The sequence below is a fragment of the Achromobacter sp. RW408 genome (genome assembly GCF_003184165.1).
GTDB lineage: Bacteria > Pseudomonadota > Gammaproteobacteria > Burkholderiales > Burkholderiaceae_B > Achromobacter > Achromobacter xylosoxidans.
In genome coordinates this window covers 1-56,724 of record NZ_QHHO01000003.1, presented here as the reverse complement: position 1 = coordinate 56,724, position 56,724 = coordinate 1, and the positions used below count along the sequence as shown (strand labels likewise).

Below are 56,724 nucleotides of genomic sequence, written 5' to 3'. Positions count from 1 at the left end.
CTCGGGCGGCAGGTTCATGGCGAAGGCAATCGGGATCAGCATTGCCACGCCGTTGATCGGCCCCAGGCCCGGCAGCACGCCCACCATAGTGCCGAAGAACGAGCCGATCGCGGCCACCAGAATGTTGGTCCACGAGAACGCCACGCCAAAGCCGATCGACAGATGATCGAGGATTCCGCTCATATCAGGTTCTCCAGCAGCCCGCCGGGCAGGACCACGTCCAGCACCTTGTCGAACAGCACGTAGAAGAAAGCGCTCATGACGATGCCGCCAATCGCGCACTTGACCCAGCCGCCGCCGAACAGGCGGCCGACGAAGACCGTCATCAACGCGGTGGCGATGATGAAACCCAGCCACTGGAACAGGAACGCATACGCGGCGGCGAACACCACCATCAACGCGATGCGGCCGTTGGCGCCGGCGGGGTTCGGCTCGACCGCGTTGCCGCCCTTGTAGGCCAGGCGCAGACCGCACAGGCCGATGATCAGCGCCAGCAGCAACGGGAAGGCGCGCGGGCCCACCGGTTCATAGGCGAACGGCGCTTCGATGCCCCACCCCGCCCAGGTCATGAAGGCCGCCAGCGCAAGCGCCGCGATGCCCAGGATTCGATCGTTCATGATCAGCTTTCCGTTGGTAGAAGGACCGCGCGGCGCAAGCCCGCCCCGGCCTCCGGCTGGGAGCCGGCGGCGCAAGGTGCGCGTTAACCCGCGCGCGGTCGGTAGGCAAGCCTTGCGGCTTATTTCTTGACCAGGCCGAAAGAGTCGGCCAGTTCGGCGTATTGCTTGACCTGCTGCTTCACGTAGGCATCGAGGTCGGCGCCGGTCTTGTTGAAGGGGAACAGTCCCTGCTGTTCGCGCAGCTTGGCGAACTCGGGCGCCGCGGCGACGCGATTGAAGGCGTTGACCCAGAACTGGTAGTCGGCATCGGACACCTTGGGACCGACGTAGAAGCCGCGGATGATGGGCCAGACGATGTCGTAGCCCTGCTCTTTCGCGGTGGGCACCGTGCCCAGCTTGCCCGGCAGGCGCTGGTCGTTGAAGACCGCCAGCACGCGGATGGGAGCGCCGCCTTCGAGCATGGTGAAGGCCTCGGCGGCATCACCCATGTAGGCCTGGATATGGCCGCCGCGCAGCGCGGTCACGGCCTCGCCGCCGCCTTCGAAGGCAACGAAGCGCATCTTCTTGAAATCGACGCCGGCCGCCTTGGCGGTCAGCGCGGCTTTCATCCAGTCCTGGCTGCCGACGGTGCCGCCGGCGCCCAGCACGATCTTGGTCGGGTCCTGCTTGAAGGCTTCCATCAGGCCCTTCAGGTCGGTGTACGGCGAATCGTTGCGCACCACGGCCACACCATAGTCGGTGCCGATGGCCGCCAGCCAGCGCACGTCGTCGACGTTGTACTTGCCGAACTTGCCTTGCGCCAGGTTCAGCAGCGAACCGCCCGAGAACGCCACGATGGTTCCGGGCTCGTTGGGGTGTTGGGCGACGATGTTGTTGTAGGCCACCGCGCCGATGCCGCCCGGCATGTAGACGATGCGCATGGCGCTCTTGAGCGCCCCGCTCTGCTTCAGGCCCTCGGTGGCCAGGCGGCAGGTCAGGTCGAAGCCGCCGCCGGGTTGGGCCGGCGCGATGCATTCCGGCCGGCGCGGTTCGTCGGCGGCGTGGGCGGTGCCCAGGGACAGGGTGATCGCGCCGAGCGCCGCGACGGCGGCCAGGCGCAGCTTGAGGCTGGTCTGCATTCTTGCGTCTCCGAATTTATAGGTCTAGTCAGGGCTGGCGATCGAGGTGGTCTGTCGCCTGATCGGACTCCAGCGGATGCAACCGTACAAAATCGAAGCTTTCCAGAACCTTTCAAAAATCGCCATTTTCCTGGTGCGGCGCAACATACGGGGCCGTTTCCAGGGAAAACACCAGCGCCGCGCGCAGGCCGGCCAACGGCGTCCGGTTCTCCAGCACCAGGCGGGCGCCCAGCAATCCGGCGATGGTATCGACGATGGCCAGCCCCAATCCCGCGCCGGGCTTGTTCTTGCCGGCCGCGCCCCGGCGGAACCGGATGCCGGCGCGGGCAATGTCCTCGGCCGACATGCCCGGGCCGCTGTCCTCCACCGCCAGGCTGGCCTGACCGGCTTGGCGGCGCACCACCACGGTCACCACGCCACCCGGGGCGGTGTAGCGGATGGCGTTGTCGACCAGGTTGCTGGCGGCCTCGCGCAGCAGCCAGTCCACGCCCTGCACCACCAGCGGGTCGTCGCCGGCATCGAGCCCGATGTCGATCTGGCGGGCCCGGGCGGTCGGCAACAGGGTCCGGATGACCCCGTGGGCCAGCGCGGCCAGATCCACCGGTTCGGCCGCCAGGCCGCCTTCGGCCAGCGAGGCGTCTTTAGCGCGCGCCAGGGCCAGCATCTGGTTGGTGGTGCGTACCGCCCTGTCCAACCCCTCCTGCATCGCCAGAAGGGCTGTACGGACCTCCTGGGGGCATGTTTCACGCAGGGCGTAGGCGGTCTGGGTCCGTAGGACCGACAGCGGCGTGCGCAATTGGTGCGAGGCGTCGTCCAGGAACTGGCTCTGGACCCTCGCCTGGGCCGCGTAGCGGGCCATGTGGAGGTTTACGGCGGCGACCAGGGGTAGGACCTCCCCTGGCATCTCGGACGCGCTGACGGGGCTTAAATCGTCCGCGGAGCGCCTTTCCACTTCCTGGCGCAGGCGCTCCAGGGGGCGCAGGGCCATGAAAACCCCCAGGACGATCACCAGCACGCTGATCAGGATCACGGCCAGGTCGCGTTCGACCGAACGCACCAGCACCTGGTGCAGGAAGGCCTGGCGGCTTTCCAGCCCTTCGGCGACCTGGACGATAACCCGTCCCCCCTTGTTTGCGTACAGCGGCGGATCCATGGCCCGCGCCAGCGCGGCCACGCGTACGGGAGCCCCCTGGTAGGTGGCGTAGAAGAACTGCGGTTCGCCCGAAACCAGCGGCTGGGCCGGCATCGGCAGCCCGGGATGGCCGATCTCGGCCAGGCCGTCCTCGGTGGCCACGCGGTAGAACACGCTGCCATTGGCCGTCAGCTCGAAAAATTCCAGCATCAGATACGGCTGCTCCATGGCTAATCCACCGCTGGCTGTGGATATGTTGTGGTCGATCGCGCGCAGCGCGCCGGCAAGCGAACGGTCGTAGGCAATGTCGACCTGGTTGCGCAGCTGGTGATTGGACAGCCACAGCGCGCCCATCATCACCAGGACCAGGGTGGGGATCAACCACCAGAGCAACTGCGTTTTCAGGGTGCGATTGCGGTTTTTTTTCCTGGAAACCGGGGTTTTTTCCGGAAAACTAGTTGTCAACAGCGTTCTCCAGGCAGTAACCCATGCCCCGCATGGTGGTGATCTGCACGCCGGTTTCCGCCAATTTCTTGCGCAGGCGGTGCACCAGCACCTCGATGGCTTCGAGGTTGATGTCGGCATCGTCGGTCACGATGCGGTCGAGGATCTGCTGCTTGTTGATGGGTTCGCCGCTTTTCTGGATCAACACCCGCAATACGGCGTGTTCACGTGGGGATAACTGCAAAGCCTGTCCCGAGACCGTGAATTTTTGCCCCGAAGTCTCGAAAACCAGGTTTCCCAGGGTGAGTCGCGGGTGTTCACGGCCACGGCTGCGACGCACCAGGGCGATCAGGCGCGCTTCCAACTCTTCCACAACAAACGGTTTCGGCAGGAAATCGTCCGCGCCTTCGTGAAGTGTCCCGATTTTTTCGGCCAATGAATCGCGCGCGGTCAGGACCAGCACCGGCGTGCGGTCGTCCCGCGCGCGGATCTTCGCCAGCAAGGTATGGCCATCCATGCCGGGAAGTCCCAGGTCGAGGATGACCGCATCGAATTCTTCGACGGCCAACCTTCTTTCGGCGACCAATCCGTCGTCAGCCCATTCGACAACGAAGCCCGCATGTCGGGCCAGGCTTCTGGACAGCCAGCGGGCAAGTTCCGCTTCGTCTTCTATCAGGAGGATGCGCATGGACGGAGTCCGGGGGGGTGTGGCTGGGAGATAGGAGAAAGCATGTTTGTCTTTTCCCTGTATTTCTCTTTATATAAAGACTAATGATTAATAAGGCCTGTGGATAACTACCTTAACCTTGGAAACCCGTTTTTTTTCATCGACTTGCGGGCGTTTTTGGCTGTGCAAGAACTCTGTGTGGAAAAAGAGCCGAAGTTGGACAAGATTTCGGACCTCGTCCAAAACCCCTGCTTGTTCAACTCGCCTCCACACAATGTGCACAACCTGCCGCCTTAGGAGTTATCCACAGCCCTCTTCTGCCAAACCGGGTCGGGCAGCGGCACTTTTACCCCGAAAAAACGCTGGTTGCCTACCCTGGTTTTCGCCTCTTTGCAGGCCTGTATAGGCCCCTGGAGGCGTTGCCGGAATTGGCCATGTGAGGGGTGGCGTCCCGCCGGGGTTGACGTCCGGCTGAACAAAAAGTGAGCAGGTTTCCGCCGTAGAATCCGCCCATGGCAAGACAACTCAGAATCAAGAAACCGGCCTGGGCAACCTGGCTGAGAGGCCGTTTGCTGGCCGACAATCTTCCTGCGACGCTGTGCGCGGCAGCCCTGATGGGACTGGCCGGCGCGCTGGCAACGGTGATCTTTCGGGAACTGCTGGGCTGGATCCAGATGCTGCTGGGCGGGGTCGATTCGCCGCATGGCATGGTGTCGCTGGCGCGCGGCATGTCGTCCTGGGAACGGCTGCTGCTGCCGGCGGCTGGCGGCGCGATCGCCGGGTTGATCCTGCAGGTGGCCGCTCGCCGGCTGCCGCCGCGCGGGGCCGCCGACTATATGGAGGCCATTGCCATCGGCCGCGGCGTGATCGGCTTTCGCCAGACCGTGGCGCGTAGCATTTCTTCTTTGTTTTCAATCGGTTCCGGGGCTTCGATTGGCCGCGAAGGGCCGATGGTGCAGTTGGCGGCGATGTTCTCGTCGTTGTCGGGCCGCTACCTGGTGCTGCCGCCGCGGCATCTGCGGCTGCTGGTGGCGTGCGGCGCCACCGCCGGGATCACGGCCGCCTATAACGCGCCGATTGCCGGCGCGCTGTTCATTTCTGAGATCGTCTATGGCGCCATAGCGTCGGCCACCCTGGTGCCGCTGGTGGTGTCATCGGTGGTCGCCAACATCGTGACGCGCCAGATCCTGCACTACGACGCGGTGTTCCATATGCCGCCGTTCGATTTCGTGTCGGGCTGGGAAGTGGCCAATTACCTGGGGCTGGGCCTCATCGCAGGGATGGTGGCGCCGCAATTCCTGCGGTTCCTGGATGCATCGAAGGCGCTGTTTCGTCGGCTGACGCTGCCGTTGTGGGCCAAGATGGCGCTCGGCGGACTGGTGGTGGGCGCCCTGTCGGTGTTCAAGCCCGAGGTCTGGGGCAACGGCTACAGCGTGGTCAACAGCATGCTGCATACCGACGAATGGGCCTGGCAGGCGGTGGCGGCGATCCTGCTGTTCAAGATCGTGGCCACCGGCGCCAGCGTCGGTTCCGGCGCGATCGGCGGGGTATTCACGCCGACGCTGTTCGTGGGGGCTGCCGTCGGCGCCCTGTATGGTTCCGGTTTGCATGCGCTGTTTCCCGCCGGCGACCTGTCCGCGGTATCGAGCTACGCGGTGGTGGGCATGGGGGCGTTGCTGGCGGCCACGACCTACGCGCCGCTGATGTCGATATTGATGATTTTCGAGATGACGTTGAGCTATGAGGTGATGTTGCCGTTGATGCTGGCGTGCATCACGGGTTTTGTCATTGCGCAGCGCATTCGACCGGATTCGGTGTACGCGAAGTCATTGGCCAGCAATCGTCTTGCGCGCGAGACCTTGAAGGGGGCGCTCGCGTTGACGGCGGGAAAGTCTCGAGATGCGTGATTCTGGAATTTCCTCTCCTGGAATTTCCTCTTTAAGTGCCTTGAAGATAGGTATGAGCAAAAGCTCATATTCTATAAATGAGCAATTGCTCATTTAATGTGGAGTCACGGATCAAGCTGCTTGGTCATGAATACCCGCTTCAAGCCTATTTCCTCGGCGCGGTGGGTCTCGACATAGCCATAGCGTTGATAGATGGCGATGTTCTCGATCATCGCTTCCTGTGTGTATAGCCGGATGCGGCGGTAGCCCGCCTGCCGCGCCACGCTCTCCGCCCATCGCATCAGTTCGCGGCCATAGCCACGTCCTTGCGCAGCGGGCGAGACCGCCACGTTGTCCAGCAGCAGGCAGTCCCTTTCATGCACCAGGACCAGCACGGCCTGGATACCGGCTTCGTCCTCCACTACCTGCACCTGTCCCCGGACGATACGTGCGCGGTAGTCGTCGCGCATTGGTCCCGGCGTGGCGCCGATGCGCGCGACGTAATGGCGATAGGCATCGTGGACGATGTGCTCCACCGTGGGCAGATCCTCCGCGACGGCGGGGCGGATGATGTGTCCCATGTCGTGGCTCCAATCGGTTGGTTTCGAAAAAAAACCAATACTGAATCCTTCAGACCTATAATTTCCTGAAATACGTGCATATGCTAACTATTTCTACCAGCTGTATAGATGGAAATTTGGAGACCTGAGTTTTGTTCAAGAAATTGAGATCCAGACTGTTGCTGTCCTTGGCGGCCATTGTCGTCGCGGGTGGCTATGTCTACAAAAACGTTCCGGAGAACGGCCAGGCCTCACAGCAAACAGCACAAGCATCCATTACCACTGAGGAGTACCTGAGTCGTTTTGATCCTGAACGGTACATGCGTATCGGGACGGACTACTTCAATCCGAGATACAGCCCGAGTCGACTCAATAAGCCGATTGATCAGATCGACATAACGTACGACTACCCATTTGCGTACCTTGCCAAGGTCGAGAAAAAGCTGGCAGATGTTGACCGTCTGACTGCCCTGCGAGAGATCTTCAAGAAATTGACCGCAGGCGCGAAAACAAACCAGGAACGCCACCTGGCCGTCCTGGACTTCCTCTACAAGGCGGCGTACCACAATCCGTATGTCCAACCGATGTACGAAGACAAACAAGCAGTATTCGATCCGATTGTGCTTCTCAAGCTGGGCGAAATGCGTTGTGGTGGTGTTGCCCGTGTTGCCGCAGACTTGTTCGAAGCGGCGGGCTACAAGACCAGGCTGGTGCAAGCCCATGCCCATATCACCACGGAGATTTATTACGACGGAGGTTGGCACCTCTTTGAAGCTGACCTTGTGGGCGGCCCCCCCGTAATGATCAATGGGCGTATCCCTTCCGTTGCCGAACTCGCAAACAACCCATTTCTCATCGATAAGTCCCCTTCTCATTTCCTGGTGTACGTGGCTCCGGGGCCAAGTGGCGGGGGGGATAAATCTCCAGTCTATCCGTCCTACTACTACTTCTCCAGTCAAGCCCTGGCGGGCCTTGACGCGGCTTACTACTACAAGACCGCCACGCCGGAAGAGGCTGCGGACTCCAAGTGGTATGGATGGAACTATTACGAGACGACTACCAATCGCTGGAAACTCACCGACTTTGGACCGAAGTACGAACCTGATCCACCTGATTTCAAGAACGTGAAAGTGAAAAGGGGAAAATTCCTCGTTGAATGGTTGCCCGCGCGCGACTCGGACAATGATCTTCTTGGCTATCGTGTCTATGTGTCGTCGCGCAGCAGGGGATGGAATTATCAGGACATCGACGCGCCCGAGAGCGTCAAAAAGTACTTCGTGGGTGGCTGGAAGCCGGAAATGTACGACAGTCTGTACAAAACGCCGCCCAAGGATGTCGCGTTCCTGGAAACTAAATCAACCCATATAGAACTCCCCGCTCCCAAGGGAGGTGGCCCGCTCTATGTGACCGTAATGCCGTTCGATAAGCATGGCGAATCGGTGGGCAGGCGCCTTTACAACATGTCGGCGGAGTTGAAGCTGTCCCTCTGAGGGGCGGGGCTCTCAGCGCAGGTGGCGAGACGGTGGCAGAAACGGGTAACGCTACTTCCCGATGCAAAAGCTGGAAAAGATCTCGCCCAACAAATCATCGCTGGTGAACTTCCCGGTGATGCTCGACAGGCTGTCATGCGCCAGCCGCAGTTCCTCGGCGAACAGGTCCAGCACGCGGTCGTCCTGTTCAGCGTGTTCCGCGGCCAGCGCCAGGTGATCGGCGGCATCCTGCAGCGCGTGCAGGTGCCGTTCGCGCGCCAGCCAGGGCGACTCGGCGCCGGGATTCCAGCCGGCGATGCGTAGCAGCTCGGCGCGCAGCGCGTCCAGGCCCGCGCCGCGCTTGGCCGAGATGCCGAGTTCGCCGGGGCCGGCCGCAAAGGCTGTGGATAACAGGTCCACCTTGTTGAAAACCTTCAGCACTGGCGTGCGCGGCGGCAGGCGCGCGGTGATCTGCGCGTCCAGTTCGTCGCCGGGCTGGGTGGCGTCCTGCAGGTGCAGGATGACGTCGGCGCGCTCGATTTCCTGCCAGCTGCGGGCGATGCCGATGCTTTCCACGGTGTCCTCGGTTTCGCGCAGGCCGGCGGTGTCGACGATGTGCAGCGGCACGCCGTCGATATGGATCTGTTGCACCACTTTGTCGCGCGTGGTGCCGGCGATCGGTGTGACGATGGCAACGTCGTCGCCGGCCAGGGCATTGAGCAGGCTGGATTTGCCGACGTTGGGCTGGCCGGCCAGCACCACATGCAGGCCTTCGCGCAGGATCACACCCTGGCGCGCCTGGGCGATGAGATGACCGAGGTCGCCGGCCAGCTTTTCCAGCGTGGGGCGCGCCTGGTATTTCTCGAGGAAGTCGATTTCCTCTTCGGGAAAATCGAGCGTGGCCTCGACCAGCATGCGCAGGTGGATGATGCGGTCGGACAGGTCGTTGACGCGCGCCGAGAAGTCGCCCGACAGCGACGCCATGGCGCCGCGCGCGGCGGCCACCGACGAGGCTTCGATCAAATCGGCGACGGCCTCGGCCTGCGCCAGATCCATGCGGTCATTGAGGAACGCGCGGCGGGTGAATTCACCCGGCTCGGCCAGCCGCAGGCCCAGGTCGCGGCCCGCCGCCAGGCAGCTGTCGAGCACGCGGCGCAGGACCGCGGGTCCGCCGTGGCCCTGCAGTTCCAGCACGTCTTCGCCGGTGTAGGAATGCGGCCCCTTGAAGTACAGCGCGATGCCTTCGTCGAGCAGTTCGCCATCGACCGCCTTGAACGGCAGATAGTGCGCGTGACGCGGCGTGAGTTCGCGCTGGAACAGGCGACGCACCAATTCGGACAGGTCCGCACCAGAAACGCGCACGACACCGATGCCACCTCTTCCGGGGGCGGTTGCAATGGCGGCAATAGGGGCATGGACGGACATATCGGGGACAACGCGAGGCAAGGACAATAGGGGAATATAACTGTTGCGCGGGGCCTTGTTTGCTGGTTAAGGTGCGCCAGAGGTTTAAAACCCGAAACAACCCTGGGAGATCATGATGGCATCTCGGTTTTCGCGTGTGTTGGCCTGTGGTTCGGTAGCGGTTCTGCTGGCCTTCGGCACCCTCAATTCGGCGCTGGCGCGCGACCTGGTGATCGGGCTGAAGACCGAGCCATCATCGATGGATCCGCAGTACCACGCGTTGACGCCGAACACCCAGATCTCCCAGACCATTTTCGACACGCTGGTGGCCACCGACGCGCAGCTCAAGCCGGTGCCGGCGCTGGCCGAGTCCTGGACCGTCGATGGCAAGGTGTGGACCTTCAAGCTGCGGCCCGGCGTGAAGTTCTCCGATGGGTCGCCGTTCACCGCCGAGGACGTGGTCTTCACCTATGACCGCGTGCCCAAGGTGCCGAACAGCCCGTCGCCGTTCACGCTGTACCTGGGCTCGGTGGCCAAGGCCGAAGCGGTGGATCCGATGACCCTGCGCATCACCACCAAGGAAGTGGCGCCGAACCTGCTGGTGAACCTGGCGCAGTTGCCCATCATGTCGAAGAAGGCCGCCTCCGGCCCCGCGGCCGAAGGCAAGACCACCACGGAATTGAACAGCGGCGACGGCCTCATCGGTACCGGCCCGTACAAGTTCGTGTCGTGGAAGCGCGGCGCCGAATTCGTGCTGGCGCGCAATGAAAACTACTGGGGCAAGAAGCCCGTGTGGGACAAGGTGATCTATCGCCCGATCAGCAATGCCGCGGCGCGCGTGGCGGCCCTGCTGGCCGGCGACGTCGACATGATCGAGGATCCCCCGACCGATGACCTGCCCAAGCTCAAGGGCGACAAGAAGTTGTATGTCGAAGAGACGCCGTCGGTACGCGTGGTGTACGTGGCGCTGGACCAGTACGCCGAGCCCTCGCCCGGCATCCAGGGCACCGACAAAAATCCGTTGAAAGACAAGCGCGTGCGCGAAGCGCTGTCGCTGGCGCTCAACCGCGATGCGCTGGTCGAGCGCGTGATGGGGGGCGTGGCGCTGCCCGCCGGCAATCTTCTGCCCTACCCCATGTTCGGTTCCAGCAAGGAACATTCCAAGGCGCCCAAGGCCGATGTCGAAAAGGCCAAGGCGCTGTTGAAGGAAGCCGGCTATCCCAACGGTTTCTCGATCACGCTGGGCTCGCCGTCGGGCCGCTACGTCAACGATTCCAAGGTGGCGCAGGCGATCGCGTCGATGTGGACCCGCGTGGGCGTCAAGACCAGCGTCGACGCCATGGCGCCGCCGGTGTTCTTCAAGAATCGCGACAGCTATGCGTTCTCGGCCTACCTGGCTGGCTGGTCGGTGACCAGCGGCGAGATGTCGAACGCGCTGACCTCGCTCCTGGTGACGCGCAATCCCGAGGCGGGCCTGGGCACCACCAACCGTAGCCGCTATTCCAATCCCAAGATGGACGAGCTGGTGAAGGAAGCCTCGTCCACCATGGATGACGCCAAGCGCGCCGAGCTGCTGTCCAAGGCCAGCAACATCGCCATGGATGACTACGCCATGCTGCCGGTGCACTTCGAGTTGTCGGTGTGGGCGATGAAGAACGACATCCGCTACCAGGGCCGTCCCGACCAGGTCACGCTGGCGCAGTTCGCTACGCTGAAGAAGTGACGCACGTCGCGGGCGGTATCCTGTGCTAGCGACAATCGTACGAAGGCTGCTGCAAACCATCGTCGTCATGATGGTCATGTCGGCGCTGGTCTTCGCCGGCATCTACATGGTCGGCGATCCGGTGTCGATGCTGGCCAGTCCGGAGGCCACCGAGGCGCAGCGCGCCGCCATCCGCGCCTCGCTGGGCCTGGACCTGCCGCTGTGGCGGCAGTACCTGATCTTCATGGGCCAGGCGGTGCGCGGTGATTTCGGCAACAGCTTCCTGACCGGCGAACCAGCCATGCGCCTGATCCTGGAGCGCATGCCGGCCACCGTCGAGCTGGCCTGTGTGGCCATGCTGCTGTCGGTGCTGATCGGCGTGCCGCTGGGCATCATCGCGGGCCTCAAGCCCAAGGCGGCCGGCTCGCGCGCCATCATGACGGGATCGGTGCTGGGGTTCTCGCTGCCCAATTTCTGGGTGGGCCTGATGCTCATCATGGTGTTCGCGGTGATGCTGGGCTGGGTGCCGGCCGGCGGCCGCGGCCAGACCGTCAGCATCGGTTCGCTGCAGTTGAGCGTGCTGACGCTGGACGGCTGGCTGAGCCTGGCCTTGCCGGCCGCCACCATCGCCTTCGCCAAGTGCGCCATGATCATCCGCGTGACCCGCGCCGCCACGCGCGAGGCGCTGCCGATGGACTACATCAAGTTCGCGCGCGCCAAGGGCCTGTCGGAAAAGCGCGTGCTGGGCGTGCACCTGCTCAAGAACATCCTGATCCCCGTGGTGACAGTGGCGGGCCTGGAGTTCGGCCAGGTGATGGCCTTCGCGGTGGTGACCGAGACGGTGTTCTCGTGGCCCGGCATGGGCAAGCTGCTGATCGATTCCATCATCAACCTGGACCGGCCGGTGGTGGTGGCGTACCTGCTGCTGATCGTGTTCTTCCTTGTGATGCTGAACCTCGTGGTGGACATCATCTATACGGTGCTGGATCCCCGCGTACGCCTGGATAGCCGCCGATGACCGCCCCCGTGACTGCTGCCGTACCCGCCGCCGCCAGGGAACAGACGCCGTGGCGCCGCTTCCTGGGCGATTTCTTCGCCAGCAAGCTGGCCACGCTGGGCCTGGTGATGCTGGTGCTGATCGTCGGCGCCGCCTTGCTGGCGCCGTGGATCGCGCCGCAGAATCCGTATGACCTGGCATCGCTGGACATCATGGATTCCAAGCTCAAGCCCGGCAGCGAAAGCGGCGACGGCAGCATGCATTACTGGCTGGGCACCGATGGCCAGGCGCGTGACTTGCTGTCGGCGATCCTGTACGGCATGCGCACCAGCCTGCTGGTGGCCACCGTGTCGGTACTGGCGGCGTTCGGCATCGGCGCCACCGTGGGCCTGATCGCGGCGTACTTCGGCGGGCGCATCGACGCGCTGCTGATGCGCATTGTGGATATCCAGTTGTCGTTCCCGGCGATCCTGGTGGCGCTGATGCTGCTGGCGATCCTGGGCAAGGGTGTGGATAAGGTGATCATCGCGCTGATCGTGGTGCAGTGGGCCTATTTCGCCCGCGCCGCGCGCGGCGCCGCATTGGTCGAGCGCGGCAAGGAATACGTCGAGGCGGCGCGCTGCATGTCGCTGTCGTGGGGGCGGGTATTGTTCCGCCACGTGCTGCCCAACTGCATGCCGCCGCTGATCGTGATCGCCACCATCGACCTGGCGCACGCCATCGCGCTGGAAGCCACGCTGTCGTTCCTGGGCGTGGGCGTGCCGGTGACCGAGCCGTCGCTGGGCATGCTGATCTACAACGGCTTCGAGTATTTGCTGTCGGGCCAGTACTGGATCTCGTTCTTCCCCGGCATCGCGCTGGCGCTGGCCATCATCGCCATCAACCTGGTGGGCGACCACCTGCGCGATGTGCTCAACCCGCGCCACGCGAACTGAGGGCGGACGCGATGCAGATACAAGCTGTGGAAAAGTCGCCGGTCCTCGATGTGCGCGGACTGAAGACGCATTTCTTCACTCGCAACGGCGTGGTCAAGGCGGTCGATGGCGTCGACCTGACGGTGGCCGAAGGCGAGATCCTGGGGCTGGTGGGCGAATCGGGTTCGGGCAAGAGCATCACCGGTTTCTCGCTGATGGGCCTGCTGGATGAACCGGGCCGCATCGTCGAGGGCGAGCTGCGCCTGAACGGCGAAGACCTGCGCGGCGCGTCGCCCGCGCGATGGCGGCAGTTGCGCGGCCAGGAGATCGCCATGATCTTCCAGGACCCGATGATGACGCTGAACCCGGTGCTGCGCGTCGATACGCAGATGATCGAAGCCGTGCAGGCGCATCGCAAGGTATCGCGCGAACAGGCGCGTGAACGCGCCCTGCAGACGCTGACGATGGTCGGCATCCCGTCGCCGCAGGAACGCCTGCGCGCCTATCCGCACCAGTTGTCCGGCGGCATGCGGCAACGCGTGGCGATCGCGATCGCGCTGCTGAATTCGCCGCGCGTCATCATCGCCGATGAACCCACCACGGCGCTGGACGTGACCATCCAGGGGCAGATCCTGTTCGAAGTGCAGAAGCTGTGCCGCGAGACCGGCACCGGCCTGGTGTGGATCACGCACGACCTGGCGGTGGTGGCGGGGCTGGCCGACCGCGTGTCGGTGATGTACGCCGGCCGCGTGGTCGAGACCGGCAGCACGCTCGACGTCATCAGCCATCCGATGCATCCCTACACGCACGGCCTGATCGCCTCGATTCCCACGCCGGAATCGCGCGGCCGGCCGCTGGTGCCGATTCCCGGCATGACGCCGTCGCTGCTCAACTTGCCGCAGGGCTGTGCGTTTCGCGGGCGCTGCCCGCGCGCCAGCGAGGCCTGTCTGACCGAACCGCAGCCCGTGGAGGTGCGCCCGGCGCAATGGGTGCGCTGCTGGCATGCCGGCGCGCCGGAGGTCCAATGAGCGCCGCCGATCGCAACGCCGCCCCCATCCTGTCGCTGCGCGGCGTGGAGCTGCGCTTCACGCAACGCGTGGACCTGGCCGGCCGCATCGCCAACCTGCTGGGCGCGGGTTTGAAGACGCAGGTGGTGCACGCCGTGGCCGGCGTGGACCTGGACGTGCAGCCGGGCGAGGTCATCGGCATTGTCGGCGAATCCGGCTGCGGCAAATCGACGCTGGGTCGCATCGTTTCGGGCATCCTGCCGCCCTCTTCCGGAGAGGTGCACTACCAGGGCCAGGCGGTGAAGGCCATGGCGGGCCCGCAGCGGCGCGCCTACGAGCTGGGCGTGCAGATGATCTTCCAGGACCCTTACGCCTCGCTCAACCCGCGCATGCGGGTGCGCGAGATCATCGGCGAGGCGCCGGTGGCGCACGGCCTGATCCGCGCGCGCGACAAGGCCGAGTACGTCGCCGGCCTGATGCGCCAGGTGGGGCTGGACCCGGCCTTCGCGCAGCGTTATCCACACCAGTTCTCGGGCGGCCAGCGCCAGCGCATCGGCATCGCGCGCGCGCTGGCGCTGAAACCCTCGGTGATCGTGTGCGACGAGGCCGTGGCGGCGCTGGACGTGTCGATCCAGGCGCAGGTGCTGAACCTGTTCGAGCAACTGCGCGACGAGCTGGACCTGACGTACCTGTTCATCAGCCACAACCTGAGCGTGGTGAGCCATATCTCGGATCGCGTCGCCATCATGTACCTGGGCCGCGTGGTCGAACTGGCGCCGACCGATACCGTGTTCCAGCGCGCCAACCATCCGTACACGCAGGCGCTGCTCAAGGAACTGCCGACGCTCACACCGGGGCGCCGCAGCTACCAGCCGATCAAGGGCGAGCTGCCGTCGCCGCTGGATCCGCCCGGGGGCTGCGCTTTCCATCCGCGCTGTCCACACGCCATGCCGCGCTGCAAGACCGAACGGCCGTTGCTGCGCGAGGTGGCGCCGATGCAGTTCAGCGCCTGCCACCTGAACGACGCGCGCTAGCGCCAATCCGTAACAACGCTGGACGCGGCCGGCGACGGGCGCGAGAATTTTCCGATACGCTGTCATACGACATCCGTTCTCTCGTTTGCGTCCTGCCCTTTCCTCCCTATTCCCTTCCGCCTATCCACCGCCATGAAAACCCTAGCCGAAATCGAACGCGCCCACGGTGAGCTGACCGAACTGCGCCGTGACATCCACGCCCATCCCGAGCTGGCCTTCCAGGAAACGCGCACCTCCAACCTGGTGGCCGAGCGGCTGCGCCAATGGGGGCTGGAAGTCCACACGGGGCTGGGGAAAACCGGCGTGGTCGGCGTGCTGCGCGGCGGCAGCGGCGGCAAGACCATCGGCCTGCGCGCCGACATGGACGCGCTGCCCATGCCCGAGCACAACCGCTTCGCGCACAAGTCCACCATCAGCGGCCGCATGCACGGCTGCGGCCACGACGGCCACACCACGATGCTGCTGGGCGCGGCGCAATACCTGTCCACGCATCGCGATTTCGACGGCACCGTGGTGTTCATCTTCCAGCCGGCCGAGGAAGGCGGCAACGCCGGCGCGCGCGCCATGATGCAGGATGGACTGTTCGAGAAATTCCCCTGTGACGCGGTGTTCGGCATCCACAACATGCCCGGCATGCCGGTCAACCAGTTCGGCTTTCGCGCCGGCCCCACCATGGCGTCGAGCAACCGCTGGGACATCGTCATCAAGGGCGTGGGCGGCCACGCCGCGCAGCCGCATGCGTCGGTCGACCCGATCATCGTCGCGGCCGACATGGTGCACGCGCTGCAGACGGTGATTTCGCGCAGCAAGAATCCGCTGGAGCAGGCGGTGCTGTCGATCACGCAGATCCACGCCGGCGACGCCTACAACGTGATTCCCGGCGAGGCGGTGCTGCGCGGCACGGTGCGCACCTATTCGGTGGAGGTGCTCGACAAGATCGAGGAAGACATGCGCCGTATCGCCACCACGCTGCCGCAGGTGTACGGCGGCACCGGCACGCTGGACTTCGTGCGCGCCTATCCGCCGCTGGTGAACTGGGACAAGGAAACCGCGTTTGCCGCGCAGGTGGCCGAGGACACCTTCGGCGCCGAGAACGTGGTGCGCGACATGCCGCCCTTCATGGGCGCCGAGGACTTTTCCTTCTTCCTGGAAGCCCTGCCCGGCACTTACCTGTTCCTGGGCAACGGCGATGGCGACCATCGCATGGAGAGCTATCACGGCATGGGGCCCTGCCAGCTGCACAATCCGAACTACGACTTCAATGACGCGCTGCTGCCGGTCGGCGCGACGTATTGGGTCAAGCTGGTCGAGGCCTACCTGTCCAAGCACAAGTAGCGCGCCACGGCGCTTCAGGCATTGCGGTTATTTGCTTATGCGTGATGCCGCCCCAAGCCGCCCGGTTCTCCGGGCGGTTTTTCTATATGACGCCAGGCTTTGTTCAAACGCCGATAACTTCGTTTGAGATACAAGGCGCGCTTTCCATAATCGATCATTCCTGATCCATCCGCGGATGGATCTCAGCGCCGGCGGCAACGCCGCCACGCCAACCGGAGTGACCGATGTCCCAGAGCAACGCCGTGCGGCGCGAAGAGGCCGCCCCCGTCCCGCCGCGCCCGGCCGCGCAGGCGTTCGAGTTGCGGCCGCTGCCGGGCCCGGTGGGCGCCGAACTGATCGGCCTGGACCTGGGACAAGAACTGTCGCCCGCCGACTTCAAGCGCGTGCACCAGGCGCATCTGGACCACCACCTGCTGGTGTTCCGCGACCAGCGCATCACGCCGCAGCAGCACATCGACTTCAGCCGCCGCTTCGGGCCGCTGATGATCCACGTGCTGCACCAGTTCCACCTGGCCAATCATCCCGAGATCCTGATCGTCTCCAACATCGTCGAGAACGGCAAGCCGGTCGGCCTGGGCGATGCGGGCAAGTACTGGCATTCGGACATCTCGTACAAGGAACTGCCCAGCCTGGGCTCGCTGCTGCACGCGCAGGAATTGCCGGCGCAAGGCGGCGACACGCTGTTCGCCAACATGCACCTGGCCTATGACACCTTGCCCGCCGCGCTGCGCAACGCCGTCCAAGGCAGGCGCGCGGTGCATTCGTACCTGGCCAAGTACGGCCAGCTGCAGAAGGAAGGCAACTGGCGGCCCAACCTGAGCGCGCAGCAGGTGGCGCAGGTGCAGGCGGTGTCGCATCCGGTGGTGCGCACCCATCCCGAGAATGGCCGCCGCGCCCTGTTCGTGAGCGAAGGCTTCACCACCCACATCGAAGGCCTGCCGGAAGACGAGAGCCGGCAACTGCTGGACGAACTGTTCGCGCACAGCGTGCGGCCCGAACACATCTACCGCCACCGCTGGCAGCCGCACGACCTGGTGTTCTGGGACAACCGCTCGCTCATCCACCTGGCGGGCGGCACGCCCGACCACCTGCGCCGCAAGCTGTACCGCACCACGATCGAGGGCGACGTGCCGTTCTAGGCCGATGCGCGACTTATCCACAAGGAACACCATGAATCTGTCACCTGACCTGCGCGAACGACTGGTTCGCACCGCCACCGCGGCCGGCGTGGCATTGGCGTTGGCCCTGGTGGCCCTGGCCTCGCCCACGCCCGCGCTGGCGGCTGACGGCGCCCATGCCGCGCCGTCGCAGCCCGCGGCTGTCGCGCCGTCCGACATCGCGCCCCGCCGCGACTGATCGGCGCGCGCGCCGACCTGTGGATATCCCAGCATCCCTAAAATAGTCCGGTACGCGGCAACCACGCCCCCGGCATCCGCCGGATGCGCGCGGGGCATCCACCGGACTCGACATGCTGGCAACCTCTTCGATTGAACTCATCGGCAACACCCCCCTGATCGCGCTGAGCCGCGCGCACGATGGCCCTGGCCGCATCGTGGCCAAGGCCGAATTCCTGCAGCCGGGCGGTAGCATCAAGGACCGCGCCGCCAAGGCCATCCTGCTGGCCGCCCGCGCCGATGGCCGGCTCCGGCCCGGCATGCCGGTGATCGAGATGACCAGCGGCAACATGGGGGCGGGCCTGGCGGTGGCCTGCGCCGCGCTGGAGCATCCGCTGGTCGTCACCATGTCGGCGGGCAACAGCCCCGCCCGTGCCCGCATGCTGGAAGGACTGGGCGCCGAGGTGGTGCTGGTGCCGCAGGTCGATGGCGCCCCGGGGCAGGTCACTGGCGCCGACGTCGAGGCGGCGGCCCGTGTCGCCGCTGAGTTGGCGCGCGAGCGCGGCGGCTTCTACGTCGACCAGTTCAACGCGGTTGAATGCATCACCGCGCACGAGACCGGCACCGGCCGCGAAATCCTCGAACAATTCGGCGCCCCCGTGGATGGCTGGGCCGCGGCCGTCGGCACCGGCTGCACCTTCATGGGCGTGGCGCGCGCGCTCAAGGCGGCCAGCGCCGCGACCGTGTGCGCGGCGGTCGAGCCGCTGGGCTGCGAAGTGCTGGCCGGGGCGCCGGTGACCAAGGCGCGCCACCTGATCCAGGGCACCAGCTATGGCGCGGTGCCGCCGCACTGGGATCCGTCCCTGATGGACCTGAGCATTGCGGTCACCGATGACGAGGCGCAGCAATGGCGGCGCCTGCTGGCCGTGCGCGAGGGGCTGTACGTGGGTTATTCCGCTGCCGCCAACGTGTGCGCGGCGGCCAAGCTGTTGCGTTCGGGACGGCTGCGCCCGGATGCGGCGGTGGCCACGGTGCTGTGCGATACCGGCCTGAAATACTAGGAAAGCGGGTTTTCCACAGCCTTCACGGGGAAAGCTATCCCCAGCGCCTGTGGAATTCCTGTGGATTGCCTGTGAATTGCCTGTGAATTGGCTGTGGACGAATGGGGATAACTTTTCGCCGCCCAGTTGTGGAGAAGTCGCTTGCGGCGGTTTTCGGAGCAAAACACAGGCGAAAACCGTGGGCACCGCCACCAAAAATGCTCGTGAAAGCGGGCAAAAACACTCACGGCAGGCAAGAAAACGGGCGGCCCGCGGGCCGCCCGATGCGTGTTGCGCGGCGCGTTGGCCGCGCCGGGGCGCCGCCCTTACAGCTTCAGGCCCAGTGCCTTGGCCACGCCCGCCGCGTAGGCCGGATCGGCCTTGCGGAAGTGTTCCAGCTGACGGCGCTGGATTTCCTCGGGCACGCCGGCCATGTGGCGGCCGATGTTGCCGAACAGCAATTCCTGCTGCGCCGGCGTCATCAGGCGGAACAAGGCGCCCGGCTGCGAGTAGTAGTCATCGTCGACGCGGTGGTTCCAGCGGGCGGCGGCCTGGCCGTCCAGCGGCAGCGGCGGCTCGCCGGCCGACGGGGTTTCCTTCCATTCGCCGGCGCTGTTGGGCTCGTAGTTGAGCGTGCCGCCGGCATTGCCATCCACGCGCGCCGCGCCGTCGCGGTGATAGCTGTGGAACGGGCATCGCGGCGCGTTCACCGGGATCTGGTGGTGGTTGATGCCCAGGCGGTAGCGGTGCGTGTCGCCGTACGAGAACAGGCGGCCCTGCAGCATCTTGTCCGGCGAGAAGTCGATGCCGGGCACCACGTTGGCGGGCGTGAAGGCGGCCTGCTCGACCTCGGCGAAGTAGTTCTCCGGGTTCTTGTTCAGTTCCAGCACGCCCACTTCGATCAGCGGGTAATCGCCGTGCGGCCACACCTTGGTCAGGTCGAACGGATTGATGTGATAGGTCTCGGCTTCGGCCGCGGGCATGATCTGCACCTTCAGCGTCCACTTCGGGAAGTTGCCCTGCTCGATGTTGTCGAACAGGTCGCGTTGCGAGCTTTCGCGGTCGTGCGCCACGACCTGCGCGGCTTCCTCGTCCGTCAGACAGGCAATGCCCTGCTGCGACTTGAAGTGGAACTTCACGTAGAAGCGTTCGCCTTCGGCATTGACGAAGCTGAAGGTGTGCGAGCCGAAGCCATGCTGCTGGCGCAGGTTGGCCGGAATGCCGCGGTCGCTCATCAGGATGGTGACCTGGTGCAGCGATTCGGGGCTGAGCGACCAGAAATCCCAGGCCGCGGTGGCGCTGCGCAGGTTGGTCTTGGGGTCGCGCTTCTGGGTGTGGATGAAGTCGGGGAACTTGAGCGGGTCGCGGATGAAGAACACCGGGGTGTTGTTGCCCACCAGGTCCCAGTTGCCTTCGTCGGTGTAGAACTTGATGGCGAAGCCGCGCACGTCGCGCTCGGCGTCGGCCGCGCCGCGCTCGCCGGCCACGGTCGAGAAGCGCAGGAACAGCGGCGTCTGCTTGCCGACCTTGGAGAAGATGCTGGCGCGGGTGTACTTGGTGATGTCGTGGGTGACGGTGAAGGTGCCATAGGCGCCCGAGCCCTTGGCGTGCACCACGCGTTCGGGGATGCGTTCACGGTCGAAATGGGCAAGCTTTTCTATCAGCCAGAAGTCCTGCAACAACGCCGGGCCGCGCGGGCCGGCGGTCAGGGTGTTGTTGTTGTCGGCCACCGGGGCGCCAGAGGCGGTGGTCAGATGCTTCTTGTCGGTCATGGCACACACTCCCTACGTAATTCCTGGAATGCGCGGCGACGGGGCCGCGCAACGTGATCGGATACCGTCCCGGAACATTGCCGGCCGGGGGATATCTCCGACACATCATAGGGGTCATTGTTTGCAGTGTGAAGTTGATTGATCCATCAAATTTGATTGAAAATAACTATCACTGGCGTGACCTGACGCGCATCGCCGCCAAACCCGCGTGCAACCTGGACGAAAAAAAAACCGGCCCCTGGGGGCCGGCTTTTCATGGCGCGAGCGGGAATCAGCGATTCGCCGCGGCTTCCGTCTTGCGCTGCATGGCGCGGGTGATCGACCACTGCTGCGCGATCGACAGCGTGTTGTTGACGCACCAGTAGAGCACCAGGCCGGCCGGGAAGAAGAACATCATCCCGCCGAACACCAGCGGCATGATCATCATGACCTTGGCCTGGACGGGGTCCGGGGGCGTCGGGTTCAGCTTGATCTGCAGGAACATGGTGGCCATCATGATGGCGGGCAGGATGAAGTACGGGTCGCGGATCGACAGGTCGTGCACCCACAGGATCCACGGCGCGCCGCGCATTTCCACGCTGGCCAGCAGCACCCAGTACAGCGAGATGAACACCGGGATCTGCACCACCATCGGCAGGCAGCCGCCCAGCGGGTTGATCTTCTCGGTGCGGTACATCTCCATCATGGCCGCATTGAGCTTCTGCTTGTCGTCGCCGTACTTTTCCTTCAGGGCCTGCAGGCGCGGGGCGACCTGCTTCATGCGGGCCATGGAGCGGTAGCTGGCGGCGGCCAGGGGGTAGAACAGCGCCTTGATCAGCACGGTCAGGGCGACGATGGTCCAGCCCCAGTTGCCCAGGATGGAATGCAGCCAGGTCATCAGCGTGAACAGCGGCTTGGCGATGATGGTCAGCCAGCCGTAGTCGACCACCAGTTCCAGGCCGGGGGCGAGCGCCGCCATGGCCTTCTGGTCCTGCGGGCCGACCCACAGGTGCGAATCGACGCGGGCGGCGGCGCCCGGGGCGATCTCGCCGACGGCTTCGATGGTGCGGGCGGCGTACAGGTTCTTCTGCACTTCCAGCACTTCGTTGTTGCGCGGCTTGCCTTGCGGCGGCACCCAGGCGGTGGCGAAGTAGTGCTGCACCACGGCGATCCAGCCGTTGTCCGCCTGCTTGATGTAGTTGGCCTTCTTCTTCTCGATGTCGGCGAAGGTCATCTTCTGGAACTTGTCCTGTTCCGAGTAGACGGCCATGCCGGTGAAGGTGTGATAGAAGCTGGAGGTGTCGGCCGGGTCGTTGCCGTCGCGCTCGAGCTGCAGGTACAGCGCCGGCGTCACGGGGGCGGCGCCGACGTTGGCCAGGTCGTGGCGCACGTCGATGTCATAGCGGCCGCGGTGCAGCGTGAAGGTCTTGGTGACCTTCACGCCACCCGATTCGGCTTCGAACGCCACCGCCAGGCTGTCGCCCGTCATCTGGCGGTCGGTCGAGACCACGCGGAACGGCGTCTGGTGGGTGGGGAAGTTCTGGCCATTGGCGGCGCCGACGACGCCGGTCTGGGCCACGTAGTTCAGGCCCGCGGTGCGGTCGAGCAGCACGGTGGGCTTGTCGGCCTGGCCGGTGGCCGGGTACTTCAGCAGCTCGGCGCGCACCAGTTGGGCGCCCAGCGTGTCGAAGGTCAGGCGCAGCACGTCGGTGGTGATGACGACTTCTTCCGAGCGCGTCGGCACCGGCGCGGCGGCGCCCGGCACGGCCGAGGGCGCGGCGGCGGTCGCCGGCGGCGCATTGGGCACCGAGGGCGTCGCGTTGTTCGCGGCGGCCGGCGTGCCGTTGGCGTTCGTGCTGGCCGTGGGCGTGGGCGCCCCGAACAACGACGGTTTGCCGTTATGGATCTGCCAGTTGTTCCACAGGAGCAACAGCGAGAAGGAGAAAATCATCCAGAGGACGGTTCGTCGGATATCCATGGTGCCTACTGAAGTGAATACGGGCCAGCAAAGCCCGCCAGTTTAGCGTCAATCATGCTCGGTGCGGTGGCCATGGGAACAGCAGGCACCGCCATTGGTTCCCTTGCCCGGGGGAACCGGGTCCCAGCCGCCGGGCGACCAGGGGTGGCAGCGGCCGATGCGTCGCAGCATCAGCCAGAAGCCGCGCCAGGGCCCGTGGCGTTCGATCGCCTCGATCGCGTACGCCGAGCAGGTCGGAGTGAAGCGGCATTGCCGGCCGATCCAGGGGCTCAGGAAAAACCTGTAGAACCGGATCGGGGCAATGAGTATTGCGGCCCCCACGGAACGCCCGCGCTGCGCGCGGCCTGCCTGCCGGGGGGATGGCCCGTTCATCGCGCGATCCGCTCGAAGTGAGCGTCCGCTTCGGCCCGGGCCGCCTGTTTCAGCGCGGTGAGCGTGGCGGGCGTCACCTTGCTGTGCAGCCGGACGACGTAGTCTTTCGCCGGCAACCCGAGCCGCCGGTGGCGGAACGCTTCGCGGATGACCCGCTTGAGGGCGTTGCGCGTGGTGGCGTGGGCGGCGAAGCGCTTGGCGATCACCAGGCCCAGCCGGGCACAGGGAGCCTGGCCGGGAGGCAGATCGTTGGAAGCGGCGCTCACAACGAAAAACGCCCCTCGGGCCAGACGCCGGCCTTTGAGGGCGGCGGCGAACTCGGAGGGGCGATGCAGCCGCGCCTCCGGCGGAAGCGTGGCGCGCGGCATGGACTGCGGGTCAGCGGGTCGGGTGTCTGCGCAGAAAGCGAGACTTAGACGGCCAGACGCTTGCGGCCCTTGGCGCGGCGAGCGTTCAGGATGGCGCGGCCAGCGCGGGTCTTCATGCGCACGCGGAAACCATGGGTGCGCTTGCGGCGGGTAACGGAAGGTTGGTAGGTGCGTTTCATGGACGATCCACAAAAAGAACAAAAGTCAGAAGGGACCTGCCCGGAGGGTTCCTGGTCGCAAATCCGGTAGCGGGTATCTAGTAAGCGTTTCGCTGCGAATCGCATGTGATATGCGGATTCGCTGGCAAAGACAGGCTTGTAGACGGGGCTCTGGTCCGGGTAATCCCCGGGCGACCTATTCAGCAAGGCACAGTTCCGGGGACGGGGTAAGTGTAACCATTACCCTATTACCCGTGCGAATCTGGGCCTTCTGCGAAACCTTCTGACAGACAGAATTCGGAAAAGCCCACCATTTCAGCAAGTTTTCCCTGTCTTGTCAAACAGTTAAGGGGGCGGATTGTGCACGTCCATGCCCTACCCTGTGGATAACCCGTGCCCAGGCAAGGTAGAATCGAGGTTTGAATAAGAGCGACATGAAAGAATTCTGGCAGACCTGCGTCAGTCGTCTTGAGCAGGAACTCCCCCCCCAACAAATCAGCGCGTGGATACGACCGCTGGTCCCGCTTGCGTATGACGAGACGCAGGCGGTGCTGCGCGTTGCCGCCCCCAACCGGTTCAAGCTGGACTGGGTGCGCAAGAACTTCTCCCACCAGATCGAAGCGTTGGCCGCGGAGTGGTTCGAGCGTCCGGTACAGGTTTTGTTCGAATTGCCCACGCAAGGCACCACCCCGCGCATGCCGGTGGCGCCGGTGCGCGCGCAGCCGCCCGTGCAGACCGCGCCTTCGGCCGCCGCGCCCCTGGGCGGCGCGCCGCCACCCGGCATGCCGGCGCAGCCCGCCGCGCCCGCTCCCGTCGCGACCACCGCGGCGGCCGCGGCCGTGAACGCGGACGCCGCCAACATCGTGTACGAGCGCTCGCGCCTGAACACCGACCTGACGTTCGAGAACTTCGTGACGGGCAAGGCCAACCAGCTGGCGCGCGCCGCCGCGCTGCAGGTGGCCGAGAACCCGGGCACGTCGTACAACCCGCTGTTCCTGTATGGCGGCGTGGGCCTGGGCAAGACCCACCTGATCCACGCCATCGGCAACGCCATGGTGGCGGCGGGCACCGGGGTGCGCGTGCGCTACGTGCATGCCGACCAGTACGTGTCCGACGTGGTCAAGGCGTACCAGCGCAAGGCGTTCGATGACTTCAAGCGCTACTACCATTCGCTCGACCTGCTGCTGATCGACGATATCCAGTTCTTCTCCGGCAAGAACCGCACGCAGGAAGAATTCTTCTATGCGTTCGAAGCGATGGTGGCGCAGCGCAAGCAGATCATCATCACCAGCGACACCTATCCGAAGGAACTGTCGGGCATCGACAGCCGCCTGATCTCGCGCTTCGATTCCGGCCTGACGGTCGCGATCGAGCCGCCCGAACTCGAGATGCGCGTGGCGATCCTGCTGCGCAAGGCCGAGTCCGAAGGCGTGCCGATGCCCGAGGAAGTGGCGTTCTTCATCGCCAAGCACCTGCGCAGCAACGTGCGTGAACTCGAAGGCGCGTTGCGCAAGGTGCTGGCCTACGCCCGCTTCCACGGCCGCGACGTGCTCACCGTGGACGTCTGCAAGGAAGCCTTGAAGGATCTGCTGTCCGTGTCCAACGGCCAGATCACCGTCGAGAACATCCAGAAGACGGTGGCGGATTTCTACAAGATCAAGGTCGCCGACATGTATTCGAAACGCCGGCCGGCCAATATCGCTTTGCCGCGCCAGGTCGCCATGTACCTGGCCAAGGAGCTGACCCAGAAAAGCCTGCCGGAAATCGGCGATCTGTTCGGTGGCCGTGACCACACCACCGTGCTGCACGCCGTGCGCAAGATTTCCGACGCCCGCGCCAAGCAAGCGGAGCTCAACCATACCCTGCACGTGTTGGAACAAACTCTAAAAGGATGACCATGCAACTCGTACAAACCACACGCGATGCATTGCTGAAACCGCTGTCGACCGTGGCGGGCATCGTCGAAAGACGCCATACCCTGCCCATCCTGGCGAACATCCTGATGCGCAAGGAAGGCAACAAGGTCGCCTTCATTGCGACCGACCTCGAAGTGCAGATCACCACGCACGCCGACTTCGGCGTGGGTCACGACAACGAGTCCACCACGGTCGCGGCGCGCAAGCTGCTGGACATCCTGAAAGCCCTGCCGGACACCGGCGACGTGCGCCTGGCGCTGGCCAGCAACAAGCTGTCGGTGCAGTCGGCCAAGAGCCGCTTCGCGCTGCAGACGCTGGCCGCCAGCGAATTCCCCACCGTGGCCCAGCCCGAGCAGTGGGACGTGTCGCTGAGCATGCCGCAACGCACGCTGCGCCACCTGTTCAACATGGTGCACTTCGCCATGGCGCAACAGGACATCCGTTACTACCTGAACGGCATGCTGCTGGTGTTCGAACCGGGCCGCGTGCGCGCGGTCGCCACCGACGGCCACCGCCTGGCGCACTGCTCCACCGAAGCCGACGGCATCAGCGAACGCCACGAAGTGATCGTGCCGCGCAAGACCGTGCTGGAAATGCAGCGCCTGCTGGAAGACTCCGACGAACCCGTCTCGATCGACGTGGCGCCGGGCCAGATCCGTTTCCGCTTCGGCGACGTCGAGCTGGTGTCCAAGCTGGTCGAAGGCAAGTTCCCCGACTTCACCCGCGTCATCCCGACCAACTACACGCGCCACTTCCTGGTGGGCCGCGAAGCCTTGCAGGGCAGCCTGCAGCGCGCCGCCATCCTGACCACCGACAAGTTCAAGGGCGTGCGCCTGCAACTGGCGCAGAACCAGATGAAGATTTCTTCTTCCAACGCCGAGCAGGAAGAAGCGCAGGAAGAAATCGACATCGACTACGGCCACGAGCCGCTGGACGTGGGCTTCAACGTCGGCTACCTGCTCGACGTGCTGTCCAACGTCAAGGTGGACAACATCCAGTGGTCGGTCATGCCCGATGCCAACGCGTCGGCGCTCATCACCCTGCCCGAAGACGACCAGTTCAAGTACGTCGTCATGCCCATGCGGATCTGAGTCCGCGCAGCTGTGGGTTTGTGCCGCCCGCGGGCCCGATGGCCCGCCGGCGGTCCGGCCGCCAGGCCGTTCTTTAAAGCGTTATCGATACAGACATGTCAGATCAGCAGAACACCACTCCCGAGAACGGCGGCTACGGCGCCGACTCGATCAAGATGCTCAAGGGGCTGGAGGCCGTGCGCAAGCGCCCCGGCATGTACATCGGCGACACATCGGACGGCACCGGTCTGCACCACATGGTGTTCGAAGTCGTCGACAACGCCATTGACGAAGCGCTGGCCGGCTACTGCGACGACATCGTCGTCACCATCCACACCGACAACTCGATCTCGGTCACCGACAACGGCCGCGGCATTCCCACGGATATCCACAAGGACGACGAATTCCACCGCAGCGCGGCGGAAATCGTCATGACCGAACTGCACGCGGGCGGCAAGTTCGACCAGAACTCGTACAAGGTGTCCGGCGGCCTGCACGGCGTGGGCGTGTCGTGCGTGAACGCGCTGTCCGAGTGGCTGCGCCTTACCATCCGCCGCAACGGCGAAGTGCACCAGATGGAATTCCGCCAGGGCGAGCGCGTCGCGCCCCTGGCCGTGACCGGCACGACCGACAAGCGCGGCACCGAAGTGCGCTTCCTGGCCGACCCGATCATCTTCACCAACGTCGAATACCACTACGAGATCCTCTCCAAGCGCCTGCGCGAGCTCTCGTTCCTGAACAACGGCGTCAAGATCCGCCTGATCGACCAGCGCCAGGGCAAGGAAGAGAACTTCGCCTTCTCCGGCGGCGTGAAGGGCTTCGTCGAATACATCAACCGCGCCAAGACGGTGCTGCACCCGAACGTGTTCTCGGTCACCACCGAGTCCACCGCCGGCGGCGTGCCGGTGGGCGTGGAAGTGGCGATGCAGTGGAACGACAGCTACAGCGAAAGCGTGCTGTGCTTCACCAACAACATCCCGCAGCGCGACGGCGGCTCGCACCTGACCGGCCTGCGCGCGGCGATGACCCGCATCATCAACAAGTACATCACCGACAACGAACTGGCCAAGAAGGCCAAGGTCGAGACCTCCGGCGACGACATGCGCGAAGGCCTGGCCTGCGTGCTGTCGGTGAAGGTGCCCGAGCCCAAGTTCAGCAGCCAGACCAAGGACAAGCTGGTCTCGAGCGAAGTGCGTCCCGCGGTCGAAGAGGCCGTGGCCCGCACGCTGGAAACGTGGCTGCTGGAGCATCCGAACGACGCCAAGGCGCTGTGCGGCAAGATCGTCGAAGCCGCCCGCGCGCGCGAAGCCGCCCGCAAGGCGCGTGAAATGACGCGCCGCAAGAGCGTGCTGGAAGGCGCCGGCCTGCCCGGCAAGCTGGCCGACTGCCAGGAGAAGGACCCGGCGCTGTGCGAGCTGTACATCGTCGAGGGTGACTCCGCAGGCGGTTCGGCCAAGCAGGGCCGCGACCGCAAGTTCCAGGCCATCCTGCCGCTGCGCGGCAAGGTGCTGAACGTCGAGAAGGCGCGCTTTGACCGCCTGATCGCCAGCGAGCAGATCGCCACGCTGATCACCGCGCTGGGCACCAGCATCGGCCCGGACTTCAACGTCGACAAGCTGCGCTACCACCGCCTCATCATCATGACCGACGCGGACGTCGACGGCGCGCACATCCGCACGCTGTTGCTGACGCTGCTGTACCGCCAGATGCCCGAGCTGGTGCAGCGCGGCTATGTGTACATCGCCCAGCCGCCGCTGTACAAGGTCAAGGTCGGCCGCGAAGAGCGCTACCTGAAGGATGACCAGGAAGAAGCGCAGTTCATGCTGCAGCTGGCCCTGAAGGATGCCGAGATCATCGCTGGCGGCAACATCATCCGCGGCGATGAGCTCAACGAACTGGCGCGCCAGTACGTGGCCGCCGACGGCGTCATCGCGCGCCTGTCGCGCGTGTTCGACGTGGCCGCGCTGTCGGCCATGGCCGAGGGCGTCGAGATCAACCTGGACACGGCCGAGGCCGCCGCCGATTCGGCCAAGCGCCTGGCCGATGCCATGCGCGATCCGATCAGCGGCAACGGCGTGGAAGTGGTGCCCGAGTTCGACGCCGCCACCGAACGCCATCGCCTGTCGATCCAGCGCATGCACCACGGCAACGTGCGCGTCAGCATCATCGATGCCGACTTCATTGGCGGTTCGGATTACGCCATCCTGTCCAAGGCCGCCAAGAGCTTCTCCGGCAAGGTCGGCCCGCAGTCGCTGGTGGCGCGTGGCGAAGGCGACAAGCGCAAGGAACAGACCGTGTCCGACTTCCGCGAAGCCATGCAGTGGCTGCGTAGCGAAGCCGATCGCGGCATCTCCAAGCAGCGCTACAAGGGCCTGGGCGAAATGAACCCGGACCAGCTGTGGGAAACCACCATGGACCCGAAGGTGCGCCGCCTGCTGCGCGTGCAGATCGAGGACGCCATCGCGGCCGACGAGGTCTTCACCACGCTGATGGGCGACGACGTGGAGCCGCGCCGCAATTTCATCGAGGCGCACGCGCTGTCGGCGGGGAACATCGACGTCTGATCGCGCAGGTTCTCATTGACCTTGCAAGTATTCTCGCTGCTCGCAAGCATGAATGGAACGCCCGGCATTGCCGGGCGTTTCCGCATCGGGCCGTGCGAGAGAGCCTGTCAGGCCACTTCCGTTTGGCGCCCAGGCCGTGGCAGGCAGGTGGACAGCGCGATCAGGCCGAGCGCCAGCACCGTGCCGCCGAGCACGCCAAAGCCGGTGCCGAAGGCTGCGCTGACACCCATAGCGACCAGTGCGGCGCTGCCGATCTGGCAGAATCCCACCAGTCCGGACGCGGTCGCCGCATGCCCATGCTCGCTGGCGATGGCGCCGGACACGGCCAGTGACAGTGACGAGCCATTGGCGAGACTGACCAGGCACATCGGCATCACTACCGCGGCCGCGCCATGGAGTCCCAATGCCATCACGGCCAGGAATGCCATTCCGCCAAGCACGAAGCACATGATGCCGGCGGCGAGGATGCGATCGTAGGGCCAGCGATCGAGCAGCCGCCTGGCCAGCAGGTTGGCACTGATGATGCCGGCCGTCAGCGGCAGGTACAGCCAACCGCTTTGCTCCTCGCTCAAGCCTTGGCGCGCGAAAAGAAACGGCGATTGGGTCAAGTAGACGAACCAGGCGCAATAGATCGCGCAGACCACCAAGGTATAGCGGCGAAAAGTGCGGTCGCGCAGAACATGGCTGAAGCCCGCAAAGGGAGAGGTCCGGGTGCGGGCGGCGACGGGGAGCGTTTCCGGTAGCAGCGTCATCACCATCAGCAATGCGACGACACCGAACGCGACGACGAAAAGGAAATCAGCCCGCCAGCCGAAAGCCGCGGCCAGGTGCCCGCCTAGGGCCGGCGCCAGCGCAGGCGACAGCGACACCAGAGGGTAGATGACCGCATAGACCTTGGCGCAGGCGCGCTTGTCGCAGGTGTCAGCGATCAGCGCGCGGCCAACGACAAGGCCCGCAGCCGCGCCGACCGCTTCCAGCATGCGCCAAGCCAGGAACCCGTTGTAGCTGTCGGAAAGGGCACAGCCCACCGACCCGACGATGTAGAGGCCGATGCCGGCTAGCAGCACGGGCCTGCGGCCATTGCGATCCGACAGCGGCCCGTAGGTCAATTGGGCAATTGCCAGAGCCAGCAGGTAGAACGAGATGGTCTGCGGCATCTGCCAGTCGGCGACGCCGAATTCCCTGGCCATGCTTGGCATGGCGGGCAGATAGACGTCCGACGCGATCAGCCCGAAGGCGCTCAGCATGGCGACGGTCAGAATGAACGATAAGCGAGGCATAGTGGTTCCCGGCAGCCAGGCGAGCTGGCTGCGCGTCAAGGTTCAGAAGAGGCGAGTTCCCATGCTACGGAGATGCCTTCCATGTGAAAATGCACAAAAAAGCAGCCCATAGCTGCGTATTTGCATACACATGCGACGAGGCCGTGATGAATTGGGACGACGTGCGGATATTTCTGGCGATTCAGCGCGCCGGCACCTTGCGCGGGGCGGCGCAGGAGCTGGCCATAGACCAGACCACGGTGAGCCGCCGCCTGACGGGGTTGGAGCGGGCGCTGGGCAGTCGACTGTTCTTGCGCACCACGGGGGGCTTGGCGCTGACGGACATCGGCCAGGACGTGCTGCACATGGCCGAGGACATGGAACGCATGGCGGTCTCCTTCGAGCGCCGCGGCGAAGGCGCCGATGCGCGCGTGGCCGGTGAGGTGCGTTTGACCACTACCGATGCGCTGGCGATGGACTTCGTGGTTCCTGCCATCGAAAACCTGCGTGCCAGCCATCCCGAACTGCGGGTGATCCTGAGCACGACGACGCGGTTGCTCGATCTGGCGCGGCGGGAGGCGGACATCGCCGTGCGTACCCTGCGGCCGGAGCAGCCGGATTTGATCGTTCGCCAACTCGGCTGCTGGGAAGTTGGCTTGTACGCGACCCGAGGCTATCTGGCGAAACATGGTGAACCGCAGCCCGGGCAAGGCCTCGCGAATCACGATATTGCGCTGTACCAGCAGGGGGTGACCGGCCGGCAGGACGACACGTTGGCGGGGGAATCAAGAGCGCAGGGGCGCGTGGTCGCCGAATTGGATTCGAGCCTGATGCTCGCGACTTTCGTGCGCGCCGGCTTGGCCATTGGTGAGTTACCTGAGTACGTGGCTCGGCGTGATTCCGCGCTGGTGCGGCTATGGCCGGAACGCCATCGGGCCAAGCCTTACGAGGCGTGGCTGGTGCTGCACCAAGATCTGGCGCGCACGGCCAGAGTCCGTGTCGTGGTGGAGGCAATCACGTCAGCTTTCGCCGATTGCGCGCCGGGCAGGGGCAAGGCTACGTAGTCGCTGCCATGCCCCTGCGGGCCTGCTCGCGCCAATGCCGCGGCGCGTTGCCTATCCCTGCACGTCGTTGGCCCAAGGTTCCGCCGTCAACCGTTCCGCCAGGTACTCGATCAGCGCCTGCACCCGCGCCGGCCGCCGGCGCCCCGGCGGCGTGACGATGTGCAGCGCGATCGGGTCGACCTGCCAGTCGTCCATGGCGGTTTCCAGCGCGCCCGATTGCAGGTCTTCCCAGGCCAGGAACTCCGGTTGCAGCGCCAGGCCCAGGCCGGCCTGCAGCGCGGGTGACAGGGCTTCGGCGTTGTTGACGTTCAACTGCACCGGCAACGACTGCGAGAACTCGCCGTGCTTGTCGTGGCGAAAGCGCCAGCTCGACCCGTTGCGCGCATACATGTATTGCAGCGCGGTGTGCTGGGCCAGGTCGCGCGGGTGCTTGGGCCGGCCGGCGCGCTTGAAGTAGCCGGGCGCTCCCACCAGCAGGATGCGCACCGAACACAGGCGCCGCGCCAGCAGCGTCGAGTCCACCAGATTGGAGATGCGCAGCGCCAGGTCGAAGCGTTCGGACACCAGGTCCGATTGCTTGTCGTTGAATTCGATCTCCAGGTCGACGTCGGGATGGGCCTGCATGAAGGGCGGCAGCATGGGCGCCAGGTGCGTGACGCCGAACGACATGGGCGCGGCCAGGCGGATCTTGCCGCGCAGGCTGGTGGACTTTTCCGTGACCTCGGCCTCGACCGCCTCGCCTTCTTCCAGGATGCGGGCGGCGCGCTCGAGCGCCGCGTAGCCGGATTCGGTCAGGGACATGCTGCGCGAGGTGCGGTGGAACAGCATGGTCTTCATCTTGGTTTCCAGACGCGTGATGGTCTTGGACACCGTGGCCTGGGACAGGGACAGTTCGGCCGCCGCCTTGGCGAACGAGCCCGTGTCGGCGACCTTGGCGAAGATCGCCCAGCCTTCCAGATCCGGCAGTTTGTTCATGATGATTCTCGCAAAGAAAGTGGCGTCGATGATAGCGGCTGGCTATGTGACGAACAAGAACGCCCGGGGACGGCCGGGCCGGAAACACCCGGGCCATGGGGATCATGCAAAAAATGGAAAGGATGCAATTCCCCGTTGCGGATTCTCAGGCGAAGGGCGGATCCCTAATATGCCCATACCGACAGACGACGTGAACGAAACCCCTCAAGCGGCATTCGGACACGACGGCAGCGGGGCAGGCCGGAACGGTTTGCGCAGTGCCCGAATTCACCTAGCCGCATTTCCCTGAACGATTCCTTGAAAGAGAGAGCCACCATGTCCGTCAACAAATACCTCGAAGTCCTGACCCCGCAAAACAGCCAGATCATCTTCATCGACCAGCAGCCGCAGATGGCGTTTGGCGTGCAGTCGATCGACCGCCAGACGCTCAAGAACAACGTGGTGGGCCTGGCCAAGGCCGCGCGCACTTTCAACATCCCGACCACCATCACCACCGTCGAAACCGATGGCTTCTCGGGCAACACCTACCCCGAACTGCTGGCCGTGTTCCCCGAGAACAAGATCCTGGAGCGCACCTCGATGAACTCGTGGGACGACCAGAACGTGCGCGATGCGCTGGCTGCCAACGGCCGCAAGAAAATCGTGGTGGCGGGCCTGTGGACCGAAGTCTGCAACACCACCTTCGCCCTGTGCGCCATGCTGGAAGGCGACTACGAGATCTACATGGTGGCCGACGCCTCGGGCGGCACCTCGGCCGACGCGCACAAGTACGCGATGGACCGCATGATCCAGGCCGGCGTGGTGCCGGTGACCTGGCAGCAAGTAATGCTGGAATGGCAGCGCGATTGGGCCCGCCAGGAAACCTATGACGCCGTGACCGGCATCGCCAAGGAACACTCTGGCGCGTACGGCATGGGCATCGACTACGCCGTCACCCACGTGCACAAGCTGGCCGAGCGCGTGACGCACGGCGAACGCATCGGCCCCAACCCGGCCAAGTAAGCCACGTGCCGGGCCGGCGGTGGCGCTGCCACGGCCGGCCCGGCCGCCATTTTCCGATCACGGCAGGCGGCATGCTGAACGCCCCTGGCGACCCCGAGCGATCCAGGAGCGTTCCATGCCGAACAACAACACCCGTTCTCCGGGCAGCGGCTTCGCGCCGCTGCGCCAACCCGTCTTTGCCGTGCTGTGGGCGGCCACCGTGCTGGGCAACGTCGGTAGCTTCATGCGCGATGTCGCCAGCTCGTGGCTGGTGACCGACCTGTCGGCCAGTCCGGCGGCGGTGGCGCTGATCCAGACAGCGGCGACGCTGCCCATCTTCCTGCTGGCGATTCCTGCCGGCGTGCTGTCGGACATCCTGGACCGCCGGCGTTTCCTGATTTTCGTGCAGTTGCTGTTGGCGTCGGTCAGCGGCACGTTGCTGCTGTTGTCGCACTTTGGCGCTTTGACGGTGGACTACCTGATCGCGCTGACGTTCGTCGGCGGCATCGGCGCGGCGCTGATGGGGCCGACCTGGCAATCGATCGTGCCCGAGCTGGTGCCGCGCGAGGACCTCAAGGGCGCGGTGGCGCTCAATTCCCTGGGCATCAATATCGCGCGCGCCATCGGCCCGGCGGCGGGCGGCCTGATCCTGGCCAGCTTCGGCGCGGCGGTGACCTACGGCATGGACGTCTTGAGCTATGTGTTCGTGATCGCGGCCCTGCTGTGGTGGAAGCGGCCGGCCAAGGTCGATAGCGCCCTGTCGGAGAATTTCTTCGGCGCGTTCCGGGCCGGCCTGCGCTACACGCGGGCCAGCAAGGAACTGCATCGCGTGCTGCTGCGCGCCGCCGTGTTCTTCCTGTTCGCCAGCGCGGTCTGGGCCCTGCTGCCGCTGGTGGCGCGGCAGATGCTGGGCGGCTCTTCCGGCTTCTACGGCGTGCTGCTCGGCGCGGTGGGCGCAGGGGCCATCGTTGGCGCCCTGGTCATGCCGAAACTGGGCGCCAAGCTCAATGCGGACGGCCTGGTGCTGCTGGCCTCGGTGGTCAGCGCGGTGGTGATGGGCGTGCTGGTGTTCGCGCCGCCCAAGTGGCTGGCGGTGCTGATGCTGGTGCTGCTGGGCATGGGCTGGATCACCGCGTTGACCACGTTCAATGGCGTGGCCCAGGCGATCCTGCCCAACTGGGTGCGCGGCCGCGGCCTGGCGGTGTACCTGATGGTGTTCAACGGCGCGATGGCGGCGGGCAGCCTGGGCTGGGGCCTGGTGGCGCGGGAGATCGGCGTGCCGTATGCGCTGGTGGTCAGCGCGGTCGGCCTGGTGGCCGTGGCGCTGCTGTTCCACCGGGCGCGGCTGCCGGTGGGCGAGGCCGACCTGCAGGCGTCGAACCACTGGCCCGAGCCGCTGGTGTCCGCGCCGGTGGCCAATGACCGCGGTCCGGTGCTGATTCAGGTCGAGTATCGCGTTCGGCAGGAGGATCGTCCCGCCTTCCTGGAAGCGATGCAGCGCCTGTCGCAGGAGCGGCTGCGCGACGGCGCCTACGCCTGGGGCGTGGTTGAGCATACCGGCGATCCGGAGCGCGTGATGGAGTGGTTCTTCGTGGAGTCGTGGGCCGAGCATCTGCGCCAGCATCACCGCGTCTCGCATGCCGACGCCGACCTGCAGGCCGAGGCGCTGCGCTTCCATATCGGCCCGGACAAGCCCGAAGTGCATCACTTCCTGGCGTTGAAGCGCTGACCGCACTGACGATTCGATAACCCGACCTGGAGTCTGCCCATGATCGAGCGCCGTCCCCTTACCACCCTGGGCCATGCCCGCCGCGGCTGGCTCGACGTGAAGCATCATTTCTCGTTCGCCAATTACCAGGATCCCGAGCGCATGCGCTGGGGCGCGTTGCGGGCCTGGAACGACGAGACCATCGCGCCAGGCGCGGGCTTTCCGCCGCTGCTGCATACCGATGTGGAAATCATTACCTGCGTGCGCGAAGGCGCGCTGACGCATGAGGATGACCTGGGCAACCGCGGCCGCACGCGCGCCGGCGACGTGCAGGTCATGAGCGCGGGCAAGGGCTTGACGCATGCGGAATTCAATATGGAAGGCGGGCCGGCGCGCGTGTTCCAGATCTGGATCGAGCCGGACCGCCGCGGCGTGCCGCCCAGCTGGGGCCGCAAGTCGTTCGCGCGCGAGGCCTGCAACGGCCGGTTCATCACGCTGGCCAGTGGCATCGAGGGCGACGACGACGCCCTGCCGATCCGCAGCGACGCGCGCGTGCTGGCGGTGGCGCTCAAGGCCGGCGAAGCCGCCACCTACCGCTTTGCGCGCGGGCGGCGCCGTGGCTATCTGGTGTCGTCCAAGGGCCGCCTGACCGTCAACGAGGTCGAGATCGGCAGTGGCGACGGCGCCGCCATCCTGGACGAAACCGACCTGCGCATCACCGCGCTGGACGATGCCGAGGTGTTGTTGGCCGATACCCATGCATGACCCCATCACATACGAGGACGCACATGAAGATCTATCTACTTTCCCTGGGCGCCGGCCTGCTGGTCGGCGTGGTGTACAGCCTGCTGCAGGTGCGTTCGCCCGCGCCGCCGCTGGTGGCGCTGATCGGCCTGCTCGGCATCCTGGTCGGCGAACAGATCGTGCCGGTGGGCAAGCAACTGCTGAACGGCACCGCCTTCGCCGCCGCCTGCGACAGGGAGAAGGCGGTCAGCCACGTGTTCGGCCAGCTGCCCGGCCGCCAGGCGCAGGACAAAGACCAAAGCTGATTCCTTCCCGTCACCAAAGGAGATAATCGCATGCCGACTCGCCGCGACCTTATCGGTGCTGCCTCCACGCTTGCACTGAGCAGCCTCTTGGGCGGATGCGCCCCTGCCCGTTCCAAAGGAGAACCCCCCATGTCAAACGCCTCAAACACCACGCCCGACATCATTTTCCACAATGGCCGCATCACGACCCTGGACCGCGCCAAGCCGCTGGCCAGCGCCGTGGCGATCAAAGACGGCCGCTTCGTCGCGGTCGGCACCGACGCCGAGGTCATGGCGCTGGCCGGGCCGGCCACCCGGCGCGTCGATCTCAAGCAGCGCGGCGCCCTGCCCGGCCTGTTCGACAACCACACGCACGTGGTGCGCGGCGGCCTGAACTACAACATGGAGCTGCGCTGGGACGGCGTGCGCTCGCTGGCCGACGCCATGGCGATGCTCAAGCGCCAGGTCGCCATCACGCCGGCGCCGCAATGGGTGCGGGTGGTGGGCGGGTTCACCGAGCACCAGTTCGCCGAGAAGCGCCTGCCGACGATCGAGGAGATCAACGCCATCGCGCCCGACACGCCGGTGTTCCTGCTGCACCTGTACGACCGTGCCCTGCTCAACGGCGCCGCGCTGCGCGCGGTGGGATACACCAAGACCACGCCCAATCCGCCGGGCGGGGAGATCATCCGCGACGCGCAGGGCAACCCGACCGGGCTGCTGCTGGCCAAGCCGAACGCGACCATCCTGTACGCCACGCTGGCCAAGGGCCCCAAGCTGCCGTTCGACTACCAGGTCAATTCCACGCGTCATTTCATGCGCGAGCTGAACCGCCTGGGCGTGACCGGCGTGATCGACGCGGGGGGCGGTTTCCAGAACTACCCTGACGACTATGCCGTGATCCAGAAGCTGGCCGACGAAGGCCAGATGACGGTGCGGCTGGCCTACAACCTGTTCACGCAGAAGCCCAAGCAGGAGAAGGAAGACTTCCTCAAGTGGACCTCGAGCGTGAAGTACAAGCAGGGCACCGACTACTTCCGCCACAACGGCGCCGGCGAAATGCTGGTGTTCTCGGCCGCCGACTTCGAGGACTTCCGCGTCGAACGCCCGGACATGCCGCCGGAGATGGAAGGCGAGCTGGAGGAAGTGGTGCGCGTGCTGGTGCAGAACAAGTGGCCGTGGCGGCTGCATGCCACCTATGACGAGACCATTTCACGCGCGCTGGATGTGTTCGAGAAGGTCAACCAGGACACGCCGCTGACCGGCCTGAACTGGTTCTTCGACCATGCCGAGACGATCTCGGACAAGTCGATCGACCGCATCGCCGCGCTGGGCGGCGGCATCGCCGTGCAGCACCGCATGGCCTACCAGGGCGAGTACTTCATCGAGCGCTACGGCGCGGCCGCGGCCGAGGCCACGCCCCCCATCGCCAAGATGCTGGATCGCGGCGTGAAGGTCTCGGCCGGCACCGACGCCACCCGGGTCGCCTCCTACAACCCGTGGGTGTCACTGTCGTGGATGGTGACCGGCAAGACCGTGGGCGGCACCCGCCTCTATCCGGCGCGCAACTGCCTGGACCGCGAGACCGCGCTGCGCATGTGGACCGAGAACGTGGCCTGGTTCGCCAACGAGGAAGGCAAGCGCGGCCGCATCCAGCCGGGCCAGTTGGCCGATTTCATCGTGCCGAGCAAGGACTATTTCCGTTGCAGCGAGGATGAGATCTCGTTCCTGACGTCGGAGCTGACCGTGGTCGGCGGCCGCGTGGTCTACGGCGCGGGCGAATTCGGGCCGCTCGATGACAACCCGCTGCCGCCCGCCATGCCGGACTGGTCGCCCACGCGCCTGTTCGGCGGCTATGCCGCCTGGGGCGATCCCGACGGCGCCGGCCGCAATTCGCTGGGCTACCGCAACATGGCGGCCTGCGCTTGCGCCAGCAGCTGCGGGCTGCATGGGCATGACCACGCCAAGGCCTGGGCCTCGAACGCGCCCAGTTCCGACCTGCAGGGCTTTTTCGGCGCCCTGGGTTGTTCCTGCTGGGCAGTCTGAGGAGGCCGGCCATGAACGCGACCTTCCAATGGGAACAGCGGCTGGCCGGCCTGGCCCGGCCGTTGTTCGGTTCCCCCGCCGTGCGGTTCCTGGCCTACCTGGGCCTGTGCGCCGCCTATCTACAGGGCGGGCTGGTCAAGCTGACCGACTTTCCCGGCGCGCTGGCGGAGATGGCGCATTTTGGGCTGGCGCCGGGGCCGGTGTTCGCGGTGTTGGTGATCGTATTGGAACTGCTGGCATCCGCCATGATCCTGGTGGGGCGGTTGCGCTGGCTGGGGGCGCTGGCGCTGGCCGCCTTCACGCTGGTGGCCACGGGCATTGCGCTGCGTTATTGGGAAATGGCGCCCGGGCAGGAGCGCTTCATGGCCGCCAATGCGTTCTATGAGCATCTGGGGCTGGCGGGGGGATTGCTGCTGGTGGCGTGGCTGGATTTGCGCGAGCCGCGCCCGGACGGCGCGACCGCCTGACGGCGGGCCGCCGCAGGCAAAAAAAGGCCCCGATTCCGGGGCCTTGTCGTTTCCGGGCGACGGGGCCGCTGCCCTCATCGCCCCGGCCGCGCCTTCAGGTCCGCCATTTCCTCCTGCATCAACTGGTGCGCATAGCGCGAGAACACGCTCACCAGCCGGGTGCGGGTATGGTACGGCGGGTACAGCAGCGCCACCGTGACCGGCACCGCCGGGCTGAAGGGGCGGACCTCGACGCCGTTGGCCTCGTATTCCTCGCGCGCGGCCAGCGGATTGATCAGCGCCACGCCCAGGCCGGCGCCGACCAGCGCACAGACGGATGAACCCAGGCCGGCCTCGGCCACCGTCTGGCGCTCGACCTTGGCGGCCTTGAAGACCGCGTCGATCTTTTCGCGCAGCGGCGTGGCGCTGGGGAAGGCGATGAAGGGTTCGCCGGCAAAGTCGGCGGGCTTGAGCTTTTTCAGCTTGGTCAGCCGGTGGCCCTTGGGCAGCACCGCCACGCAGTTCATGGTCAGCACCGGCTCGACCTGGATGCCCGGGCTGTCGCCCGACAGCATGGCCAGGCCGGTGTCGCAGAAGCCCGAGCTGATCCAGTTGTGCACGGCGCTGGCGTTGCCGGAATGGATCGAGACCATGACGTCCGGGTATTCGGTCTTGAACGCGGCCACGATGCGCGCCAGCAGGCCGCCGGCCAGGCGCGGCATGGCCGCCACGCTCAGGCGGCTGGCGCTGAACGAGCGGATGCTGGCCGCCGCCGATTCCAGGCCGGCCAGGCCGATGAAGGTTTTTTCAACCTCTTGAAAGAAGCGCGACCCATCCTGCGTGGGGGTCAGGCGGCTGCCATTGCGATCGAACAGGGGAAACTGGGTGATTGCTTCCAATTGCGCGATTAAGCGGCTAACGTGCGGCTGCGAGGTATGCACTCGGCGCGCCGCCGCCGTCATGGATCCGGTCATCATGACGGCCCGGAAAGCCTCGATGTGTCGCAAGCCCATTCGTGTAATGGCCATATCAAATCCGTATAGAGGAATACCCGATTGGAACTGGATAAAACCATAACGCTAGTTGATACTTTTTGCCAGCCGCGGGGCTCATCGCGGGACGCGGCGGGCCGCCTGCAATCCGGCACCGCTGTTCGTGAACATAAACACGCGCCGCACGATCGGCGCCAAGGGAATACGATGAAAGCACTTGCCGCGATTTCGGTCGCCGCCGCCCTGTTCGGCAGCGCCGCCGCCCACGCCGAAGGCCCCAGCCGCCTGGACAAGATCCGCGATACCGGCGTGATCACCATCGGCCATCCCGAGACCTCGGTGCCGTTCGCCTACCTGGACGGCAACCAGAAGCCGATCGGCTACACCGTCGAGATCTGCCAGGAAATCGCCCAGCACATCAAGACCGCCCTCAAGCTGCCCAAGCTGGACGTGCGCTACAACCCGACCACGTCGGCCACGCGCATCCCGCTGCTGGCCAACGGCACCATCGACCTGGAGTGCGGCAACACCACCAACAACCTGGAACGCCACAAGCTGGTGTCGTTCGCGCCCACCACGTTCGTGGCGCAGGTGGTGCTGGTGGCGCGCAAGGACGGCGGCGTCGATCCCAACAACCTGGCGTCGTTCCGTGGCAAGACCATCGCCGCGCAGGCCGGCGGCCAGACCTTCAAGCTGATCTCGCGCCTGAACGCCGAGGGCAACCTGGGCATCAGCATGGCGCCCACCAAGGATACGGCGGAAACGCTGCTGATGGTGGAATCGGGCCGCGCCGCCGGTTCGGCCAATGACGACGGCATCGCCTATGGCGTGGTGGCCTCGTCCAAGAACCCGGACGTGTTCGTGATCGGCACCAAGGGCCTGGAGCTGGCGCCCTACGGCATCATGCAGCCCAAGGACGACCCGGCCTTCAAGAAGGTGGTGGACGACGCCGTGCTCGACATGATGAAGAGTGGCCGCGTCGCCGCGATCTACGACAAGTACTTCAATTCTCCGATCCCGCCCAAGCAGATCAACCTGAAGTACCCGATGAGCGACGCGCTCAAGCGCGCGCTGGCGCATCCAACCGACTCCGGCGATCCCAAGGCCTACGAGTAAGCCGGCATGCCGCGGCGCTCCATGACGGGGCCGCCGCGGGGCCGCGCGATCCAGGGCGCCGCCCGCCGGCGCCTTTTTCTTTCGTTGTCCACAGGTCCTGAAGCATGAACTACAACTGGAGCTGGAGCATCTTCCTGGAGATGTCGCCCGACGGCGTGCATACCTTCCTGGAGACGATCCTGATCGGCGTGGGCTGGACCCTGGCGCTGGCCCTGACGGCATGGGTGTTTTCGCTGTTGCTGGGGTCGTGCCTGGGCGTGATGCGCACCGCCTCGTCGCGCCTGGCCAATGCCATCGGCGCGACCTATGTCGAGATTTTCCGCAACGTGCCGCTGCTGGTGCAGATGTTCCTGTGGTATTTCGTGCTGCCCGAGCTGTTGCCGCACGCCTGGGGCCTGGCGATGAAGCAGATGCCGCAGCCCTGGGGCCAATTCCTGCCGGCGGTGCTGTGCCTGGGCTTCTATGGCTCGGCGCGGGTGGCCGAGCAGTTGCGCGCCGGCATCCAGTCGCTGCCGCGCGGCCAGTTCCAGGCGGGCACGGCGCTGGGCCTGACCGAGACGCAGGTGTACCGCCACATCATCCTGCCCGAGGCCTATCGCATCGTGCTGCCGCCCCTGACCTCGGAATTCATGGGCACGATCAAGTATTCGTCGGTGGCGCTGACCATCGGCCTGCTGGAGCTGACCGGGCAGACCCGCTCGATGGCGGAGTTCAGCTTCCATATCTTCGAAGCCTTCACCGCCGCGACCGTGATCTACCTGATCCTGAACGGCATCGTGGTGCTGGGCATGCGCCTGCTTGAACGCCATGTGGCGGTTCCCGGCCTGATCGGCGCGGCGGCCAAGAACGGGCGCTAGGAATCGACATGGGCAAATTCGATTTCGACGTCATCGGCAGCGCGCTGCCGTACCTGTTCCAGACCGGCATGACGTTCACGCTGACCCTGACGCTGCTGGCGGCGGTGATGGGGCTGGCGCTGGGCACGGTGCTGGCCATGATGCGGCTGTCGCGCTTCAGGATCCTGTCGGTGCCGGCGGGCATCTACGTGAACGTGATGCGTTCGGTGCCGCTGCTGCTGGTGATCTTCTGGTTCTATTTCCTGGTGCCCTACATCGCCGCCTGGATCGTGGGTTCGCCCACGCCGCTGCGGGTGGGCGCGTTCAACTCGGCGGTGGTCACGTTCACGCTGTTCGAGGCCGCGTACTTCTGCGAGATCATGCGCGCCGGCATCCAGTCGATCGCGCGCGGCCAGGTATCGGCCAGCATGGCGCTGGGCCTGAACCACTGGCAGGGCATGCGCTACGTGATCCTGCCGCAGGCAATTCGCAACATGGTGCCGGCGCTGCTGACGCGGGTCATCATCCTGTTCCAGGACACCTCGCTGGTGTATGTGCTGTCGCTGACCGACTTCCTGGGCGCGGCCGCCAAGATCGGCCAGCGCGATGGCCGGCTGGTGGAACTCTATCTCTTCGTGGCGGTGGTGTATTTCGTGATCTGCTTCACGGCATCCCGTCTGGTCAAACGGCTGGAAAAGCGCGTGCGGGTGCTGCGCTAGGCGCCCAGGTTATCCACAGGTCCAACGATGCAACTCTCTTCGAAACCCCCGATGATCGAGATCAAGCAGGTCAGCAAATGGTATGGCGATTTCCAGGTACTGGATGATTGCAGCACCACCGTTGGCCGCGGCGAGGTGGTGGTGGTGTGCGGCCCCTCCGGCTCGGGCAAGTCGACGCTGATCAAGACCGTGAACGCGCTCGAACCCTTCCAGAAGGGCGAGATCGTGGTCAACGGCATCCAGGTGGGCGATCCGCGCACCAACCTGCCCAAGCTGCGTTCGGTGGCCGGCATGGTGTTCCAGCACTTCGAGCTGTTCCCGCACCTGTCGGTGACCGAGAACCTGTGCCTGGGCCAGGTCAAGGTACTCAAGCGCGGCAAGGACGAGGCCCGCGCCCGCGCGCTGGCGCTGCTGGAGCGGGTCGGCCTGTCGGCGCACAAGGACAAGCATCCGGGCGAGCTGTCCGGCGGCCAGCAGCAGCGCGTGGCGATCGCCCGCGCCCTGTCGATGGACCCGGTGGTGATGCTGTTCGACGAGCCGACCTCGGCGCTGGACCCGGAGATGGTCAACGAAGTGCTGGACGTGATGACCGACCTGGCCGGCGAAGGCATGACGATGATGGTGGTGACCCATGAAATGGGGTTCGCCCGCCGCGTCGCCGACCGTGTGATCTTCATGGACGGCGGCAAGATCGTCGAAGACTGCCCGAAGGCGGCGTTCTTCGACGATGTCGAGGCGCGCGCGCCGCGCACGCGCCAGTTTCTTTCCAAAATTCTGCAGCACTGATCGTTATGACCCAGCGGATTTCCGTCGACTCTTCCAGCGCACTCGTCGACCTGCGCAGCGACACGGTGACCCACCCCACCGCCGCCATGTACGAGCGCATGCGCACCGCCCCGATCGGTGACGACGGGCTCGACGGCGACCCCAGCGTGCGCGCGCTGGAGGCCCACGTGGCGGCGCGCCTGGGCAAGGAAGCCGGACTGTTCGTGCCCAGCTGCACCATGGCCAACCTGCTGGCCGTGCTGGCGCAGACCCAGCGCAACGAGCAGGTGGTGCTGGAGTCCGCCGCGCACATGTACACGTCCGAGCGCGGCGCCGCCACCTTCACCGGCCTGTTCTACCAGGGCGTGCCGGGCACCGACGGCGCCATGGACCTGAACCGCCTGGAAGACGCGATGCAATCCGGCGGCCACAAGCTCAAGACCGCGCTGGTGGCGATGGAAACCTCGCACAACAACGCCGGTGGCGCGGTGCTGCCGCTGGACCACATGCAGGCGGTCCATGGCATGGCGCAGGCCTGCGGCGTGCCGGTACACCTGGACGGCGCGCGTCTGTTCAACGCCGCCGTCGCGCTGGGCGTGGCGCCGGCCGAGATCACGCGCCACGCCGACACGGTGTCGCTGTGCCTGTCCAAAGGGCTGAGCGCGCCGGTGGGCGCGGTGCTGACTGGCACGCGCCCGGTGATGGCGCGCGCCCGCATGCTGCGCCGCATGTTGGGCGGCACCCAGCGGCAGGCCGGCATCATGGCCGCGGCCGGGCTGGAAGGCGTGCAGACCATGGGCGACCGGCTGGTCGAAGACCACGCGCGCGCCCGTCGCCTGAGCGACGGCCTGAACCGCCTGGACCCGTCCTTGTCGGCGACGGTGCCGCAGACCAACATCGTGCAGGTCGAAACCGCCGATACCGGCATGACCAATGCCCATTGGGTCACGGCGCTGGAAAGCGCGGGGCTGCTGACGCGTCCGTGGGGCCGCACGCGGTTGCGCTGCGTGACTCACCGCCATATCGACGACGAGGCTATCGACCGCGCCATCGAGGCCTTCAAAAAGGTGCTGGCAAGCCGCTGAATCGGCGGTTTTCGGGGGCGGGCGATGCGATAATGCAGGGATGTCCGCTACCCACCTCTCCAAGAAAGATTATCTCTGCGCGCTGGCGGTAGTGGTGATCTGGGGCCTGAACTTCGTCGTCATGAAGATCGGCCTCAAAGGCCTCTCGCCCATGATGCTGGGGGCCTTGCGATTCGCCCTGGCGGCGTTCCCCCTCATCCTCTTCGTACGGCCGCCGCGCCTGCCGTGGCGCTGGATCGCGGCCTACGGGCTGGTGCAGGGCCTGGGCCAGTTCGGCCTGCTGTTCACGGCCCTCAAGTTCGGCATGCCGGCGGGCATGGCCTCGCTGGTGATCCAGACCCAGGCGTTCTTCACCTTGTTGCTGGCCGCGCCGATGCTGCGCGAGCGCGCCCGGCCGCATCACTGGGCCGGGCTGGCGGTGGCCGCGCTGGGCCTGGCGGTGATTGCCGCCGGCCGGGGCGAAGGGCCGGGGCAGATGACCATGGTGGGTTTCGTGCTGACGCTGGGCGCCGCGTTCATGTGGGCGGTGTCCAATATCATCGTGCGGCTGGCCAGCCGCAAGGCGCCCGGCTACGATCCATTCGCCTTCATCGCCTGGAGCAGCGCCGCGCCGGTGCTGCCCTTCCTGGCGCTGGCGGTGATGGCCGACGGCTGGGACGCGGTGGCGGCCATGATCCTGGGCATCGGCTGGGGCGAGGCGCTGTCGGTGCTGTACCTGGCGGTGCTGGCCACCTTGCTGGCGTATACGCTGTGGACGCAGCTGTTGACGCGCCATCCGGCCGCCAAGATCGCGCCATTCTCGCTGCTGGTGCCGGTGGTGGGCCTGTGGGCCGCGTCCGCGGCCTTCGACGAGCACCTGCGGCCGCTGCAATGGGCGGGCGCGGGCTGCGTGCTGGCGGGCCTGGTCATCAACCAGGTCGGCGGGCGCTGGCTGCGCAACCGCTGACGGCGTTGCGCGGGTCCCCTGCCGCGCCGCTCACGCGGCGGCCCTCATTCTTTCTCGCTCCGTCATTTGGATGAGCGGCGCGTCCGTCGCGGCGCGCTACAGCTGTTCGAAATGCGCGTAGCGCTTGTCGGTGTATTCGCGGCGCGTGACCATTTCGGTGACCTCGGCCCCTGGCGGGCCGCGCCGCAACCATTCCAGCATGTGGTCCACCTGGTCGGGCGTGCCCTGCACCAGGGCTTCGACCGTGCCATCCAGCATGTTCTGCACCCAGCCGCGCGCGCCCAGCAGGTGCGCGCGCCTGACGGCCGCGTGGCGATAGCCCACGCCTTGCACGGTGCCGCTGACGGTGACATGGACGGTTTCTATATGGGTGTCTTGCATTGAAATTCCTTCGGATGATGCGCCGCGGCGCGCCGGTGCATTAGACGCTTCCGGCTACAGCGGATGATCGATAGGCCCCCCGGGCATCGAAGCGATACGTTAGAGCACATGTCAAAACGTGCCAACGGGAACGCCCGCAAGCAAAGCTTGGAGAAGCCATTATGGAAGAGACCAGTTTGTTGTCGGAAGCAGAAACAGCGCGCTACAGGGAACAGGGCTACCTGGCTCTGCAAGATATGTGCCCACAGGACGAGGTGGGCTATATCCGGCGCACGCTGCTGGAATTGTTCGCGAACAAGACCGGCTACAACGAGGGGGCGCAATACGACTTCATCAGCCGCGACGACCCGTCCAAGCCGGCCAAGTTTCCCAGTCTGCACGATCCGCGCCATTATGCCCCGGGCCTGCTGAAGACCGCCTATCACGAGCGCACGCTGGAGCTGGCGCGCCAGTTGCTGGGCGAGGACGCCGCGCTGTATGGCGAGCACGCGTTGCTCAAGCCGGCGCTGGTCGGGCCCGAGACGCCGTGGCACCAGGACGAGGCATTCCGTTCGCCGGATTTCGTCTACAACGAGTTGAGCATCTGGCTGGCGCTGCAACCGGCGACGCTGGAGAACGGCTGCATGCAGTTCATTCCGGGATCGAACAAGGGCGAGGTGCTGGAGCATCGGTCGCCCGGCGGCGACAAGACGCTGCATCCGCTGGAATGCTGCGCTGACTTTCCGCGCGACCAGGCGGTGGCCGAGCCGCTGCAACCCGGCGGCTGCACCGTGCACGATGCGCGCACGCTGCATTTCACCGGCGCAAACACCTCGCCGCAGCCGCGCCTGGCGTACATCCTGATCTACAACACGCCGCCGGTCTACAAGCCGGGGCGGCGCGAATTTCCGTGGCTCGAAGGCCGCTGGACCGACAGCCAGACCCGCAAGAAGGAATGGCATCGCCGCGGCGGCCTGGCGGTGGACGTGATGCGGCGCCTGCCGGGGGCGCGCCTGACCAGCCCGCGCTGGGTGGCGTGGGCCACGATACGGGCGGTCAGCAAGGTCTGGCCGAGGTAGCGGTCGGCACACAGTGGCCGTGAAAGCGGTCGCGACGAATGGGGGACACGGGGCCGGCAAGGGGCGCTTGCCGGCCCCGGCGCGTATACTGGGCGGCGCCGCGGGGCCCTGGCACCCGGCGTGGACGGCGGGCGCCCTGGTCGGCGCAGCGGGTTCGCGCGGGGCCGGTCGCCGCGCAATCGCGTTCCACTTTCCCCAGAAAAACAACCATGACCGCTGACCTCTCCACGATCACCTGCATCGAAGACCTGCGCGCGATTGCGCGCAAGCGCGTGCCGCGCATGTTCTACGACTACGCCGATTCGGGCGCCTGGACGGAAGGCACGTACCGCGCCAACGAAAGCGATTTCCAGAAGATCAAGCTGCGCCAGCGCGTGGCGGTGAACATGGAAGGCCGCTCGCTGCGCACCACGCTGGTGGGCCAGGAGGCGGTGATGCCGCTGGCGATTTCGCCGACGGGCCTGACCGGCATGCAGCACGCCGATGGCGAGATCCTGGCGGCCAAGGCGGCGGCCGATTTCGGCGTGCCGTTCACGCTGTCGACCATGAGCATCTGCTCGCTGGAAGACGTGGCCGCGGCCACCGGCAAGCCGTTCTGGTTCCAGCTCTACGTGATGCGCGACCGCGAATTCGTCGGCGACCTGATCGACCGCGCCAAGGCCGCTGGCTGCTCGGCACTGGTGCTGACGCTGGACCTGCAGATCCTGGGGCAGCGCCACAAGGACATCAAGAACGGGCTGTCGACGCCGCCCAAGCCGACGATCCGCAACCTGATCAACCTGGCGACCAAGCCGCGCTGGTGCCTGGGCATGCTGGGCACCAAGCGCCGCACTTTCGGCAACATCGTCGGCCACGCCAAGGGCGTGAGCGACCTGTCGTCGCTGTCGTCGTGGACGGCCGAGCAGTTCGATCCGCGGTTGAGCTGGGACGATGTGGAATGGATCAAGCAGCGTTGGGGCGGCAAGCTGATCATCAAGGGCATCCTGGATGTCGAGGATGCGCAGCTGGCGGTCAACAGCGGCGCGGATGCGCTGATCGTCAGCAACCACGGCGGGCGCCAGCTCGATGGCGCGATGTCCTCGATCGCGGCGCTGCCGTCGATCGCGGATGCGGTGGGGTCGAAGATCGAAGTGTGGATGGATGGGGGCGTGCGCTCGGGGCAGGACATCCTCAAGGCGGTGGCGCTGGGCGCGCGCGGCGCGATGATCGGGCGGGCGTTCCTTTACGGCCTGGGCGCATATGGGCAGGCGGGCGTCAAGCGCGTGCTGGAGATCCTGTACAAGGAAATGGATACGACGATGGCGCTTTGCGGGCGGCGCAATATCGAAGTCGGGGATCGGAGCATTCTGCTGCCAGGGACTTATCCCGTTTGAGTACTTCGCTGATCGGCTGGAAGCCGGTGGGTCGCTGTTGCGGCTTGCCGGCTTTTTGCTTTTTGCTTGCGGGGGTTGTGCTTCGTAGGTCGGCCGGCGCGGCGAGGGGCGGGCGGGGCGCGCCTACGATTGCGGTCCGGAGCCTTCGCTCCGGACTGCCCCATCGTCATCCTCGTTGCCGCCTGCGGCGGCTGCCTACGGATTCCCTCGGGCGCATCTACACGGCGCGCCCCGCCCGCCCCTCGCCGCGCCGGCCTGCATATGTCGAGAGTTGAGGCGTTGTTGGAGCGGAGGGGGCATGAAGAGTGTGTGTTGCCCGTCATGGTCGGCTGCGCGGGCAGCCGGCCATGACTTACGCGGTGTCTTGTGGTGGTGCGATGTGCGCTGCGCGACGTTGACGCGGGGCTGAGTTGACCCGGCCTGGGGGGAGAGAGGGGGGTATGGCTGGCCGTTTCAGTCGCGGTTGCCGGTTCCAAGGAATTGGCTGGGGCGCCTTAGCGCCGGGTCGAAGGGGTTGAGTTGGGCGCTGATGCCGGCGGCTTCGCGGCGCAGGATCTCTACGATCAGGGGCAGGCGTTCGTCGCTGATGCGTTCGACGGGGGCGGCGATGCTGAGGGCGGCGACGGTGACGCCGTTGGGGTCGTGCACGGGGACGGCCAGGCCGGCGATGTTGGGGAAGATGCCCTGGCCCTTGCTGCGGGCGTATTGGAGTTCCTGGCATTCCTTGATGCCGGCGCGCATGGTGATTTCGTCGACGAAACCGAGGTGGTGCAGGCGCGGGATGTTGAAGCGCAGGACTTCCTCGCGTTCGGCTTCGGGCAGGTTGGCCAGCAGCAGCAGGCCGCCCTGGCCCAGGCCGAGCGGGACGCGGCCGCCGATGTCGCCGGTGTGCGAGCGGACCGGGAAGGCGCCGTCGATGCGGTCCAGGCAGACGGCGTCGAAGCCGCTGCGCACCAGCAGGAAGATGGTGTCGTTGAGCATGCCGCTCAGGCGCAGCATGGCGGGGCGGTAGATCGCGCGCAGGGTCGATTGGTGGTTGCCGGCGTTGGCGGCGAGCGAGAAGAAGGCGACGCTGAGCTGGTAGCCCTTGCTCTGCGCGGGCTGTTCGACCATGCCTTCCTGCACCAGGCCTTGCAATACGCGATGGACGGTGGCCTGGGCCTGGCCGGTGCGGGCGGCGATGTCGGTCAGGCGCAGTTTTTCGCCCTTGGCGTCGGACAGGACGCGCAGCACGGCGAAGGCGCGTTGCAGGACGCCCTGGGCGCCGGCGTCGTCGGCGGCTTCTGATTTCTTCATTGATCAATTCCGATAATCAAAATATATGGCTGTATTTTTATCAGGAAATTCAGTCAGACGGAAATAATAAATAGAAAATTCGATTATTCGGAAAACCCTAATTGACCGGCCTTTTCGGCCGCTCCTAGACTGCCCTGCATCGATTGCAACGCGGGCTGGTCCCGCGCAGCGCTCCTCACCGGGCACGGGGTTTGGAATATGTCATTTCTGCGGCTGGACAACGTCTCCAAGAACTACGGCGACCTGCGGGTCGTCTCGGACCTGAACCTGGCGGTCGAGAAAGGGGAATTCGTGTCCTTGCTGGGACCCTCGGGCTGCGGCAAGACCACCACGCTGCAGATGATCGCGGGCTTTGCCGACGTGACGCGCGGCAGCATCACGCTCGATGGCCGCGACATCACCCATGCCAAGCCGAACACGCGCGGGCTGGGCATCGTGTTCCAGAGCTATGCGCTGTTCCCGCACCTGACGGTGGCGGACAACGTCGCATTTGGCCTGAAGATGCGCAAGGTCGAGCGCGCCGAGCGCCAGGCTCGGGTGCGCGAGGCGCTGGCGCTGGTGAAGCTGGACAAGCATGCCGACCGCTTTCCGCGTGAACTGTCGGGCGGGCAGCGCCAGCGGGTGGCGCTGGCGCGCGCGCTGGTGATCCGGCCGCCGGTGCTGCTGCTGGACGAACCGCTGTCGAACCTGGACGCCAAGCTGCGCGAGGACATGCAGTTCGAGCTGCGCAGCATCCAGAAGCAGATCGGCACCACCACCGTGATGGTGACGCACGACCAGGCCGAGGCGCTGTCGATCAGCGACCGCGTGGTGGTGATGCAGGACGGCCGCGCCACGCAGGTGGATGCGCCCTACCGCATGTACGAGCATCCGCAGAGCGAGTTCATCTCGCGTTTCGTCGGCAAGACCAACCTGCTGCCGGGCCGCGTGACGCGCTGCGGCACGCAGGCCGAGGTGGAGACCGGCGCGCTGCGCGTGCTGGTCGACGGCGCGGGCCTGCGCCACGGCGACAGTGTGCAGTTGTCGCTGCGGCCGGAGAAACTGGTGCCGGTGCCGGCGGGCCAGGGCAAGCTGTCCTGTGTGGTCAGCACCCGCTACTTCCTGGGCAGCCAGTGGATGTACGGGCTGGATTCGCCGGTGGGGGCGCTGACGGTGCTGACGCCCAACGACGGCCGCCGGCCGCACGACGATGGCGAACAGATCGGCCTGGACTGGGCCGAGGGCGTGCTGCGCGTGCTGCCCGTCGCGGCCGTTGCCGAAGAGGCCTGACATGGCGACGCTGACCCAACCCGGCGCCGCCAGCGCACCCAAGCCGCGCACCGACGGCCTGCTGGCCATCCTCGGTTCGATTCCGCTGGCGATCGTGTTCCTGACGCTGGTGCTGACGCCGCTGGCGTTGACGCTGGTGCTGTCGTTCCGCCCGTTCGACTACAGCGCGGGCATCCTGCCCGGGCACACCTTCGAACACTACCTGGCGGTGGTGACCGACGGCTATTTCCTGGAGATCTTCTGGCGCACGTTCTGGATCGCGGGCGTGACCACGCTGATCTGCGTGCTGATCGGCGCGCCCGAGGCCTACATCCTGTCGCGCATGGGCAAGCCGTGGCGTTCGATCTTCCTGCTGGTGGTGCTGTCGCCGCTCTTGATCTCGCTGGTGGTGCGCGCCTTCGGCTGGAGCATGCTGCTGGGGCCGGGCGGGGCCATCGGCCGCGCGGCCGCGGCGCTGGGCCTGGGGCCGCTGCTGTACACGCCCACCGCGGTCATCATCGGCCTGGTGCACGTGATGCTGCCGTTCATGGTGATCCCGGTGTGGACCTCGCTGCAGAAGCTGGACCCGACCGTGGAGCACGCGGCGCTGTCGCTCAATGCCTCGCGCTTGCAGACGCTGCTGCGCATCGTGCTGCCGCAGGCCATGCCGGGCATCCTGTCGGGCAGCCTGATCGTGTTCGGGCTGTCGGCCAGTTCGTTCGCGATTCCCGCGCTGCTGGGCGGACGCCGCCTGAAGATGGTGGCCACGGTGGTCTACGACGAATTCCTGACCGAACTGAACTGGCCGCTGGGCGCGGCCATCGCCATTGTGCTGCTGGTGGTCAACGTCGTCATCATGATGGCGTACAACCGCGTGGTGGAACGTTCCTACCGGCGCAGTCTGGGTTGAGCGAGGACAGCGATCATGCAGAAAAACGGTCCCTTCGCCCTGATCTTCAATGCGCTGGTGGTGCTGTTCGTGCTGGCGCCGCTGGCCATCGTGTGCCTGGTGGCGTTCACCCCCGAGTCGACGCTGACGGTGCCGACCACGCAGTTTTCGCTGCGCTGGTTCCACGCGGTGTTCGAGCATCCCAACTTCATGCAGGCGTTCAAGAACAGCCTGTGGCTGGCGTTCCTGTCGGCCAGCATCGCCGTGTGCCTGGCGCTGCCGGCGGCCATCGCCATTACGCGCTACCGCTTTCCGGGACGCGATGCGCTCAACGGCCTGTTCCTGTCGCCGCTGATGATCCCGCACCTGGTGCTGGGCGTGGCGCTGCTGCGCTTTTTCGCGCTGCTGGGCACCACCGGCAGCTTCGGCTGGCTGGTGTTCAGCCACGTGGTGGTGATCACGCCCTACGTGATGCGGCTGGTGATCGGCGCGCTGGTGGGCTTTGACCGCTCGGTCGAGCACGCCGCGCTGTCGCTGGGCGCGAGCCGCGCCACCGTGTTCTTCCAGGTGACGCTGCCGCTCATCATTCCGGGCGTGTCGGGCGGCTGGCTGCTGGCCTTCATCAACAGTTTCGACGAGCTGACCATGTCGGTGTTCATCACCGCGCCGTCGACCATCACCCTGCCGGTGCGCATGTACATGTATGCCACCGAGTCGATCGATCCGATGATGGCGGCCGTGTCGGCGCTGGTGATCGGCCTGACCGCGGTGACCATGCTGCTGCTGGACCGCGTCTACGGCCTGGACCGCGTGCTGGTGGGACAGAAATGACGATCAAGCCGGGTACGCAACAGGAGACCCCGCCATCATGGCAATACTGAAACGCCTGGCCGAAACGGCCCGGCCCGCCGTCGCCTTCACGCTGGACGGCAAACCCTGCACCGCGCTGGCCGGCGATACCGTGCTGACGGCGGTGCTGACGCAGGCCGAACGCCTGCGCGTGTCGGAATTCGGCGGTGGCCCGCGCGCCGGTTTCTGCATGATGGGCGCATGCCAGGACTGCTGGATGCAGCGCGAGGACGGCACGCGGCTGCGCGCCTGTTCCACCTACATCGAAGCCGGCATGCGCCTGCGCAGCGCGCCGCTGCGCGCGGAACACGTGCCGGGCACGCTGGCGGCGGAGGGCGACGCATCATGATCCTGCCCGTGATCGTGGGGGCCGGTCCGGCCGGCATCCGCGCCGCGCAGACGCTGGCGGCGCAGGGCCTGCGGCCGGTGGTGCTGGACGAGGCGCCGCGCGCCGGCGGCCAGATCTACCGGCAGCCGCCGCCGGGCTTTGCGCGCTCCAAGGCGTCGCTGTATGGCTTCGAGCACCGCAAGGCCGATGCGCTGCATCGCAAGATGGACGAGCTGGCGCCGCAGCTGGATTACCGGCCTGGCAGCCTGGTGTGGAACGCCGAGGGCAAGACGCTGGACGTGCTGCGCGACGGCAAGAGCGCGCCCGTGCCCTATACCCATTTGATCCTGGCCACCGGCGCCACCGATCGCGTGCTGCCGTTCCCGGGCTGGCTGACGCCGGGCGTGTACACGCTGGGTGGTTCGCAGGTGGCGTTGAAGCACCAGGGCTGCGCCATCGGCGAGCGGGTCGCGTTCCTGGGCACCGGCCCCCTGCTCTATCTGGTCGCCTACCAGTACGCCAAGGCCGGCGCCCGTGTTGTGGCGGTGCTGGATACCTCGCGCTTCGCCAACCGCCTGGCCGCCTTGCCTGCCATGCTGCGCGCGCCGGGCCTGTTGGCCAAGGGGCTGTACTACATGGCCTGGCTGCGCGCGCATGGCGTGCCGATGGCCAGCGGCGTGCGGCCGGTGCGGGTCGAGGGCGAGGCACGCATCACCGGGCTGGTCTACCGCCAGGGATCGCGCCAGCGGCGGGTGGATTGCGACGCGTTGGGCTACGGCCTGTCGCTGCGTTCCGAAACGCAGCTGGCCAGCCTGGTGGGCTGCCAGTTCATTTTCAACGCGCGTGATCGTGCCTGGACGCCGCGCCTGGACGCGGCCGGACGCAGCAGCGTGGCCGGCGTGTACGTGGCTGGCGATGGCGCCGGCATCGGCGGCGCCGACGCGGCCGAGCTGGCCGGCGAGCGCGCCGCGCTCGCCTTGCTGGAGGATGCGGGCCATGCGCAGCCGGCGCAGCGGGCGCGCGAACTCGAAGCCTGCCTGGCCGCCAACGGCCGCGTGCGCGACGCGCTCGAACGCGCCTTTCCGTTTCCCGAGGATTGGGCCGCCGCCATCGCCGACGACACCGTGGTGTGCCGCTGCGAGGAAGTCACCGCCGGCACACTGCGCGCCGTGATCCATGGCACCGGCGCGCGCGAGCTGAACCGCCTGAAGGCGCTGACGCGCGTCGGCATGGGACGCTGCCAGGGCCGCATGTGCGGCGCCGGCGCGGCCGAAGTGCTGGCGCACGCCTGCGGCGCCGGACTGGACGGCGTCGGCCGCCTGCGCGGCCAGCCGCCGGTCAAGCCGATTCCAGTGGATATCGTCTGTCTCGATCGCACGGAGAAGGCCGCGCCATGACCGAACGCATCGACACCGAAGTCGCCATTCTCGGCGGCGGCATCGTCGGCGGCAGCGCCGCGCTGTTCCTGCGCCGGCTGGGCGTGCCGGTGGTGCTGCTGGAGGCCGCGCTGTGCGGCGCCCGCGCCAGCGGCGTCAACTACGGCGGCGTGCGCCGCCAGGGCCGTGGCCTGGAGCAGATGCCGCTGGCGCGCCGCGCGCACGAATTGTGGGGCCAACTGCCGCAACTGATCGGCATCGACGGCGAATACGTGCGCTCGGGCCACTTGAAGTTGGCGTGCTCGGACGCGGACCTGGACGCCTTGCACGCCTATCGCGCGCAGACCCGCGGCTTCGGCATGAACCTGGAAATGCTGGACCGCGCCGTGCTGGCGCGGCGCTTCGGCTGGCTGGGCGCGCACGTGGTGGGCGGCTCGTTCTGTCCCGAGGACGGCCACGCCAACCCGCGCCTGGTCTCGCCCGCCTTTGGCCGCGCGGCCCGCGCGCTGGGCGCAGACGTGCGCGAATCGACCCGCGTCACCGAAGCGGTCCATGACGGCGACCGCTTCATCCTGCGTGCCGGCGACGCGCTGGAGGTGCGTTCGCGCTTCCTGCTCAATTGCGCCGGAGCGTGGGCCGGACGCTTCGCGCAGGACTTCGGCGAGAGCGTGCCCGAGACTTCCATCCATCCGTTGATGATGGTGACCGAGCCGTTGCCGCTGTTCATGGACGTCAGCCTGGGCATGCAGGGTGGCGGCATCTATGCGCGGCAGGTGGCGCGCGGCAATTGCGTCATCGGCGGCGGCCGCGCCGTGTCCGCCGGCCCCGATTACGCCCGTCCCGGCCGCGAGGCGCTGGGCCCGCTGATGGCCAACGCCGCGCGCCTGCTGCCGCCATTGCGCGGCGCGCAGGTCATCCGCTTCTGGACCGGGGTGGAGGGCAACATGCCCGACCACAACCCGGTGCTGGGCCCCAGCGCCACCGTGCCGGGTCTGTTCCATGCTTTCGGCCTGTCGGGCGCGGGCTTCCAGATCGGCCCCGCCGTGGGCGAAGTGCTTTCCGAACTGGTCGTTAACGGCCGGTCTTCCATTCCCATCGACGCCTTCGGCATCGGACGATACACGGGGACCGCTCACGGCGCCGTGGCTCGGTTGGGGCCTGTTCGTGAGCAAACGCTGGAGTCACCATGAAGCACAACAAACAGGGCGTTCGCCGCCCGTCCAAGGGGAAGTGGCTGCTGGGCCTGGCGCTGGCCGCGCTGTCGGCGGGCGCCATGGCGCAGCAGAAGACGCTGTACGTCGGCATGAACGGCGGCGACATGGAACGCGCCTTCACGCAGTACGTGTTCCCGGATTTCGAGAAGGCCAACAACGTCAAGATCGTGGTGGTGCCCGGCACCTCCACCGACGTGCTGGCCAAGGCCCAGGCGTTCAAGGACAAGCCGCAGATGCACGTCATGTTCCTGGACGATGGCATCATGGCGCGCGCCATTTCCATGGGCCTGTGCGAGCCGCTCAATGACGACCCGGTGCTCAAGGACCTGTACCCCACCGCCGTCATGAAGGACCGCATGGCCGCCGGCATCGACATCGGCATGACCGGCCTGGGCTACAACACCCGCCTGTTCAAGGACAAGGGCTGGGCGCCGCCGACCTCGTGGATGGACCTGGCCGATCCCAAGTTCAAGGGCAAGGTGGTGTTCCAGTCGGCCTCGGGCAGCACCTTCGGCCTGCACGGCTTCCTGATGTTCAACCGCATCCAGGGCGGCAACGACCAGAACACCGAGCCCGGCTTCAAGCAGTGGCCGTCCACCATCGGCCCCAACGTGCTGGAATACATCCCCAACTCGGCCAAGCTGGCCGAGATGATCCAGTCCAACGAAGCCGCCATCTTCCCGCTCACGCCCACCGCCATCGCCCGCCTGAAGAAGCGCGACATCCCGGTGGAATACGCCCAGCCCAAGGAAGGCTCGGTGATCCTGATGGTGGCCGAGTGCGTCATCGCCAAGAACAGCGAGCCGGAACTGGCGCAGAAGCTGGCGCTGTACCTGCTGTCGCCGCAGGCGCAGGCCAAGGCACTGGAAATGGGCGGCCATTTCCCGTCCAATAAGAACGTTCAACCGCCGGCCGGCAGCGAAGAGGCGCTCAAGCGCTTCCAGGGCTACATGGCCAACGCCAAGATCCTGGACTGGGACCAGATCAACGCCACCCGTCCCGCCTTCAACGCGCGCTGGAACCGCACGGTCGAACGCTGACGTCAGGCGCGCCGCGCCGTCCGCGCATCGCGGGCGGCTCGGCGCCGATCACACCCAGGGCGCGCGCGCCCGCAACGCAGGAGGCCAGGCATGCGGCTCATCATCAGGTCCGGCGGCGAATCGGCCATGGAAGAATGGCGCGAGCAGTTCAAGCGCCACGCGCCCGATCTGGAGATTGTCAGCTGGTTCGACGACGTCGACCCCGCCTCGATCGACTACGCCCTGGTCTGGGCCCCCGACCCCGGCCGCCTGGCAACCTTCCCCAACCTCAAGCTCATCATCAGCGCCGGCGCCGGCGTCGACCACATCGTCTCCGACCCCGCCTGGCCGCGCCACCTGCGCATCGCCCGCATGGTCACCCCGCGCACCGAAACCGAGATGGCCGAGTTCGTGCTGACGAGCGCCCTGATGCTGACCCGCGACCTCAAGCGCGCCATCGACCAGCAGGCCCGCCGCCACTGGGAACTGTACGACTCGCTGCGCGTGGCCGCCGACATGCGCGTCGGCATCATGGGCCTGGGCCACCTCGGCATCGCCGCCGCCCGCCTGCTGGCCAAGGTCGGTTTCCCCGTCAGCGGCTGGTCGCGCGGCGCGACCACCTTGCCCGACGGCCTGCCGTCCTACGCCGGCCCCGACCAGTTCCCCGAATTCCTGTCCCGCACCGACCTGCTGGTCTGCCTGCTCCCCGCCACCGAAGCCACCCGCGGCATCCTCAACCGCGACACCTTCGCCCACCTGCCGCGCGGCGCCAGCCTCATCAACGCCGGCCGCGGCAGCCACATGGTCACGCAGGACCTTCTCGACGCCCTGGACAGCGGTCACCTGCACCAGGCCTTGCTGGACGTCTTCGACCCCGAACCCCTGCCGCC

General features: G+C 66.2%; 54 protein-coding genes (1 of these 54 only partly in view). 37 read left to right on the top strand and 17 right to left on the bottom strand.

Annotated elements, in window-relative coordinates; genetic code table 11:
* The 5 genes from DK459_RS01040 to DK459_RS01020 form a co-directional block, all read right to left on the bottom strand.
* On the bottom strand, positions 1-183 hold the 5' portion of the coding sequence (locus DK459_RS01040) for a tripartite tricarboxylate transporter permease (RefSeq protein WP_006389558.1). The gene continues 1,344 nt to the left of window position 1, outside the view; 183 of the gene's 1,527 nt are visible here — the first part of the coding sequence; its start codon is at positions 181-183; its stop codon lies off the left edge, out of view.
* Positions 180-617, bottom strand: coding sequence for a tripartite tricarboxylate transporter TctB family protein (locus DK459_RS01035; protein ID WP_006389557.1), 438 nt, complete (start codon positions 615-617; stop codon positions 180-182). Before DK459_RS01035 ends, DK459_RS01040 begins: the two co-directional genes overlap by 4 nt.
* 119 nt (positions 618-736) lie before the next feature.
* Positions 737-1,735 (bottom strand): tripartite tricarboxylate transporter substrate binding protein, encoded by a 999-nt coding sequence (locus DK459_RS01030; protein ID WP_006389556.1) that lies wholly within the window; start codon positions 1,733-1,735, stop codon positions 737-739.
* 112 nt (positions 1,736-1,847) lie between these two features.
* The gene (locus DK459_RS01025; protein WP_047992496.1) at positions 1,848-3,224 is read right to left on the bottom strand and encodes a sensor histidine kinase; all 1,377 of its coding nucleotides are present in this window, start codon (positions 3,222-3,224) and stop codon (positions 1,848-1,850) included.
* Between the two features lie 97 nt (positions 3,225-3,321).
* Positions 3,322-3,999 (bottom strand): response regulator, encoded by a 678-nt coding sequence (locus DK459_RS01020; protein WP_006389554.1) that lies wholly within the window; start codon positions 3,997-3,999, stop codon positions 3,322-3,324.
* 491 nt (positions 4,000-4,490) lie between these two features.
* Here DK459_RS01020 and DK459_RS01015 point away from each other — a divergent pair, with 491 nt between their 5' ends.
* Entirely contained in the window at positions 4,491-5,885 is a 1,395-nt protein-coding gene (locus DK459_RS01015; protein WP_006389553.1) for a ClcB-like voltage-gated chloride channel protein, read from the top strand.
* Positions 5,886-5,989: 104 nt separating this feature from the next.
* Here DK459_RS01015 and DK459_RS01010 read toward each other — a convergent pair whose 3' ends face one another.
* Positions 5,990-6,445, bottom strand: coding sequence for a GNAT family N-acetyltransferase (locus tag DK459_RS01010; RefSeq protein WP_006389552.1), 456 nt, complete (start codon positions 6,443-6,445; stop codon positions 5,990-5,992).
* A 131-nt stretch (positions 6,446-6,576) separates the two neighbouring features.
* On the opposite strand from DK459_RS01010, the gene DK459_RS01005 reads away from it, so the two are divergent.
* Positions 6,577-7,914 carry a hypothetical protein gene (locus DK459_RS01005; protein ID WP_146221866.1) on the top strand — a complete coding sequence of 446 codons (1,338 nt, stop codon included), beginning with the start codon at positions 6,577-6,579 and terminating at the stop codon, positions 7,912-7,914.
* 51 nt (positions 7,915-7,965) lie between these two features.
* Here DK459_RS01005 and mnmE read toward each other — a convergent pair whose 3' ends face one another.
* Positions 7,966-9,318 (bottom strand): tRNA uridine-5-carboxymethylaminomethyl(34) synthesis GTPase MnmE, encoded by a 1,353-nt coding sequence (mnmE, locus tag DK459_RS01000; protein ID WP_006389550.1) that lies wholly within the window; start codon positions 9,316-9,318, stop codon positions 7,966-7,968.
* Between the two features lie 115 nt (positions 9,319-9,433).
* Between mnmE and DK459_RS00995 the strand changes: the two genes are divergently transcribed.
* From DK459_RS00995 to DK459_RS00955, 9 genes are all read left to right on the top strand, one after another.
* Positions 9,434-11,020, top strand: coding sequence for an ABC transporter substrate-binding protein (locus DK459_RS00995; protein ID WP_054442472.1), 1,587 nt, complete (start codon positions 9,434-9,436; stop codon positions 11,018-11,020).
* A 22-nt stretch (positions 11,021-11,042) separates the two neighbouring features.
* Complete coding sequence (locus DK459_RS00990) at positions 11,043-12,017, top strand: ABC transporter permease (protein WP_024070808.1); 975 nt, start codon at positions 11,043-11,045, stop codon at positions 12,015-12,017.
* Positions 12,014-12,931: an ABC transporter permease gene (locus DK459_RS00985; protein WP_024070809.1), complete on the top strand. Its 918-nt coding sequence runs from the start codon at positions 12,014-12,016 to the stop codon at positions 12,929-12,931. Before DK459_RS00990 ends, DK459_RS00985 begins: the two co-directional genes overlap by 4 nt.
* A gap of 11 nt (positions 12,932-12,942) precedes the next feature.
* On the top strand, positions 12,943-13,938 hold the full coding sequence (locus tag DK459_RS00980; RefSeq protein WP_054507916.1) for an ABC transporter ATP-binding protein: 996 nt from the start codon (positions 12,943-12,945) through the stop codon (positions 13,936-13,938).
* Positions 13,935-14,951, top strand: coding sequence for an ABC transporter ATP-binding protein (locus DK459_RS00975; RefSeq protein ID WP_024070811.1), 1,017 nt, complete (start codon positions 13,935-13,937; stop codon positions 14,949-14,951). The genes DK459_RS00980 and DK459_RS00975 overlap by 4 nt, the downstream gene beginning before the upstream one ends.
* 132 nt (positions 14,952-15,083) lie before the next feature.
* A complete protein-coding gene (locus DK459_RS00970; protein ID WP_006389544.1) occupies positions 15,084-16,286 on the top strand; it encodes a M20 aminoacylase family protein in 1,203 nt (400 codons plus the stop codon).
* Positions 16,287-16,510: 224 nt separating this feature from the next.
* The gene (locus DK459_RS00965; protein WP_006389543.1) at positions 16,511-17,425 is read left to right on the top strand and encodes a TauD/TfdA family dioxygenase; all 915 of its coding nucleotides are present in this window, start codon (positions 16,511-16,513) and stop codon (positions 17,423-17,425) included.
* A 31-nt stretch (positions 17,426-17,456) separates the two neighbouring features.
* Positions 17,457-17,642 (top strand): hypothetical protein, encoded by a 186-nt coding sequence (locus DK459_RS00960; protein ID WP_024070813.1) that lies wholly within the window; start codon positions 17,457-17,459, stop codon positions 17,640-17,642.
* 112 nt (positions 17,643-17,754) lie between these two features.
* Positions 17,755-18,681 carry a PLP-dependent cysteine synthase family protein gene (locus DK459_RS00955; protein ID WP_006389541.1) on the top strand — a complete coding sequence of 309 codons (927 nt, stop codon included), beginning with the start codon at positions 17,755-17,757 and terminating at the stop codon, positions 18,679-18,681.
* A 305-nt stretch (positions 18,682-18,986) separates the two neighbouring features.
* Here DK459_RS00955 and DK459_RS00950 read toward each other — a convergent pair whose 3' ends face one another.
* The 5 genes from DK459_RS00950 to rpmH form a co-directional block, all read right to left on the bottom strand.
* Positions 18,987-20,432: a catalase gene (locus DK459_RS00950; protein ID WP_020925775.1), complete on the bottom strand. Its 1,446-nt coding sequence runs from the start codon at positions 20,430-20,432 to the stop codon at positions 18,987-18,989.
* Positions 20,433-20,703: 271 nt separating this feature from the next.
* Complete coding sequence (yidC, locus tag DK459_RS00945) at positions 20,704-22,389, bottom strand: membrane protein insertase YidC (RefSeq protein ID WP_006389539.1); 1,686 nt, start codon at positions 22,387-22,389, stop codon at positions 20,704-20,706.
* Positions 22,390-22,437: 48 nt separating this feature from the next.
* Positions 22,438-22,761, bottom strand: coding sequence for a membrane protein insertion efficiency factor YidD (yidD, locus tag DK459_RS00940; protein ID WP_006389538.1), 324 nt, complete (start codon positions 22,759-22,761; stop codon positions 22,438-22,440).
* Positions 22,758-23,129 (bottom strand): ribonuclease P protein component, encoded by a 372-nt coding sequence (locus DK459_RS00935; RefSeq protein WP_026382422.1) that lies wholly within the window; start codon positions 23,127-23,129, stop codon positions 22,758-22,760. The genes yidD and DK459_RS00935 overlap by 4 nt, the downstream gene beginning before the upstream one ends.
* Positions 23,130-23,173: 44 nt before the next feature.
* A complete protein-coding gene (rpmH, locus tag DK459_RS00930) occupies positions 23,174-23,308 on the bottom strand; it encodes a 50S ribosomal protein L34 (protein WP_003816025.1) in 135 nt (44 codons plus the stop codon).
* A 413-nt stretch (positions 23,309-23,721) separates the two neighbouring features.
* Between rpmH and dnaA the strand changes: the two genes are divergently transcribed.
* From dnaA to gyrB, 3 genes are all read left to right on the top strand, one after another.
* Positions 23,722-25,182, top strand: coding sequence for a chromosomal replication initiator protein DnaA (gene dnaA, locus DK459_RS00925; protein WP_024067305.1), 1,461 nt, complete (start codon positions 23,722-23,724; stop codon positions 25,180-25,182).
* 2 nt (positions 25,183-25,184) lie between these two features.
* A complete protein-coding gene (gene dnaN, locus DK459_RS00920; RefSeq protein ID WP_045953395.1) occupies positions 25,185-26,294 on the top strand; it encodes a DNA polymerase III subunit beta in 1,110 nt (369 codons plus the stop codon).
* A 95-nt stretch (positions 26,295-26,389) separates the two neighbouring features.
* Positions 26,390-28,837 carry a DNA topoisomerase (ATP-hydrolyzing) subunit B gene (gyrB, locus tag DK459_RS00915; protein ID WP_006389534.1) on the top strand — a complete coding sequence of 816 codons (2,448 nt, stop codon included), beginning with the start codon at positions 26,390-26,392 and terminating at the stop codon, positions 28,835-28,837.
* A gap of 107 nt (positions 28,838-28,944) precedes the next feature.
* On the opposite strand, the gene DK459_RS00910 is transcribed toward gyrB, so the two are convergent.
* A complete protein-coding gene (locus DK459_RS00910; RefSeq protein ID WP_054442476.1) occupies positions 28,945-30,117 on the bottom strand; it encodes a multidrug effflux MFS transporter in 1,173 nt (390 codons plus the stop codon).
* Between the two features lie 146 nt (positions 30,118-30,263).
* On the opposite strand from DK459_RS00910, the gene DK459_RS00905 reads away from it, so the two are divergent.
* Positions 30,264-31,160, top strand: a complete 897-nt coding sequence (locus DK459_RS00905; RefSeq protein ID WP_107316853.1) for a LysR family transcriptional regulator — start codon at positions 30,264-30,266, stop codon at positions 31,158-31,160.
* Positions 31,161-31,211: 51 nt separating this feature from the next.
* Here the strand turns inward: DK459_RS00905 and DK459_RS00900 are convergent, their stop codons facing one another.
* Positions 31,212-32,135 carry a LysR family transcriptional regulator gene (locus DK459_RS00900; RefSeq protein ID WP_024067309.1) on the bottom strand — a complete coding sequence of 308 codons (924 nt, stop codon included), beginning with the start codon at positions 32,133-32,135 and terminating at the stop codon, positions 31,212-31,214.
* A gap of 315 nt (positions 32,136-32,450) precedes the next feature.
* On the opposite strand from DK459_RS00900, the gene DK459_RS00895 reads away from it, so the two are divergent.
* From DK459_RS00895 to DK459_RS00870, 6 genes are all read left to right on the top strand, one after another.
* Entirely contained in the window at positions 32,451-33,137 is a 687-nt protein-coding gene (locus DK459_RS00895) for a hydrolase (RefSeq protein ID WP_054442478.1), read from the top strand.
* Positions 33,138-33,252: 115 nt separating this feature from the next.
* Positions 33,253-34,845: an MFS transporter gene (locus tag DK459_RS00890; protein WP_006389531.1), complete on the top strand. Its 1,593-nt coding sequence runs from the start codon at positions 33,253-33,255 to the stop codon at positions 34,843-34,845.
* Positions 34,846-34,884: 39 nt separating this feature from the next.
* Positions 34,885-35,589 carry a pirin family protein gene (locus tag DK459_RS00885; RefSeq protein WP_006389530.1) on the top strand — a complete coding sequence of 235 codons (705 nt, stop codon included), beginning with the start codon at positions 34,885-34,887 and terminating at the stop codon, positions 35,587-35,589.
* A gap of 23 nt (positions 35,590-35,612) precedes the next feature.
* Complete coding sequence (locus DK459_RS00880) at positions 35,613-35,873, top strand: XapX domain-containing protein (RefSeq protein WP_054442479.1); 261 nt, start codon at positions 35,613-35,615, stop codon at positions 35,871-35,873.
* A 129-nt stretch (positions 35,874-36,002) separates the two neighbouring features.
* The gene (locus DK459_RS00875) at positions 36,003-37,898 is read left to right on the top strand and encodes an amidohydrolase (protein WP_054441285.1); all 1,896 of its coding nucleotides are present in this window, start codon (positions 36,003-36,005) and stop codon (positions 37,896-37,898) included.
* Positions 37,899-37,909: 11 nt separating this feature from the next.
* Positions 37,910-38,365: a DoxX family protein gene (locus tag DK459_RS00870; protein ID WP_006389527.1), complete on the top strand. Its 456-nt coding sequence runs from the start codon at positions 37,910-37,912 to the stop codon at positions 38,363-38,365.
* 74 nt (positions 38,366-38,439) lie between these two features.
* Here the strand turns inward: DK459_RS00870 and DK459_RS00865 are convergent, their stop codons facing one another.
* Positions 38,440-39,372, bottom strand: a complete 933-nt coding sequence (locus DK459_RS00865; protein WP_006389526.1) for a LysR substrate-binding domain-containing protein — start codon at positions 39,370-39,372, stop codon at positions 38,440-38,442.
* A 171-nt stretch (positions 39,373-39,543) separates the two neighbouring features.
* Between DK459_RS00865 and DK459_RS00860 the strand changes: the two genes are divergently transcribed.
* The 6 genes from DK459_RS00860 to DK459_RS00835 all read left to right on the top strand — a co-directional run bounded on the left by DK459_RS00860 (position 39,544) and on the right by DK459_RS00835 (position 44,803).
* Positions 39,544-40,452, top strand: a complete 909-nt coding sequence (locus DK459_RS00860) for an amino acid ABC transporter substrate-binding protein (RefSeq protein WP_006389525.1) — start codon at positions 39,544-39,546, stop codon at positions 40,450-40,452.
* A 104-nt stretch (positions 40,453-40,556) separates the two neighbouring features.
* Positions 40,557-41,309, top strand: a complete 753-nt coding sequence (locus DK459_RS00855) for an amino acid ABC transporter permease (RefSeq protein WP_110134396.1) — start codon at positions 40,557-40,559, stop codon at positions 41,307-41,309.
* A gap of 8 nt (positions 41,310-41,317) precedes the next feature.
* Complete coding sequence (locus DK459_RS00850; protein ID WP_006389523.1) at positions 41,318-42,007, top strand: amino acid ABC transporter permease; 690 nt, start codon at positions 41,318-41,320, stop codon at positions 42,005-42,007.
* Between the two features lie 51 nt (positions 42,008-42,058).
* Positions 42,059-42,793, top strand: coding sequence for an amino acid ABC transporter ATP-binding protein (locus tag DK459_RS00845; RefSeq protein ID WP_006389522.1), 735 nt, complete (start codon positions 42,059-42,061; stop codon positions 42,791-42,793).
* Positions 42,794-42,798: 5 nt separating this feature from the next.
* The gene (locus DK459_RS00840; RefSeq protein WP_110134395.1) at positions 42,799-43,857 is read left to right on the top strand and encodes a low specificity L-threonine aldolase; all 1,059 of its coding nucleotides are present in this window, start codon (positions 42,799-42,801) and stop codon (positions 43,855-43,857) included.
* A 40-nt stretch (positions 43,858-43,897) separates the two neighbouring features.
* Complete coding sequence (locus DK459_RS00835; RefSeq protein WP_006389520.1) at positions 43,898-44,803, top strand: EamA family transporter; 906 nt, start codon at positions 43,898-43,900, stop codon at positions 44,801-44,803.
* Between the two features lie 96 nt (positions 44,804-44,899).
* On the opposite strand, the gene DK459_RS00830 is transcribed toward DK459_RS00835, so the two are convergent.
* Positions 44,900-45,184: an acylphosphatase gene (locus DK459_RS00830; protein WP_006389519.1), complete on the bottom strand. Its 285-nt coding sequence runs from the start codon at positions 45,182-45,184 to the stop codon at positions 44,900-44,902.
* Between the two features lie 161 nt (positions 45,185-45,345).
* Here DK459_RS00830 and DK459_RS00825 point away from each other — a divergent pair, with 161 nt between their 5' ends.
* Complete coding sequence (locus DK459_RS00825) at positions 45,346-46,242, top strand: phytanoyl-CoA dioxygenase family protein (RefSeq protein ID WP_024067313.1); 897 nt, start codon at positions 45,346-45,348, stop codon at positions 46,240-46,242.
* A 209-nt stretch (positions 46,243-46,451) separates the two neighbouring features.
* On the top strand, positions 46,452-47,615 hold the full coding sequence (locus DK459_RS00820; protein ID WP_110134394.1) for an alpha-hydroxy acid oxidase: 1,164 nt from the start codon (positions 46,452-46,454) through the stop codon (positions 47,613-47,615).
* A 453-nt stretch (positions 47,616-48,068) separates the two neighbouring features.
* Here DK459_RS00820 and DK459_RS00815 read toward each other — a convergent pair whose 3' ends face one another.
* Entirely contained in the window at positions 48,069-48,911 is an 843-nt protein-coding gene (locus DK459_RS00815; protein ID WP_020925758.1) for an IclR family transcriptional regulator, read from the bottom strand.
* A gap of 198 nt (positions 48,912-49,109) precedes the next feature.
* On the opposite strand from DK459_RS00815, the gene DK459_RS00810 reads away from it, so the two are divergent.
* The 8 genes from DK459_RS00810 to DK459_RS00775 form a co-directional block, all read left to right on the top strand.
* Positions 49,110-50,180, top strand: coding sequence for an ABC transporter ATP-binding protein (locus tag DK459_RS00810; protein WP_006389515.1), 1,071 nt, complete (start codon positions 49,110-49,112; stop codon positions 50,178-50,180).
* A gap of 1 nt (position 50,181) precedes the next feature.
* The gene (locus DK459_RS00805) at positions 50,182-51,069 is read left to right on the top strand and encodes an ABC transporter permease (RefSeq protein ID WP_049070352.1); all 888 of its coding nucleotides are present in this window, start codon (positions 50,182-50,184) and stop codon (positions 51,067-51,069) included.
* 15 nt (positions 51,070-51,084) lie between these two features.
* Positions 51,085-51,879 (top strand): ABC transporter permease, encoded by a 795-nt coding sequence (locus DK459_RS00800; protein WP_110134393.1) that lies wholly within the window; start codon positions 51,085-51,087, stop codon positions 51,877-51,879.
* Between the two features lie 37 nt (positions 51,880-51,916).
* Complete coding sequence (locus DK459_RS00795; protein WP_006389512.1) at positions 51,917-52,246, top strand: (2Fe-2S)-binding protein; 330 nt, start codon at positions 51,917-51,919, stop codon at positions 52,244-52,246.
* On the top strand, positions 52,243-53,622 hold the full coding sequence (locus DK459_RS00790) for an NAD(P)/FAD-dependent oxidoreductase (RefSeq protein WP_110134392.1): 1,380 nt from the start codon (positions 52,243-52,245) through the stop codon (positions 53,620-53,622). Before DK459_RS00795 ends, DK459_RS00790 begins: the two co-directional genes overlap by 4 nt.
* Complete coding sequence (locus DK459_RS00785; protein WP_110134391.1) at positions 53,619-54,791, top strand: FAD-binding oxidoreductase; 1,173 nt, start codon at positions 53,619-53,621, stop codon at positions 54,789-54,791. The genes DK459_RS00790 and DK459_RS00785 overlap by 4 nt, the downstream gene beginning before the upstream one ends.
* Positions 54,788-55,855 (top strand): ABC transporter substrate-binding protein, encoded by a 1,068-nt coding sequence (locus DK459_RS00780; RefSeq protein WP_006389509.1) that lies wholly within the window; start codon positions 54,788-54,790, stop codon positions 55,853-55,855. The genes DK459_RS00785 and DK459_RS00780 overlap by 4 nt, the downstream gene beginning before the upstream one ends.
* 90 nt (positions 55,856-55,945) lie before the next feature.
* Positions 55,946-56,724 (top strand): glyoxylate/hydroxypyruvate reductase A (locus DK459_RS00775; protein ID WP_110134390.1); only part of this gene is annotated, 779 nt, incomplete at its 3' end.

Coding starts and splice junctions, on each gene's coding strand:
- DK459_RS01035 (WP_006389557.1), bottom strand. CDS start 617: ATGAACGATCGAATCCTGGGCATCGCGGCGCTTGCGCTGGCGGCCTTC.
- DK459_RS01030 (WP_006389556.1), bottom strand. CDS start 1,735: ATGCAGACCAGCCTCAAGCTGCGCCTGGCCGCCGTCGCGGCGCTCGGC.
- DK459_RS01025 (WP_047992496.1), bottom strand. CDS start 3,224: ATGATGGGCGCGCTGTGGCTGTCCAATCACCAGCTGCGCAACCAGGTC.
- DK459_RS01020 (WP_006389554.1), bottom strand. CDS start 3,999: ATGCGCATCCTCCTGATAGAAGACGAAGCGGAACTTGCCCGCTGGCTG.
- DK459_RS01015 (WP_006389553.1), top strand. CDS start 4,491: ATGGCAAGACAACTCAGAATCAAGAAACCGGCCTGGGCAACCTGGCTG.
- DK459_RS01010 (WP_006389552.1), bottom strand. CDS start 6,445: ATGGGACACATCATCCGCCCCGCCGTCGCGGAGGATCTGCCCACGGTG.
- mnmE (WP_006389550.1), bottom strand. CDS start 9,318: ATGTCCGTCCATGCCCCTATTGCCGCCATTGCAACCGCCCCCGGAAGA.
- DK459_RS00995 (WP_054442472.1), top strand. CDS start 9,434: ATGGCATCTCGGTTTTCGCGTGTGTTGGCCTGTGGTTCGGTAGCGGTT.
- DK459_RS00985 (WP_024070809.1), top strand. CDS start 12,014: ATGACCGCCCCCGTGACTGCTGCCGTACCCGCCGCCGCCAGGGAACAG.
- DK459_RS00980 (WP_054507916.1), top strand. CDS start 12,943: ATGCAGATACAAGCTGTGGAAAAGTCGCCGGTCCTCGATGTGCGCGGA.
- DK459_RS00975 (WP_024070811.1), top strand. CDS start 13,935: ATGAGCGCCGCCGATCGCAACGCCGCCCCCATCCTGTCGCTGCGCGGC.
- DK459_RS00970 (WP_006389544.1), top strand. CDS start 15,084: ATGAAAACCCTAGCCGAAATCGAACGCGCCCACGGTGAGCTGACCGAA.
- DK459_RS00965 (WP_006389543.1), top strand. CDS start 16,511: ATGTCCCAGAGCAACGCCGTGCGGCGCGAAGAGGCCGCCCCCGTCCCG.
- DK459_RS00960 (WP_024070813.1), top strand. CDS start 17,457: ATGAATCTGTCACCTGACCTGCGCGAACGACTGGTTCGCACCGCCACC.
- DK459_RS00955 (WP_006389541.1), top strand. CDS start 17,755: ATGCTGGCAACCTCTTCGATTGAACTCATCGGCAACACCCCCCTGATC.
- DK459_RS00950 (WP_020925775.1), bottom strand. CDS start 20,432: ATGACCGACAAGAAGCATCTGACCACCGCCTCTGGCGCCCCGGTGGCC.
- yidC (WP_006389539.1), bottom strand. CDS start 22,389: ATGGATATCCGACGAACCGTCCTCTGGATGATTTTCTCCTTCTCGCTG.
- yidD (WP_006389538.1), bottom strand. CDS start 22,761: ATGAACGGGCCATCCCCCCGGCAGGCAGGCCGCGCGCAGCGCGGGCGT.
- DK459_RS00935 (WP_026382422.1), bottom strand. CDS start 23,129: ATGCCGCGCGCCACGCTTCCGCCGGAGGCGCGGCTGCATCGCCCCTCC.
- rpmH (WP_003816025.1), bottom strand. CDS start 23,308: ATGAAACGCACCTACCAACCTTCCGTTACCCGCCGCAAGCGCACCCAT.
- dnaA (WP_024067305.1), top strand. CDS start 23,722: ATGAAAGAATTCTGGCAGACCTGCGTCAGTCGTCTTGAGCAGGAACTC.
- dnaN (WP_045953395.1), top strand. CDS start 25,185: ATGCAACTCGTACAAACCACACGCGATGCATTGCTGAAACCGCTGTCG.
- gyrB (WP_006389534.1), top strand. CDS start 26,390: ATGTCAGATCAGCAGAACACCACTCCCGAGAACGGCGGCTACGGCGCC.
- DK459_RS00910 (WP_054442476.1), bottom strand. CDS start 30,117: ATGCCTCGCTTATCGTTCATTCTGACCGTCGCCATGCTGAGCGCCTTC.
- DK459_RS00905 (WP_107316853.1), top strand. CDS start 30,264: ATGAATTGGGACGACGTGCGGATATTTCTGGCGATTCAGCGCGCCGGC.
- DK459_RS00900 (WP_024067309.1), bottom strand. CDS start 32,135: ATGAACAAACTGCCGGATCTGGAAGGCTGGGCGATCTTCGCCAAGGTC.
- DK459_RS00895 (WP_054442478.1), top strand. CDS start 32,451: ATGTCCGTCAACAAATACCTCGAAGTCCTGACCCCGCAAAACAGCCAG.
- DK459_RS00890 (WP_006389531.1), top strand. CDS start 33,253: ATGCCGAACAACAACACCCGTTCTCCGGGCAGCGGCTTCGCGCCGCTG.
- DK459_RS00885 (WP_006389530.1), top strand. CDS start 34,885: ATGATCGAGCGCCGTCCCCTTACCACCCTGGGCCATGCCCGCCGCGGC.
- DK459_RS00880 (WP_054442479.1), top strand. CDS start 35,613: ATGAAGATCTATCTACTTTCCCTGGGCGCCGGCCTGCTGGTCGGCGTG.
- DK459_RS00875 (WP_054441285.1), top strand. CDS start 36,003: ATGTCAAACGCCTCAAACACCACGCCCGACATCATTTTCCACAATGGC.
- DK459_RS00870 (WP_006389527.1), top strand. CDS start 37,910: ATGAACGCGACCTTCCAATGGGAACAGCGGCTGGCCGGCCTGGCCCGG.
- DK459_RS00865 (WP_006389526.1), bottom strand. CDS start 39,372: ATGGCCATTACACGAATGGGCTTGCGACACATCGAGGCTTTCCGGGCC.
- DK459_RS00860 (WP_006389525.1), top strand. CDS start 39,544: ATGAAAGCACTTGCCGCGATTTCGGTCGCCGCCGCCCTGTTCGGCAGC.
- DK459_RS00855 (WP_110134396.1), top strand. CDS start 40,557: ATGAACTACAACTGGAGCTGGAGCATCTTCCTGGAGATGTCGCCCGAC.
- DK459_RS00850 (WP_006389523.1), top strand. CDS start 41,318: ATGGGCAAATTCGATTTCGACGTCATCGGCAGCGCGCTGCCGTACCTG.
- DK459_RS00845 (WP_006389522.1), top strand. CDS start 42,059: ATGATCGAGATCAAGCAGGTCAGCAAATGGTATGGCGATTTCCAGGTA.
- DK459_RS00840 (WP_110134395.1), top strand. CDS start 42,799: ATGACCCAGCGGATTTCCGTCGACTCTTCCAGCGCACTCGTCGACCTG.
- DK459_RS00835 (WP_006389520.1), top strand. CDS start 43,898: ATGTCCGCTACCCACCTCTCCAAGAAAGATTATCTCTGCGCGCTGGCG.
- DK459_RS00830 (WP_006389519.1), bottom strand. CDS start 45,184: ATGCAAGACACCCATATAGAAACCGTCCATGTCACCGTCAGCGGCACC.
- DK459_RS00825 (WP_024067313.1), top strand. CDS start 45,346: ATGGAAGAGACCAGTTTGTTGTCGGAAGCAGAAACAGCGCGCTACAGG.
- DK459_RS00820 (WP_110134394.1), top strand. CDS start 46,452: ATGACCGCTGACCTCTCCACGATCACCTGCATCGAAGACCTGCGCGCG.
- DK459_RS00815 (WP_020925758.1), bottom strand. CDS start 48,911: ATGAAGAAATCAGAAGCCGCCGACGACGCCGGCGCCCAGGGCGTCCTG.
- DK459_RS00810 (WP_006389515.1), top strand. CDS start 49,110: ATGTCATTTCTGCGGCTGGACAACGTCTCCAAGAACTACGGCGACCTG.
- DK459_RS00805 (WP_049070352.1), top strand. CDS start 50,182: ATGGCGACGCTGACCCAACCCGGCGCCGCCAGCGCACCCAAGCCGCGC.
- DK459_RS00800 (WP_110134393.1), top strand. CDS start 51,085: ATGCAGAAAAACGGTCCCTTCGCCCTGATCTTCAATGCGCTGGTGGTG.
- DK459_RS00795 (WP_006389512.1), top strand. CDS start 51,917: ATGGCAATACTGAAACGCCTGGCCGAAACGGCCCGGCCCGCCGTCGCC.
- DK459_RS00790 (WP_110134392.1), top strand. CDS start 52,243: ATGATCCTGCCCGTGATCGTGGGGGCCGGTCCGGCCGGCATCCGCGCC.
- DK459_RS00785 (WP_110134391.1), top strand. CDS start 53,619: ATGACCGAACGCATCGACACCGAAGTCGCCATTCTCGGCGGCGGCATC.
- DK459_RS00780 (WP_006389509.1), top strand. CDS start 54,788: ATGAAGCACAACAAACAGGGCGTTCGCCGCCCGTCCAAGGGGAAGTGG.